General features: G+C 45.7%; 39 protein-coding genes and 2 pseudogenes (1 of these 41 running past the window's edge). 24 read left to right on the top strand and 17 right to left on the bottom strand.

Annotation, left to right across the window (positions count from 1 at the left end):
* On the top strand, window positions 1–668 hold the 3' portion of the coding sequence (gene rnd / locus AB6C75_RS05675) for a ribonuclease D (RefSeq protein ID WP_032500282.1). Its footprint begins 451 nt before the window's first position; only the last 668 of its 1,119 coding nucleotides appear in the window; its start codon lies off the left edge, out of view; the stop codon is at window positions 666–668.
* A gap of 94 nt (window positions 669–762) precedes the next feature.
* On the opposite strand, the gene pfaD is transcribed toward rnd, so the two are convergent.
* From pfaD to AB6C75_RS05650, 5 genes are read right to left on the bottom strand one after another with little or no spacing between them, the layout of a single operon-like run.
* Complete coding sequence (gene pfaD / locus AB6C75_RS05670; protein ID WP_372107254.1) at window positions 763–2,400, bottom strand: eicosapentaenoate synthase subunit PfaD; 1,638 nt, start codon at window positions 2,398–2,400, stop codon at window positions 763–765.
* A 30-nt stretch (window positions 2,401–2,430) separates the two neighbouring features.
* Entirely contained in the window at window positions 2,431–8,385 is a 5,955-nt protein-coding gene (locus AB6C75_RS05665) for a beta-ketoacyl synthase N-terminal-like domain-containing protein (protein ID WP_372107252.1), read from the bottom strand.
* Window positions 8,382–10,430 carry a PfaB family protein gene (locus AB6C75_RS05660; protein WP_372107250.1) on the bottom strand — a complete coding sequence of 683 codons (2,049 nt, stop codon included), beginning with the start codon at window positions 10,428–10,430 and terminating at the stop codon, window positions 8,382–8,384. Before AB6C75_RS05660 ends, AB6C75_RS05665 begins: the two co-directional genes overlap by 4 nt.
* Window positions 10,430–18,289, bottom strand: a complete 7,860-nt coding sequence (locus AB6C75_RS05655) for a phosphopantetheine-binding protein (RefSeq protein WP_372107249.1) — start codon at window positions 18,287–18,289, stop codon at window positions 10,430–10,432. The genes AB6C75_RS05660 and AB6C75_RS05655 overlap by 1 nt, the downstream gene beginning before the upstream one ends.
* Window positions 18,289–18,480 carry a hypothetical protein gene (locus AB6C75_RS05650; protein WP_372107247.1) on the bottom strand — a complete coding sequence of 64 codons (192 nt, stop codon included), beginning with the start codon at window positions 18,478–18,480 and terminating at the stop codon, window positions 18,289–18,291. The genes AB6C75_RS05655 and AB6C75_RS05650 overlap by 1 nt, the downstream gene beginning before the upstream one ends.
* A gap of 527 nt (window positions 18,481–19,007) precedes the next feature.
* On the opposite strand from AB6C75_RS05650, the gene AB6C75_RS05645 reads away from it, so the two are divergent.
* The gene (locus AB6C75_RS05645; RefSeq protein ID WP_372107245.1) at window positions 19,008–19,835 is read left to right on the top strand and encodes a 4'-phosphopantetheinyl transferase superfamily protein; all 828 of its coding nucleotides are present in this window, start codon (window positions 19,008–19,010) and stop codon (window positions 19,833–19,835) included.
* Between the two features lie 20 nt (window positions 19,836–19,855).
* Here AB6C75_RS05645 and AB6C75_RS05640 read toward each other — a convergent pair whose 3' ends face one another.
* Window positions 19,856–20,263, bottom strand: a complete 408-nt coding sequence (locus AB6C75_RS05640; protein ID WP_016795211.1) for a thioesterase family protein — start codon at window positions 20,261–20,263, stop codon at window positions 19,856–19,858.
* 356 nt (window positions 20,264–20,619) lie between these two features.
* Here AB6C75_RS05640 and AB6C75_RS05635 point away from each other — a divergent pair, with 356 nt between their 5' ends.
* The 3 genes from AB6C75_RS05635 to AB6C75_RS05625 all read left to right on the top strand — a co-directional run bounded on the left by AB6C75_RS05635 (window position 20,620) and on the right by AB6C75_RS05625 (window position 23,800).
* Window positions 20,620–21,615 (top strand): TRAP transporter substrate-binding protein, encoded by a 996-nt coding sequence (locus AB6C75_RS05635; protein WP_372107243.1) that lies wholly within the window; start codon window positions 20,620–20,622, stop codon window positions 21,613–21,615.
* Window positions 21,616–21,680: 65 nt separating this feature from the next.
* Window positions 21,681–22,436 (top strand): TRAP transporter small permease, encoded by a 756-nt coding sequence (locus AB6C75_RS05630; protein ID WP_017076776.1) that lies wholly within the window; start codon window positions 21,681–21,683, stop codon window positions 22,434–22,436.
* 2 nt (window positions 22,437–22,438) lie between these two features.
* Window positions 22,439–23,800: a TRAP transporter large permease gene (locus AB6C75_RS05625; protein ID WP_372107241.1), complete on the top strand. Its 1,362-nt coding sequence runs from the start codon at window positions 22,439–22,441 to the stop codon at window positions 23,798–23,800.
* 32 nt (window positions 23,801–23,832) lie between these two features.
* On the opposite strand, the gene AB6C75_RS05620 is transcribed toward AB6C75_RS05625, so the two are convergent.
* The 3 genes from AB6C75_RS05620 to AB6C75_RS05610 form a co-directional block, all read right to left on the bottom strand.
* Window positions 23,833–24,006: a hypothetical protein gene (locus tag AB6C75_RS05620; RefSeq protein ID WP_017101579.1), complete on the bottom strand. Its 174-nt coding sequence runs from the start codon at window positions 24,004–24,006 to the stop codon at window positions 23,833–23,835.
* A 77-nt stretch (window positions 24,007–24,083) separates the two neighbouring features.
* Window positions 24,084–25,433, bottom strand: coding sequence for a sigma-54-dependent transcriptional regulator (locus AB6C75_RS05615; RefSeq protein ID WP_372107239.1), 1,350 nt, complete (start codon window positions 25,431–25,433; stop codon window positions 24,084–24,086).
* Between the two features lie 60 nt (window positions 25,434–25,493).
* Window positions 25,494–27,302 (bottom strand): ATP-binding protein, encoded by a 1,809-nt coding sequence (locus AB6C75_RS05610; RefSeq protein ID WP_372107238.1) that lies wholly within the window; start codon window positions 27,300–27,302, stop codon window positions 25,494–25,496.
* Between the two features lie 163 nt (window positions 27,303–27,465).
* Here AB6C75_RS05610 and AB6C75_RS05605 point away from each other — a divergent pair.
* The 8 genes and pseudogenes from AB6C75_RS05605 to AB6C75_RS05570 form a co-directional block, all read left to right on the top strand.
* Window positions 27,466–27,648 (top strand): annotated as a pseudogene (locus AB6C75_RS05605) (hypothetical protein); the annotation flags it as partial.
* 335 nt (window positions 27,649–27,983) lie between these two features.
* Entirely contained in the window at window positions 27,984–29,282 is a 1,299-nt protein-coding gene (gene tig, locus AB6C75_RS05600; RefSeq protein ID WP_004736079.1) for a trigger factor, read from the top strand.
* Between the two features lie 105 nt (window positions 29,283–29,387).
* Entirely contained in the window at window positions 29,388–30,014 is a 627-nt protein-coding gene (clpP, locus tag AB6C75_RS05595) for an ATP-dependent Clp endopeptidase proteolytic subunit ClpP (protein WP_004736080.1), read from the top strand.
* Window positions 30,015–30,095: 81 nt separating this feature from the next.
* Window positions 30,096–31,376 carry an ATP-dependent protease ATP-binding subunit ClpX gene (gene clpX, locus AB6C75_RS05590; RefSeq protein WP_009847283.1) on the top strand — a complete coding sequence of 427 codons (1,281 nt, stop codon included), beginning with the start codon at window positions 30,096–30,098 and terminating at the stop codon, window positions 31,374–31,376.
* Between the two features lie 132 nt (window positions 31,377–31,508).
* The gene (lon, locus tag AB6C75_RS05585; protein ID WP_017098777.1) at window positions 31,509–33,860 is read left to right on the top strand and encodes an endopeptidase La; all 2,352 of its coding nucleotides are present in this window, start codon (window positions 31,509–31,511) and stop codon (window positions 33,858–33,860) included.
* 168 nt (window positions 33,861–34,028) lie between these two features.
* Window positions 34,029–34,322 (top strand): HU family DNA-binding protein, encoded by a 294-nt coding sequence (locus AB6C75_RS05580; protein WP_012604504.1) that lies wholly within the window; start codon window positions 34,029–34,031, stop codon window positions 34,320–34,322.
* Between the two features lie 220 nt (window positions 34,323–34,542).
* On the top strand, window positions 34,543–36,408 hold the full coding sequence (ppiD, locus tag AB6C75_RS05575; RefSeq protein WP_372107235.1) for a peptidylprolyl isomerase: 1,866 nt from the start codon (window positions 34,543–34,545) through the stop codon (window positions 36,406–36,408).
* 225 nt (window positions 36,409–36,633) lie between these two features.
* Window positions 36,634–36,933 (top strand): ComEA family DNA-binding protein, encoded by a 300-nt coding sequence (locus AB6C75_RS05570; RefSeq protein WP_372107233.1) that lies wholly within the window; start codon window positions 36,634–36,636, stop codon window positions 36,931–36,933.
* Here the strand turns inward: AB6C75_RS05570 and rrtA are convergent.
* Window positions 36,924–37,472 (bottom strand): rhombosortase, encoded by a 549-nt coding sequence (rrtA, locus tag AB6C75_RS05565; protein ID WP_372107231.1) that lies wholly within the window; start codon window positions 37,470–37,472, stop codon window positions 36,924–36,926. The two genes, AB6C75_RS05570 and rrtA, sit on opposite strands and share 10 nt — an antisense overlap.
* A 9-nt stretch (window positions 37,473–37,481) precedes the next feature.
* Between rrtA and AB6C75_RS05560 the strand changes: the two genes are divergently transcribed.
* Window positions 37,482–38,081: a tRNA-uridine aminocarboxypropyltransferase gene (locus tag AB6C75_RS05560; RefSeq protein ID WP_372107229.1), complete on the top strand. Its 600-nt coding sequence runs from the start codon at window positions 37,482–37,484 to the stop codon at window positions 38,079–38,081.
* Window positions 38,082–38,107: 26 nt separating this feature from the next.
* Here the strand turns inward: AB6C75_RS05560 and AB6C75_RS05555 are convergent, their stop codons facing one another.
* From AB6C75_RS05555 to AB6C75_RS05545, 3 genes are all read right to left on the bottom strand, one after another.
* Window positions 38,108–39,451, bottom strand: a complete 1,344-nt coding sequence (locus AB6C75_RS05555) for an anti-phage deoxyguanosine triphosphatase (RefSeq protein ID WP_372107227.1) — start codon at window positions 39,449–39,451, stop codon at window positions 38,108–38,110.
* A 55-nt stretch (window positions 39,452–39,506) separates the two neighbouring features.
* Complete coding sequence (yfbR, locus tag AB6C75_RS05550; protein WP_372107225.1) at window positions 39,507–40,091, bottom strand: 5'-deoxynucleotidase; 585 nt, start codon at window positions 40,089–40,091, stop codon at window positions 39,507–39,509.
* 169 nt (window positions 40,092–40,260) lie between these two features.
* Window positions 40,261–41,493 (bottom strand): pyridoxal phosphate-dependent aminotransferase, encoded by a 1,233-nt coding sequence (locus AB6C75_RS05545; protein WP_372048514.1) that lies wholly within the window; start codon window positions 41,491–41,493, stop codon window positions 40,261–40,263.
* A gap of 296 nt (window positions 41,494–41,789) precedes the next feature.
* On the opposite strand from AB6C75_RS05545, the gene AB6C75_RS05540 reads away from it, so the two are divergent.
* The 6 genes from AB6C75_RS05540 to menE all read left to right on the top strand — a co-directional run bounded on the left by AB6C75_RS05540 (window position 41,790) and on the right by menE (window position 49,166).
* On the top strand, window positions 41,790–43,097 hold the full coding sequence (locus tag AB6C75_RS05540; RefSeq protein WP_050648016.1) for an isochorismate synthase MenF: 1,308 nt from the start codon (window positions 41,790–41,792) through the stop codon (window positions 43,095–43,097).
* Window positions 43,094–44,818 carry a 2-succinyl-5-enolpyruvyl-6-hydroxy-3-cyclohexene-1-carboxylic-acid synthase gene (menD, locus tag AB6C75_RS05535; protein ID WP_372107223.1) on the top strand — a complete coding sequence of 575 codons (1,725 nt, stop codon included), beginning with the start codon at window positions 43,094–43,096 and terminating at the stop codon, window positions 44,816–44,818. The genes AB6C75_RS05540 and menD overlap by 4 nt, the downstream gene beginning before the upstream one ends.
* A 9-nt stretch (window positions 44,819–44,827) precedes the next feature.
* Window positions 44,828–45,628 (top strand): 2-succinyl-6-hydroxy-2,4-cyclohexadiene-1-carboxylate synthase, encoded by an 801-nt coding sequence (menH, locus tag AB6C75_RS05530; protein ID WP_372107221.1) that lies wholly within the window; start codon window positions 44,828–44,830, stop codon window positions 45,626–45,628.
* A gap of 102 nt (window positions 45,629–45,730) precedes the next feature.
* Complete coding sequence (gene menB, locus AB6C75_RS05525; protein WP_010439547.1) at window positions 45,731–46,597, top strand: 1,4-dihydroxy-2-naphthoyl-CoA synthase; 867 nt, start codon at window positions 45,731–45,733, stop codon at window positions 46,595–46,597.
* A gap of 75 nt (window positions 46,598–46,672) precedes the next feature.
* Window positions 46,673–47,680 carry an o-succinylbenzoate synthase gene (gene menC, locus AB6C75_RS05520; RefSeq protein ID WP_372107219.1) on the top strand — a complete coding sequence of 336 codons (1,008 nt, stop codon included), beginning with the start codon at window positions 46,673–46,675 and terminating at the stop codon, window positions 47,678–47,680.
* Window positions 47,681–47,732: 52 nt separating this feature from the next.
* Entirely contained in the window at window positions 47,733–49,166 is a 1,434-nt protein-coding gene (menE, locus tag AB6C75_RS05515) for an o-succinylbenzoate--CoA ligase (protein ID WP_372107217.1), read from the top strand.
* 145 nt (window positions 49,167–49,311) lie between these two features.
* Here the strand turns inward: menE and nagE are convergent, their stop codons facing one another.
* On the bottom strand, window positions 49,312–50,757 hold the full coding sequence (nagE, locus tag AB6C75_RS05510) for an N-acetylglucosamine-specific PTS transporter subunit IIBC (RefSeq protein WP_372107262.1): 1,446 nt from the start codon (window positions 50,755–50,757) through the stop codon (window positions 49,312–49,314).
* A gap of 193 nt (window positions 50,758–50,950) precedes the next feature.
* Between nagE and AB6C75_RS05505 the strand changes: the two are divergent.
* Both AB6C75_RS05505 and AB6C75_RS05500 read left to right on the top strand, forming a co-directional pair.
* Window positions 50,951–51,829 (top strand): annotated as a pseudogene (locus AB6C75_RS05505) (LysR substrate-binding domain-containing protein).
* A gap of 106 nt (window positions 51,830–51,935) precedes the next feature.
* Complete coding sequence (locus AB6C75_RS05500; protein ID WP_017100591.1) at window positions 51,936–52,103, top strand: hypothetical protein; 168 nt, start codon at window positions 51,936–51,938, stop codon at window positions 52,101–52,103.
* A 171-nt stretch (window positions 52,104–52,274) separates the two neighbouring features.
* Here AB6C75_RS05500 and AB6C75_RS05495 read toward each other — a convergent pair whose 3' ends face one another.
* The 3 genes from AB6C75_RS05495 to AB6C75_RS05485 all read right to left on the bottom strand — a co-directional run bounded on the left by AB6C75_RS05495 (window position 52,275) and on the right by AB6C75_RS05485 (window position 55,822).
* Window positions 52,275–53,195, bottom strand: coding sequence for a YeiH family protein (locus AB6C75_RS05495; protein WP_029223440.1), 921 nt, complete (start codon window positions 53,193–53,195; stop codon window positions 52,275–52,277).
* Window positions 53,196–53,339: 144 nt separating this feature from the next.
* A complete protein-coding gene (locus AB6C75_RS05490) occupies window positions 53,340–55,214 on the bottom strand; it encodes an MFS transporter (RefSeq protein ID WP_372107214.1) in 1,875 nt (624 codons plus the stop codon).
* A gap of 17 nt (window positions 55,215–55,231) precedes the next feature.
* Window positions 55,232–55,822 (bottom strand): TetR/AcrR family transcriptional regulator, encoded by a 591-nt coding sequence (locus AB6C75_RS05485; protein WP_012604487.1) that lies wholly within the window; start codon window positions 55,820–55,822, stop codon window positions 55,232–55,234.
* A gap of 197 nt (window positions 55,823–56,019) precedes the next feature.
* Between AB6C75_RS05485 and AB6C75_RS05480 the strand changes: the two genes are divergently transcribed.
* Window positions 56,020–56,943, top strand: a complete 924-nt coding sequence (locus tag AB6C75_RS05480; RefSeq protein ID WP_372107211.1) for a Tim44 domain-containing protein — start codon at window positions 56,020–56,022, stop codon at window positions 56,941–56,943.
* A gap of 367 nt (window positions 56,944–57,310) precedes the next feature.
* A complete protein-coding gene (locus AB6C75_RS05475) occupies window positions 57,311–57,466 on the top strand; it encodes a hypothetical protein (protein WP_167852952.1) in 156 nt (51 codons plus the stop codon).
* Window positions 57,467–57,671: the final 205 nt, after the last annotated feature.

Below are 57,671 nucleotides of genomic sequence, written 5' to 3'. Positions count from 1 at the left end.
ACGCAGCAGCAGACGTTCACTACTTGATGCCAATGTACAACAAGCTTCTAGAAAAAGTGATGGAAGCGGGCTGGTGGGAAGCGGCACAGCAAGAGTCTGATTTACAAGTGGCTAAGCGCATCCGTAAAGCAAACCCAGATAACGCTTACCTTGATATTAAAGGCGCGTGGCAGCTAAAGCCTCAACAGTTAGCGATCTTACGACCTTTAGCCACTTGGCGTCTAAAAGAAGCAATCAAGCGCGATTTAGCGCTGAACTTTGTCTTTAAAGAGCAAGACTTATGGGCAGTAGCGCGTTTTGCGATGAAAGACCCTAAGCACATGGAGCAAGAAGGTTTTGATTACCGCTCTGTACGTCGCCATGGCGCTAAAATCAGTTCAATCGTTAAGTTAGCTGAGCATACGCCAGAAGAAGAATACCCTGCGCCAGTAGAACGTCTAATGGACTACCCAGGTTACAAGCAACTCTTCAAAGTGTTGAAAGATGAAGTGAAAACAGCATCGCAACACAGTGGTTTAGCGACTGAGTTTTTGGCGTCGAAGAAGCAACTTAATCAAGTGTTAAGCTGGATTTGGAAGTACGATCGTAATCCTGAAAAGCTGCCAGATGTTATGCAAGGTTGGCGTTTAGATGTGGTTGGCGAGAAGCTAAATAAAGCGATCAAATAACCAACGACTGCAATGACATTTCGATGATTCAAAGAAAAGCGACCTAATTAAGGTCGCTTTTTTATTTGGTAAAATTTAGCTAGCTACTCGGCACTTAAGCCATTCTTTGCGTCGGCTTCCAGCGTGCTAGTTCCGGATCAAGCTTGATACTTTGTGAGGTCAGCAGGTTAACACGAGCTAAGTACGCAGCACCGTGCATCAGATGCTTAGCAAGATCAACGGCATTACGCTGTTGGTAATCATCTAGATAGCTGTCTTTCGCCCAGGCGTTGAATGCGCCAAGTGCCGGGCCAGCCCATACTTGGTAATCCATTTCACGACCTTGTTCACCGGTGTTTGACCAACGGCTAGAAAGCCCTAAGTACCAACGGAAGATCAACGCCATCTTACGCTTTGGGTTGCCTTCAGCACGTTCAATCTGTTTAGGGTCACGCTCGTTAAAGTGCGCCACAGTTCCCGCCCAAATGTCATCCAGTGTTGAACGGAATACCTGCTTCTCTAGCTTTTGGCGCTCTTCAACTGGAATCGCTTCAATCGAGTCGTAACGTGTGTATAGCTCATACAGTTTGTTGGCACGCATTGGGAACAAGGTGCCACGCTTAACCACTTGCAGTTTCACGCCCATTTCGAACATGTCTGCCGCCGGAGCCATCGTCACGTCAGCCATTTCAGTTGTCGAAAGCAGCTTACGAGTGTGTTCGCTCGCGCCAGCCTCAACACACGCTTGGTTGATTGAACCAGTAACAATGTATGCCGCACCCATGTTAAACGTCGCTAGCGCAGCGTCAGGCGTGCCTACACCACCACCACAGCCAACACGCAGTGGTGTTTTGAACTGGTACTGTGCTTGGATTTGCTCTTTCAGCGCTAGAATCGTTGGTAGCAGTGTTACTAGCGGACGGTTATCCGTGTGACCACCAGAGTCAGCTTCTGCAGTAATGTCATCAGCCATAGGAACTAGCTGTGCTAGTTCCATCTGTTCTGCTGTGATTCGACCTTCATCAACTAGAGCTTGCAGCATTTTAGCTGGAGCTGGTTGCATGAACTTACTCGCGACTTCAGTACGGCTTACCTTAGCAATAACCTTGTTGCCAATCTGAATCTCACCTTGTGCATCGCGGCTAAGGCCAGCGGCACGGTAGTGAACGATTTGCGGTGTTAAACCTAAGAATGCTGAAGCCTCAACGGTTTTCACTTTGTGCTTCAAAAATAGTTCAACACTGCCGCGCTCTAGTGCGGGTTCGCTTGGACTGTGAATCAGGTTAAACGCATAAGGGCCGTTTGGCAGTGCTGCTTGAATACGGTTGATCGCTTGTTCAACGCGAGACGGGATTAAGCCCGCTGCGCCAAATGAACAAAGAATGCCTGCTTGACCAAGCGCAATCACCAACTCTTCAGATGAAATGCCGTTTGCCATTGCGCCTGCATAGTAAGCGTATTTCACGCCGTGGCAGCGACGAAAATCTTCGTCGCCTAGGCTTTGTGTACCAAGAGCAGGAGCAAATGCGCTAACAGGTTGGTTGTTCGCTGAACTTGCTGAATCGCCCGATGTAATCTCTGCTTGTTGGCTAACGCCTAAGCCTTTTTCTGGGTGGTTCACTACGTAACAAGCAAGGCTTAAATCTTTCAAAATTGTCGACATTGCTGCGTTATCAAAGTGAGTTGTGCTCTCTTTAATCTGCCAAGGCCACGGAGATAGCTTTTCGTTATTGATAGTGGTTTGAGTTGTCATAATTATTTCTTTCCTAGTCCCGTGTCAGGCTTATGCTTCTTCGATACAAATTGCGATGTCTTTCACTTCGTAAATACGCAGACCATCTTTGCTCAGGTTTGCGTCGCCAACGATGATACGTTTACCGTCTTCGTCTTTAATCGCAGTGATATGTACATCCAGAGACATCTGTTTGTTTAGAGGGTTAATCTGACCACGGTATTTCCACTTCACTTCAGATTGGATTTGACCAAACTTCGGATTGCGGAAGCCAGCACCAAGATCTTTGTTTAGCGCGTAGGTTTGCATCAGCTCGATGATCGCTTCGACACCCAGAGAACCTGGCATTACCGGATCTTGATGGAAGTGGAACTGGAAGAACCAATCGCTTGGGTCAATCGTACGCTCAGCGTATAGGTAACCCAGACCGTCTTTACCACCATCGCTGGTGATCTGCACCGTATCGATAAAGTTCAAGCGACCGCCAGCCAGTTGGTAATGCTCTTGCACTTCACCAGTAGCTGAAACGGGTGCATTGAAGTAACGCGCCGTTTTGTCTAGTAGGTTGATGTTTACATCCGGCGTGCGGTTGTTATCAACGTGCCAAGGGTGAGTTACTTTACCGTTGTCCAAACCAAGCTGATCTTTCAGTGCTGCGCCCTTGAAGTAACCAAATACCGCTGTACCTTGGTAGAACGGCACGCCGTCGGTGCTCAGTTCAAAGCTGAAGCTCTGTACGATGTTGGTGCCCATCATTACGGTTGAAAGCAGACGAGAATCGTTGGTAATCGTTTTGCCGCGCAAGTCGACGTTACGCAACACTTTGCCGCTGCCATCTAGGTTGCGGAAAAACAGTTCTTCACCTGGGAAACCCAGTGTTGTTCCCATGTAGCCAGAGATGAAGCCGTTTGGCTGCAGTGAAATTTCCATCAGTACCGAGTAAGGCATTAGGGTCTGGTGGCTGTTTTCATCAAAGTACCATGCATTTTCTGGCACTTCGTATTCTGCGATACACGATGAAGGCTTCTTAAAGTCGCCACGCTTGCCATCAATCTCTACGACACGAGTGGTTAGCTGCAAGTCGCCACACGGAGTACGTGGTGGGATCATTCCACGATAGATTGAGAAATCAGGACCGAAACATTTCTCGATGTCGCCAGTCGCGAATTCGAACATGTGATAAGGCGTGAACGGAACCGTATCGGGTGTACGGTTCGGGTAATCTGGAGTTACCGGAGCTTCCACATGTTGAAGAGGAACCACACCTTTGTTAGGCGCCGTTTCTAGGTCTTCAATTTGTGCCATCAATGGTGCATTCGCTGAAGCCTGTTGGTTCACTGCTGGTGTATGGCCCAAGCTTTTATGGTCCAAGCTTTCGATAACAGGGGTCGCGACAGCTGATTCTAAAGAAGGCAGATAACGAGTACATTCGTCGTCTTCTTTGATCATCACACCCAAGTTTTGGAAATCAACAATCACTTTGCCATTCAGCAAAATATCGATGTTAGCTTTCGCGTATGGGCGAGGGCTTAGACCAATCTCAGTCACTTCCATGCGGTAAGTCAGTTCTGCCGATTGTGGTAGCACTTGACCACGGCAACGTACTTGTTGAGGCGCATTTTCAAGCGGTTGGAAACGACCATTTTGAACAAGCGTGTGCATGCCAAGGTGCATCATGAAGAACTGAAGTAGTTGACCACAACCTTCTGCCATCAAAGAACCAGCCATTACTGAGTCATCTTTGAAGTGACAAGGGAAGTACCAGTGCTCAGGCTCTAGCTGCTTATGACCTTCAATCAGACCAAGTCCCCATGTGCCGCCTTGCGGTTCAACACGGCTAACCTTTTCGATCATCATGAACTTCTCTGAGCTGAAGCACAAAGAAGGCTGGTGGCTATTGGATTGGTGAGTTGGACCAAAACACTCTGCAATGTTGGCAGTCAGTAGATGACGCAGTTCTTGGTGGTTAAACTGCGTTTTAGGGCAGTGCAGCATAGGGTCGAAGCGTTGCTTAGTTGCAAGTTTACGAGCCTTGATTTCGTCTTCAGTGTGAATCACACCCTTGCCGTCTGCTAGCTCTTCATCAGTGAAGAAGCCCGCACAACCGTTATCCATTTTCAGGATCATCTTGTCGCCAACGAAACACTCGTACGAGAAGAAGAACAGTAATGTGTCGCCATTGCGAGCAAAGTTGTTGATTGAGATATCGTAACGCAGTGTATCGCCACCACGAGGCAAGTCGCCAAGGAAGGTCAGCGTACAATCAAGCAGGCGATAAACACGCTCGCCTTTGTTTTCAAAATCAATGCCTAAGTAGCTGATCAGCATTAGGTCACACTGACCAGATTCAACTGCAACAGCCCAAGGGATCTGACCATCAACAAGATACGGCGCGTCAACTGGGATGTCGTATTCGGTGGTCATTGTGCTTGGCTTGTACTCGTTAACGGTCGCGTTGAGCTTGGTTACACGAGATACCAATAGGTAGTCAGTGGTTGGTAAGCGAACGCGGCGCGAGTAGCTATCGATGATCGCGTAATCAGGACCAAATACGTTAGCGATGTCGCCTTCAGCGTATTCAACCAGATCATCGTAATCCCAGATACATGGCTTACGGATAGGTTTTACTGGTGCTGGCGTCGCAAGTACGTTTACTGGCACTGACTGAACCTGAACCGGTTGAGCTTGCACAGGCTGAGCTGATGTTTGCTGACCATTCGTTTGTTGAGAAATGGCATTGTTCTCTAAACTTGAGCTATCTAAACCAGATGTCACTGCGTTTAGCTGTGCTTTTAATAACGCATCAGCCATCTGCATGCCTTGGGCTCGTGTGTGCAGGAATGCTTTGTGTACCTGTTGAGCCGCTTGCTGGTTTTGAGCAAAAGCTTGGTTTTGGCTTAGATTTTGCGGCTGCTGTGAAGCTGCGTCGATTTGAGACGCGCCATTTTTAGCGGATAGGACATGAGTCATATTGCTGTGGTTACCTGTTAGCTGACTGTGGCGAGTTGGCGCCAGAGTAGGGGATACTGATGTAGGAGTTTCGATGACTGGCTCTATCGCGTTTTGCGCTAATGCATTCTTCTCTAACTCTTTTTGTGCAAGGGCTGCTTGAATGCTTGCTGTCGTTGGAACCGACGCCACTCTTGCTGCTTGTTTACCAGAAGCTTTCTGTTGAATCGTTGCCAAGTTGGTCACTGGGGTTTGGGCAATATGTTGATAGATATCACGACCACCAAGAGTCACTTGCTTAACTAATTGACGTTTAGCATCGCTCGCCAGTTCATTGCTTAAACGAACGGAAAGTGATTGAGATTCAACACTCGATTGGCTTAGTAGCAGCTGTGAACATTGTCCTTCGCTGATGTTGGCAACAATCGCGCTCTTAGAACTGACATTCGGATTCAGAGGTGCAAGGTTCAGGTTGAGCAGACCGTGTAGCAGGCTTGCCATACCAGAAGCAGCAGAGCAATGACCCACACGTTGACTTGCTTGAGTAGTCTTTGTGTTCCCTAAACTTAGAGACGAAAACTGATGAGATGAAGATTCTGGTGCATGGTTAAGCTCAAGCAGAGAAACATCGTTCGAGCTCATACCGACTTGAGTCAGTAACTCATCAACAACGGCGTTGTTATTCTCGCTTGAACCAAAAGCCAATGCGTTGATGCTGCCGTAAGCCGCATCTTGGTTGCTCGCTACTTGGTTTTCTTCAACAAGAACAATCGCACCTGCACCTTCACCGACATTCCAACTGCCATCTTGCAGCTGTCCGAATTTTGGAGCTAGCGTCACTGGGCTTACGCTGTTCTTCAGAATCACATGTTCTGCACTGCCGCTTAGGTCGACGGCTGCAATCACAACGGCATCCATCGATTCTTGCGACATTAGGTTTTGTGCAACATCAATACAACGAGCAACCGACTGTTCAGCAGCTGAAATCGTAAAGGCAGGACCATTAAAGTCCCACAATGAAGAGATACGCGAAGCCATGATATTGCCGATGAAACTGGTGTATTGGTTCAGCTTGGCTGCGTCCATCACACTGTCCATCGCGATGGTTTCTAGCGCTTGGTATTCGTCTTGAGTTAGTTCGATACCCATGTTGGCAAAGCTGTCAGCCAATTGGCTATGCAGGTTTACGCGTCCACGGAATTGGTGCATCTCAAGCTCTGTTTCCATCGCAACTAAAACCGCAACCTTTTGGCCTGCAACAAGCTTGGCATCTTTGATGGCTTCGTCTGCAACTTTCATCAGTAGCAACTGCTGAGAGATCAAACGGTCATCTTCATTTGGCGGCACTTTGAAGCGCAGGAAATCGAGATCGAATTGATCGATGTACGCGCCATTTGGAATACCGTGTAAACCAAACTGATTCAGTAGTTCTGGATGTTGGTCTAAGCCTTTCCACCGCTTCTTAGGCAAGGCAATGAAAGCATCGTTGTTGGTCTCAATCGCAGTGCTTAGCGCATTGATGCTTTGCAGAGAACCGAAGTGAGACGCGAGACCAGTAATGCTTAAATTAGACGGCTGTAGGCTTGGAGACGCTGACTCAAGAGTCTGGTTTACATGACTGGTGTCTGAATACGCTTCAAGCAGTAAGTGAGCGTTACAGCCACCGAAACCAAATACAGAAACACCCGCGCAGCGCTCTGGATTGCCCGCTTTACTTGGCCAAGGTTGAACCTGCGTTGGTAGAGTCTGTGAGCCAAATAAACCTTCTGGCGACGATAGCGGCTTGTCCAAATTAATACTTGGAGGAAGGACACCTTCTTTCATCGCAAAGATCATCTTCATGATCCCTGGCATACCTGCTGCAGTAAGTAAGTGTCCGAGGTTGGACTTAGCAGAGCCAATCAATGGCGGATTAGAACCATTCAATTTGTCAGCAAAGAAACGCTCCATTGAGGTTAACTCAACCTTGTCACCTAATGGTGTGCCGGTTGCGTGACACTCAATCACTTCGATGCTGTCTGGTGATAAGTTCGAAGCCTCGTAAGCGCGTTCAAAGGCTTGGACTTGTCCCTTGCTATTTGGGCTTAATACGAACTGACCGCGACCATCGTTTGACAAGCCAATACCGCTGACGACTGCGTAAATATTGTCGCCATCACGCTCTGCATCAGCTAAGCGTTTTAGCACTAAAACACCTGCACCTTCGCCAGCAAACAAGCCTTTACTGTTGCTATCAAACGGAACCGACACACCGTGGTCAGGGTAAGCGTGGAAGATGGAAAAACCCATGTTGATAAAGAATGGGTCTGCACCGGATACTGCGCCTGCCAACATCATGTCGGCTTTGCCGGTGTTCAAGTAATCACACGCTAACTTCAATGAATACACTGAACTTGCACATGCCGCATCTAGGCTAAGTTGCACGTTGCCTAAGCCTAGCGCATCAGCGACTAACTTAGAGGCGTTGTGTGCCGCAGCACCGTTGATCGGGTTGAGGTCTTGAGCCGTTTCATTGGTTGGTAGTAGTGAAAACTGATCATTAGCCAATTTAGCTTGTAGTGCTTTCTCGACCACCGAGTGATACATCGGCAGAAACAGATCGTTCGAACGTGTGGTTGGGAACGAAAGGGCACCCATGATCACGCCTGTGCGGTCTAAAACATCGGCATTCAGATCAATGCCAGCGTCGACTAACGCTTTGCGACTGGTATCTAACGCCCAAAGGAAACTCTGGTCGACACCTTTGAATGACTCGGCTGTTAAACGGTAGCCATTACTGTCGAAATTGAAGTTTTCGATGTAGCCGCCTTTATCACAATAAAAGCGGTCTGACTCACCTTGCACGCCCTGATAGCTTTCAGGTTTAGCACCTAACTTTTCAGCGCTTAATGTGGTGCGAGAATCTTTTTTATTCAGCAAGTTATGCCAAAAGTCTTTTGGCGTATCCGCTTCTGGGTATTGATTAGCAATACCAACAATCGCGATCTTATTGCACTTCACTTGCTGTTTGTTCTGAGCCTGATATTTATATTGAGATGGTTTCGATTGAGAACTCATACTAGCTCTCCTTGATGGTTCACTGCGCTGCCTTGAGACACACCACTTAATTGCTTAGCGATGGTGTTCTGTTGTTCTAGCCCTTGAATAAGAGGCTCGACAGACAGTGGAATTTGATGAGTAATGAGCTGACCAATGCATTTGATGAGCGTGACAACATCGTCACCGCCTTTGGCATTGGAAGCGATTGTGCAGTATTGGTCAGCTACGTTGTCGCTACGATTGATCTTGTCGATCAATGTGCTGGTTTGACGATCGGCACCTACTTCTATAAACAGACGAGCACCTTGTTGACGCGCACTCTGGATCAACGCGGTGAAATCCAGCGTTGAACAGAAAGTGTCGGCAATCGAAAGGGCGATACTATCGCTGTCGATATTGATTGGTGCGCCAGTCGGTAGACCTGCTGCGCTGATAAAGCGGATATGCTTTGGCAACTCGTCGAACAGTGGTTGAGTGTAAAACTCCTGCACTTGGCTATGCTGGCTCAACGCTGGCGTGGTGTGCATGGCAGTAACACGGTTCGCGGCAATGCCACGTTTACCCAGTTTCTTGAGCAGAGCACGACAGGTACTTTCACAACCTGCCAGTACGCAAGTGTCACCTTGGATAATGGCAAGATAAGCACGTGGAAACTCTGGTAGCAGAGCCTCAATCGCTTGTGCATCACTGCGCACCACAAAGCTGTTCCAGTGGATGTTTTCGCCGCCATTCAGTTGCCAATCTTGACGTACTGCGGTGAGCTCGCCAGAAATAGCCGTCGTGAAAATAGGGCTAGTTTGAGTCATCTCGATCAGCGCATGTGGGTTTTTCCAAACATTTAAGCTCGCCCACATGGAAGCTTCACCCTTGGAGTAACCCAAAGCGAAGTCTGGCTGTACTTTGAATTCATTACATAGCAGTTGTGTTAACAGATAACTACTGCCCACACCTGCAATTGCCAATTCACTGAGCGACATTTCTTGCGCGTCGTCTGCGTAGGTTTTTTCTGCCTGCAGCATCTCTTTCAAGTTACCTTCGCGCTCTAAACGAGCAAATAACTGTGGGAAATGTTGGTGAAATTCGCGCAACATGTCGGGATAAACCGTGCCAACACCAGGGTAAACAAATGCAACGCCACCTTCGCTTTGAGGCTTCGGTGAGAAACAACTGCCCGCAGGAGTTTTGTATTGGCTATTGTCAGCCATTACTTTTGGCAACGCATTTTCTAGCGCAGTGATCTCTTGTATTGCAGCCTCAATTGAAGCCGCTTGAATCACGATGTTCGCACCACGGCCAGCATTGTGTTGAACGCTTTGAAAGTGGCTTAGGTTTGAATGCATCAAGCTGGCGATAGCAAGTTCGCTGTCCGCCGAATCGTTAACGCATTTAAGCTCTTCTCTTAACGAGATTAACTGAGAAACCAACTCGGCTTGTTCGTTGCCTGAAACCACAAACATCAAACGCTCGCTTGATAGCAAGGGTTTTGGTTCTTGCAAACCGGTCGCTTGAGTCAATATCAGGCTGGTGGTTTTTTGGCTATCGTCACTGAAAGTTAACGCAGCAACACGTGCTTTGTTCGGCTCAGTGAACCAGTAATGGTTAGGTAATGAATGGCTCGGTAATGAACGGCTCGATATCGCATTAACCATATTCAACAATTCATCAAACTGCTGCGAAGCAGAAAGTGCAGAATATTGTTGTTGATGGCTTAAGTCTGAAGCTGGGCGGCGTGCAATTTCCAGAGCAAGCTGAACGCTATCTTCGGTAACTGTATCTACAAAACCCGCTAGATAAGCGTGTGGATGAATCTTGCTTTGAGCCGCGGTCAGCGCGCTCAACATCACCAATGATGGAGAGTGAGAATCCAAACAAAGCTTAACAGCACTATCTTGACTGACAGCCTCAATCGCTTGAGTAAGTGCTTGATTAAAATTGCCACCAACCACAACTGTCATCATCTCAGGAAGCGAAGATGATAAGTCGGCAGAAAGCTCAGCCGCGTTTGCTGGCTGAGCTAAAAGAGCGATGCGTAATGGCATCGCTTTATTAGTAGGAACAGTCACTATGACAATTGCTCCTTTTCTGCGTTCTTATTAGACTCTTTCTTCGAACCTGTTGAGCTAGACTTCGGCAAAAATGCGTCATTTAAGCTCTTGCTGATGGTGACTTTGGCACCTTTCATTACTGCGCTTAAACGACCATCTTGGTGGTAAAGCGAGATGTCAGCTTGCAGCGAACGAGCCGTGCTTTTTATCACACTCAGCTCTAGCCAACCTTGGTCGCCATTGTGCATCGGTGCGTAACAAACAAACTCATCGATTGCAGACGGTAGGCTTGCCGCGCCGTATTTCAATCGAGCCCATACCAACATGGCTTGCAACAGATAATCTTCAGCAAATGGTTGGTTATCGCCAAAGCCTTGCTTAGGAATAAATGATCCGCAGTCGCTGTTTTCAATCTGAGGCAACTGGCATTGAGCCAATAAGCCTAAGTCGTCAAAGCGTTCGACTGAGGTAATACCTTGCAGTCTTGGTCCGTGAAACAGAGTGCCGTCACTGTATAGAGCTTGCGCCGTTGTTACAGGTGCTGAAGTGTTGGCTTCAAAGCGCTTTGTCGACGCTTGTTGAACATCTTCAGACATTTGCACAGAGGCAACTTGCAACTGAGCTTGATACTGTGGTCGCCCTTGGCAACTGATCACCGCTTTTAGCTGATCTTTTGATTTAGCGTCTGAAGACAAGACAAGCGTTAGCTCTTGCACTTCATCAGTATCAAAAATCACACCTTTCAGCAGTTTGTAGTTGTGAACGCTAACGTTCAGCCCTAACAGTTGCTCAGCGACTTCACGCATCCATTGGATGGCACACACTGTCGGTAACACTGGGTTACCGGCAATGCAGTGATCTTGAATGAAAGGCAATGCCTTTGGATCAAGATGACGTGTCACAGTAATGCTTGTATTCAGCGGACTCTCTGCAAGATGCACAGACTCCGCATTAAGCTTTTTTACAGCAGCTTCCTTGTTGTCAGAACCTTGCATGCTCGTGCCAACCAGCAGTTGAATGCCAGTTTTGTTCAATAGCTGAGAACTAAATAGCTCTGCGCCCGCTTGAAGAGGAATCACGTACACACCGCGCTCTGTAAACATACGTTTTAGTGCTGCGTTGACCATGCCACCGTCCCACGGTCCCCAGTTGAAGCTCATCACTTTCGCTTGAGGGTTACGAGCTGACAGTTGTAGAGCTGCTTTGTTTAGGATCTCGTTAGACATCGAGTAGTCACTTTGGCCTGTGTTTCCGTAGAAACCCGCCGCCGAAGAGAACATCGCAATCAGTTTTAGCTTGCTGCTATCAAGACCACCAAGAACGGCTTCTAGTCCGCCAACTTTCGTGCCGTAAACCATGTTCAGTTCATCAAGCGTTTTATCTTGAATATGTTTGTCAGCCAGTACACCTGCACCGTGGATAAGACCTGTAATGTCGTCGAAGTTTGCCAGTGTTTTCGCTACTGACTCATGGTTCGACACATCTAAGCTTAGGTATTCAGCGCTCGCGCCAATCTCGTTGAAAGCGGCAAGTGCTGCGTTGATTTCAAGGCTGCTCAATACTGGCTTTAGCAGAGCATCAACTTTCTTCGGCGTTGGTTTGTCACCGGTTGCTTGTAGGTGAGCGATAGCCGCTGGTTTTAGCTCTTTCTCTTGCTTGCCTTGCGCCCACTGAGGTAGCTCAGCGGAAGTAATATGCTTACTACGACCTGCAAGAATGAAGTGAGACTTACATTGCTTAGCAAGCGTCAGTGCACATTCAAACGTCACGCCTTTAGCGCCACCTGTTACGAGAACTTTGTCGCTCTTGGTGAGTTGAGCGCCTGTGTTCTTCGTTTGTGCAGCACCTGGTGTTGCCGCAATCAATGTTGCACGACCAGATTCACCGTTTTCGGCATGGCTAAGGCCGATTTCAACCGTGTTGGTATCGATATCGAACAGTTCGCTTGTGATAGCTTCAGCTAGGTGACGAGCATCAATCGAAGCGTCAGCATCCAATGCGCGGCAGAACACGTTTGACCATTCATGGCTCAGTGTCTTAGTTAGACCAGATAGAGCCGCTTGGTTAAGTTCTGCATTCGCTAATTGCTTAGTATCTAGGTAACCAAAGCCACCATCGATACGGCTCAGTGTGAAGAACACGCTACGACCAGAAACGGCATTCAGCTGACCATTTAGGTGCTTGGCGAACAAGAACGCAGTGGTTAGCGAAGCTCTTGAATCTGCATTCAAGTTAACCGCTTGCTCGTTGCTTTGTTTAGCATCAACGATAGCTTGTAGGTGAATGAAGCCTGCAATCACTTTGTTCGATGTTTTAAGGTCTGCTTCGATGTCGTTAATAACCGCAGTGACACCAGCATCATCGACGCTGTTGAGTGTGTAGCTTGCGATTTCACTGTTTAAAGGTGACGCGGCAGAAAGAGCACTACGCACTACAGCCACTTGAATGCCGTTAGCGGTCAACTTTTCTGCTAGAACACCGGCGTTGTGACCATCATCTGTGATCACGACACAAGCGTCTTTTGAGAAACAATCGACGAGTTTATCTGCCGCTGGTAGCTTTTTTAGCGCTACCTCATTGTGTGGAGGAAGTTCCGCTGTCGCTGTTTCTGCGATAGGCGTTACTGATTCAGCTTTTGGAGTCGCTACGGGTGCAGCTGCCGATAGCTTGCTTTGCATGTAGGTAACGATTTCACCAAGCGTACGACACTCAGCTAGGTCTTCAGGGTTTAGTTCTGGCAGCGTTGGCAGCTGGTCTTGAACTGTACCCAGGATCTCAACGCGTTTGATTGAGTCGATACCAAGGTCTGCTTCCATGTCCATCGCGAGGTCGAGCATTTCTGCTGGGTAGCCTGTTTTGTCGGCAACCACTTCCATCATTGTTGACTGAACATGAGCAGGGTTTAGGTCGTTGCTCGCGCTTTCTACAGTTGCTGCAGCGACTTCTGTACTCGTAGTAGCGCCTAGCTTGCTGTTCATGTAATCAACGATTTCGCCCAGTGTACGACACTCAGCCAAATCTTCAGGATTTAGCTCTGGCAATGTTGGTAGCTGGTCTTGAACTGTACCAAGGATCTCAACACGTTTGATTGAGTCGATGCCAAGGTCAGCTTCCATATCCATTGCTAGGTCTAGCATTTCAGTTGGGTAGCCAGTTTTATCCGCCACTACGCTCAGCATTGTGCTTTGAACTTGCTCTGCGTTTAAACCGTTTGATACTGCTTGCGCTGGTGCAGATGCTTGAGCTGCTACTGGAGCAGAAGCTGGAAGCTTGCTGTTCATGTAGTCGACTATCTCGCCTAGAGTACGACACTCAGCGAGGTCTTCAGGGTTCAGTTCTGGAAGAGTCGGTAGCTCGTCTTGAACTGTACCTAGGATTTCAACACGCTTGATTGAGTCAATACCAAGGTCAGCTTCCATATCCATTGCTAAGTCTAGCATTTCAGTCGGGTAGCCCGTCTTTTCTGCCACCACTTCTAACATGGTTTTCTGAACGACAGCGGCATCTAGTCCGTTGTTAGATGTTGCCGGAGCAACCATTGGTGCCTGTGAAGACACAGGAGCTGAAGCTGGAAGCTTGCTGTTCATGTAGGCAACGATTTCGCCAAGAGTGCGACACTCAGCTAAGTCTTCAGGGTTTAGCTCTGGAAGAGTAGGCAGCTCATCTTGCACTGTACCTAGAATCTCAACACGTTTGATTGAGTCGATGCCAAGGTCTGCTTCCATATCCATTTCTAGATCAAGCATTTCCGTTGGGTAACCTGTCTTCTCAGCAACCACTTCTAGCATGGTTTGTTGAACGACTTTTGCATCAAGACCGTTAGCGGCTTGAACAGCAGCAGTTGCGCTTGGCTGTGCTGCCACAGGCGCTGATGCTGGCATCTTGCTGTTCATGCTTTTACTGTTCATGTACTCGACGATTTCACCAAGAGTACGACACTCAGCTAAATCTTCAGGGTTCAGCTCAGGTAGGTTTGGCATTTCGTCTTGAACGGTACCAAGGATCTCTACGCGCTTGATTGAGTCGATACCAAGGTCTGCTTCCATGTCCATTTCTAGATCAAGCATCTCCGTTGGGTAACCCGTTTTCTCGGCAACGACTTCTAGCATCACTTTTTCAGCGTCGGCTGTTTGTACTGCTACTGGTGCAGCCACAGGAGCTGGTTGCGCTTTAACTGGCACAGGTTGAGCTGCAACAGACGCTGCCGCTTGAGCGGCTACTTGTGGTGCAGGAGCTGCTTTCTGTACTGGAGCTTGCTGAGCTGTTGTATTTTGAACCGGTGCTGCTTGAACAGACTGAGCTTGAACTGGCGCAGCTTGTACAGGAGCCGACTGTACTTGAGCTACAGGCTGTTGAACGATAGCTGTTGGAGTCGCTTGAATCGCTGGCTGAGCATTTACAGAAGCAACGAAGGTTGGTTGTGCCGTTTGTACTGAACCTTGCGTCAGCATATTAAGTGCTGAGTTGTTGCTGTGTGCTTGCATCTCTAGGTAATGAGCGTGAGCTTTTAGCGTTTCAGCTTGGTGCTGGTGGAACATTTCCATAGAGCGTTGCAGGTTCTCTGGAATTGCTACGCCTGCTGTTGCCATTTTCGCTTGCTCAGACATTAGGGTGTTGAACGTGTCACCGTATTGCTGAGGAATCGCCAAGAATTGCTGATGTACTTCTGCTGCTTGTTGTTGAGCATTGAAGAACGATTGCAGTGAAGATTCATCAACTGTTACTTGAGCTGCTGGCTGAATAGTCGCTGGTGCAGGTTGCGCCATTTGAGGCTGCTGAGCTGCTGTTGCTACTTGCACACTTGGTGCTGGAGCAACTGACGGTTGTACATTTGAAGCTTGAGGAGCAGCTACAGGTACTTCAACGATTTCTGTTTTAATCACTTCTTTTTCCACGATTTTCTCGACTTCAACTTTCACTTCAACAATCTCAGTCTTTTCGGTGACGTTGCCCGAAGCCAATGATTGATCCATTTTCTTACGAGTAGCAGGGCTGATGTAGTTGGTTGCATTCAGCTTGATGTTCATTGGTGATGCCTTTGCAGGTTCAGCAATGTCAGCTTGGTAAGGGTCAATGTTGTCTAATGAAACACCTGCCACGCACAGTTGAACCGCAGCTAAACGAAGCTGTTGGTCACTGTCGCCTTTAGGGCTTGGGTTGATGCTGATTGCGTAAAGCTCTTCGTTCTTATCAGCCAATGTTTTCTCAACCAGCTTTTGAAGAATGTTTTTAGGACCGAACTCAACGAATACGCGCGCACCAGCTTCATACATCGCTTCAATTTGCTCGCTGAAACGAACCGATTGCAGCATGTGCTGTTTGAATGCTTTCTTGATCGCTTTAGCGTCTTTGCTGTGCAGTTTGCCCGTTGCGTTTGAGTAAAGCGGCAGCGTTGGAGCGCTGAATGAAGCTTTATCAATTGCAGCAGCAAACGGTTTTTGAGCGTGAGCAACAAGTGGAGTGTGGAAAGCGCCGGAAACAGGCAGAGCAATCGCTTTGAAGCCTTGTTCTGTTAGCGCTTGAGCTGCTTGTTGAACCGTCGCTGTTGGACCTGCAATAACCAGTTGAGTCGGAGCGTTGTAGTTGGCAATGCTCACGCCTTCGAATTGGCTGATGCAGCTTTCAACGGCTGGAAGTTTGTCTGCGTCTAAGATGACCGCAAACATAGTACCGCTGTCACCTTGTTCAGGTGTTGCAGCCATTGCATCGCCACGAGCGAAAGCTAGCTGGTAGTAATCGTCTTGCGAGATAACACCCGATGCACATAATGCGCTTAGCTCACCAAAGCTGTGGCCTGCAACCATGTCTGCTTTGAAGCCAGCTTGAGTCATGATGTCGAACTGACCCATAGACACAGTACCAATTGCACTTTGCGCATTGGCGGTGTTGGTTAGCACAGCTTCTTGAGCTTTGGTTGCTTCTGGTGTGAAGGTTGGAATTGGGAACAGAATTTGCGACAGAGCCGTTTTCTTGTGCTGACCAAATACTTGATCCGCTTGAGCAAGCTGTTGGCGCATTTCAGGGTAATGACAAGCAAGCTCGCGACCCATGTTGAGATATTGCGAACCTTGACCTGCAAATAGCGCTGCCACTTTACCTGCGCCGTTGCCAGCAATCAGTGCCGATTCACGGTAGCTAGTGCCGTTTGGCATCTGCCAATGTGTTTTGGTTTGGCTCTCAAGCATAGAAATCGCTTGAGTCAGTTGCGCTTGAAGGTCTGCTTGGTCAGTCACGACTAAACCAAGACGAGCATGCTTAGCATCAACTTCACGTAGAGCGTGTTGCTTAGCAAGCGTTTCCAGTTTGAACGCAGCGTCTGCAGCTTGAGTTGAAACCTGCTTGAGTTCATTGATCAGTGCTTGACGAGATTCCGCGCTGAATAACAGAGTTTGTGGTACTTGACGCTGACGGTATTTGTCACCGCGAGCGTGCTCTGGTGTGTATTCTTCCAATACAACGTGGAAGTTAGTGCCACCAAAACCGAATGAGCTGATACCTGCACGGCGCGGTGTGCCGTCGACGCGTTTCATCCAAGGGCGCGTTTGTGTGTTTAGGTAGAACGGTGAGTTCTCGATATCTAACTTAGGATTCGGAGCTGATACATTGATCGTTGGCGGCAGTACTTTGTGGTGCAGTGCTAGTGCAGCTTTGATTAAACCTGCAGTACCCGCGGTTGATTTAGTGTGACCAATTTGAGATTTCACAGAGCCTAACGCAATGTGTTGCTTCTCTTCGTTGTTCTCACTGAATACCGAGTTTAAGCCACCAAATTCAGCAACATCTCCTGCCGCTGTACCTGTGCCATGCGCTTCTAAAAGGCCAAGCGTGTGCGGTGCGAAACCAGCATCATCGTAAGCACGTTTTAGTGCTTTTGCTTGTCCTTCAGGGCGAGGTGCGTAAATACTCTTGAACTTGCCATCCGAAGAAGAACCGACACCTTTAATTACTGAGTAGATTCTGTCGCCATCGCGTTCTGCATCTTCTAAGCGCTTCAGAGCAACCATACCGATGCCTTCACCAATCATCATGCCTTTTGAGTCGATGTCGAAAGGTTGAATGGTTTCATTGGTGGTAAATGCAGGTGTTTTAGAGAAACTCATGTACATGGTTGGCGAGTTATCAGTACACACACCACCTGTGATCATCATTTCGCTGCGGCCTTCAACCAGCTCGCTCAGAGCCATGCGCATTGCGGCTAGAGAACCTGCACACGCAGCATCTACCACACAGTTGATGCCACCAAGGTCAAAGCGGTTAGCAATACGACCTGAAATTACGTTACCTAATGAACCAGGGAATGAGTTCTCTTCCCAGTGGATGTATTGGTCTTGGAACTTTTTGATCAGCATTTCGCTGTCTTCGTCGTTGATGCCACTGCTCTTGAAGACTTTTTTCAAAACAGGGTATTGCAGACGAGCATTTAGGCTTTGAGCGATCTTCTGACCACCACCAACACCGAGCGTGATACCGATCTTATCGCGATCGTAGCCTTCAGGCAGCTTGGCATCTTCAAGTACTTCTTTTGCAACGATCAGAGAAAGCAGCTGCGACGTATCAGTCAGTTCTAGGATATTTGGCGGAAGACCGAACTCCATAGGGTTGAAGTCCACTTCTGGGATGAAACCACCGCGCTTACAGTAAGACTTGTCTGGCGTAGTACGATCTGAGTCGTAGTAATCTTCTGGACGCCAGTGCGTATCTGGTACTTCAGTAATCGCATCGATCTTTTCGCTGATAAGATCCCAAAATTTATTCAGGTAACGAGAGTTCGCAAACATGCTCGCCATACCAACGATTGCAACAGGCATGTCTTTAAGGCGTTTATTCAGTCGAGAATCGTCGACTGATTCCGGTGTATTTGTCTCGGGTTGGCTCATTATGAGTCTCCACTAGAAATCACAGAAAGTGATGTCGTGTTTTGAGGCTGCGCTTTTAAAATTAAAGAAAGAAAATCTGAAACAGATTTAGGGAAGCGCAGCTGAAAATTCAGGTTGCTGAGTGGCGGCAACCAGATAGAAATTAGGCTTTCGAAGTGCGATGACTTACGAGAGTAGGGGAGGTGTTTCATGCGCGACGGTGGCATTCAAATGTTGAGGCGATGTCCATTAAAATCCTGTTCAAAGTCTGACTAAATGAAAAGTCGGTAACCGCAAAGAAAACGTGTGAATTTGTTTAATGGTTGAGCAGGCTACCCGAGGTGACTTATTGATACAATGCTCCGAGAGGCCACTATGATCTGTTCAGACCAGATGAATTTGGTATGGTTTTGATTTTTGCATTTTCAATTTCATTAACTTGTTGATAATTAATGGTTATGAGTTGTTATTTAGTGTTTTTACTCTATATTTTGATTTGGTGAGATCTATGTCATGTTTTTGTAAGTAACATTTAATGGATGCCTCTTGTGCAAGGCTAAGTGTGATCTGTGTTTTAATTTGTTATTATTTGAGAAATTGGTTTTAAGCCCGTATATGAAGGGTGTTTCCCTCCCGTATTCTCTAGGTTTCACTTAAATCATAGATGAGTTAAATTTGTTCGATTTGGTTGTTCCAATCGTGTTTTGAAGAGTGATTTCTAGAAGTGAGTTCGAGTTAAATGAAAACTTCCGTTGTTGATTTGTGGCTATGTTCTCTGAGTAATTTAAATGACCAGCCAGACAATGTATCGCAGCTCAAAAAGAGACTGACAGCCGATGAGATAGCTAAAGTTGAGCGCTATCGAATGCCCTCATCTCAAATTCAGGCTCTGTATGTTCGAAATTACCTAAGAAAGGTGCTGTCTCGCTATGCTGATTTGATGCCTGAAGCGTGGCGCTTTGAATATGGCGAGAAAGGAAAGCCAAGTTTAGTCGCCAAACAGCAACTCAAGACGGGGTTAAATTTCAATATTAGTCATAGCAAAGAACATTTGTTGATTGCAGTTTGCCAGAGAGAAGGGAAGCAAGTTCAATTGGGTGTTGATATTGAACACGCAAGAAGTTCGACCAATATCGACTCGATCATGAAGCACTACTTTTCAGATAAAGAATTGGCGGATTTACTTGAGCTCAGCAAAGAAGAACAGAGAGAGCGTTTTTTCGATCTGTGGGCGTTGAAAGAGTCGTACATCAAAGCGACGGGTAAGGGGCTAGCCACATCGTTGCGAAGCTTTTCGTTCAAATTCTCCAATCTGACGGAGCAAACATTGCCAATTCACGCTTCGGATTTTCAACCAAACTTGCAGGATGAAATTAGATTGCATGGTGAAATCAGCATATACAGTGGAGTTGGGTTGGATGTTACTGAGAAAACCGATAGTTCTACAGATTGGCAGTGTTGCTTAGGGCGGCTGGACGAACAGTATCGCTTTGCGGTTACACTTGGCGGAAATTTGCTACCCATGCAGATAGAGGTGAGAACCTTTTCGTCGTCTCACCTCTTTTAAGCTAGCTTGGTGAGGTGAAGTTAGCTCGACTCTCCAAGCATCGCTTTTAATACTTCAGCGGGTACTGGCTGCAGTTGCTTGTCTTTATCAAGACAGACCATTTCAATATCACCAATCACAGCAGGCTTGGTCGCATTCTTACGCCACACTTCTTGTCGCCATAGCGTTTTGTATTTGCCATCGAGTTCAAAAGAGGTTCGGATGTCGCAGATCTCAGCGAATTCAACCCCATCTTGAAAAGTCATGTTGGCTTTATAGACCGCAAAACCTAGTCCGTGCTCGTTCCACAATTCCGCCAGTTTATCGCTACCCAACACATGTTCGCGCGCACGCTCAAAGTATTTTAGAAAGTTAGGGTGATAAACCACACCTGAGTGATCGGTATCTTCATAGTAAATTTGTACTGGGTGATGGTAGATCTGACTCATTGGTATCAACTCTTGGTAAGTAGTGGGGCTGTAAATCTGACTAAGTTGTGCAGCACTCTACAGGATAGGTCGAAATTACTTCAAGGCATCATCGGCAATGTGGCTCTTGGTCAGACCTCATTCGGTCGTATCCATTAGTGATACGTTGGTCAACTCCCACCCATTTACAAATATTCTATGTGTCATTTCCCACCCATTGATTTTTGCAGCGAGTTGGCGAGTGCAGCAGGCAGATATCATGAAGCCTTATGGTTAAAGGGTTGTTAATGGTTTGTGTCAATGTGGCGCGCTAATTGCCTTAGTGAAAGCACGCAGTTCCCATTGAAGGGCTGTTTTGTTTACTAAGGAGAATAATAATGTTTAAGCCTCTTACCCTGCTGTCTGTCTCTGCTCTGGCGCTCACAAGTTTTAATGCTGCTGCAAACTGTGATCCAGGTGAAATCGTGATTAAATTCAGTCATGTAACCAATACCGATAAGCACCCGAAAGGCATTGCCGCTTCTTTACTGGAAGAGCGAGTAAACACGGAAATGAATGGCAAAGCTTGTATGCAAGTTTTCCCTAACTCAACACTTTACGATGATAATAAGGTACTGGAAGCCCTGTTAAATGGTGATGTTCAAATGGCGGCGCCATCGTTGTCTAAATTTGAGAAGTTCACTAAGAAATACCGCATTTTTGACCTTCCTTTCCTATTTGAAGACGTAGAAGCCGTTGACCGTTTCCAAAACTCAGAATCTGGCGAAAAACTGAAGAATGCGATGAAGCGTCGTGGCCTTCAAGGTCTAGCGTTTTGGCACAATGGCATGAAACAGATGTCGGCGAATAAGCCTCTTATCAACCCTGAAGACGCGGAAGGGTTGAAATTCCGTGTTCAAGCATCAGACGTATTGGTGGCTCAGTTTGAACAACTAGGCGCTAACCCACAGAAGATGTCTTTCAAAGAAGTTTATGGTGGCCTGCAAACTAAGGTTATCGATGGTCAAGAGAACACATGGTCAAACATCTACGGTAAGAAGTTCTTTGAAGTACAAGACGGCGTAACTGAAACCAATCACGGTATCTTGGATTACCTAGTTGTATCGTCAAACGACTTCTGGAAAGACCTACCTGAAGATGTACGTACACAGCTTGGCACTATCGTTCAAGAAGTCTCTGAAACACGTAATGCAGAATCTTCAAAAGTTAACCTAGCGAACAAAAATAACATCATCGAAGCCGGTGGTGAGGTTCGTACACTTACGCCTGAACAGCGTGAAGCATGGGTAGCTGCACTTCAACCAGTATGGAAGAAGTTTGAAAAAGACATCGGTTCAGACCTTATCGATGCAGCGTTAGCTTCAAACCAATAACACCGCTAAGGGAGTGGCGTGCATTTCGCCACTCCTTATTAAAATAACTATAAGCGGAGTCAATTATGGATAATCCTCAAATGGAACAACCAAATTCTAGCGAATCAGCACTGGAAACCTCTTTTTTTTCCAAAGTCGGAAGAGTTACAGATGTGATTGAAGAGTCATTAATCGCATTTTTCCTTGGCGCAATGACGCTACTTACTTTTGCCAATGTTGTATTCAGATACGCATTCAATGGCAATATCTTGTGGGCACTAGAACTGACTGTGTTCATGTTCGCTTGGATGGTGTTAGTGGGCGCATCTTATGGCGTTAAAAAACACTTCCACATTGGCGTTGATGTGATCATCAACCTTGCCCCAGAAAAGCTACGTAAAGTGTATGCGTTAATCGCCGTCACAAGCTGCCTAGCATTCTCAATCTTACTTCTTATCGGTTCTTGGAATTACTGGTACCCGTTCGCGACTGAGCGCGCTTGGTACGAGACCGATGATATTCCAATGCCCGAGATGCTTCAGTTTCTTGCTGACTGGCTGAATGAAGGCGAGCGATACGAGAAACTGCCACGTTTTATTCCTTATATGGCGCTGCCGATTGGTATGGCAATGCTGACGTTCCGATTCATCCAAATCGCTTATCAAGTGGCGACGGGCAAGCTTGACCGCATGATTGCAGGCCATGAAGCCGAAGAAGAGCTGGATGCATTGAAAGCTGATGTGTTAGCGGGTTCTGATGAAGACGCGACAGCGGTATTGGATTCGACTAAGCAAAACAAGGCGAACGAGTCGGGTACAAAATCTAACGGTAAGGAAGACTAATCATGGCAATGTTATTTCTATTTTTAATGGTAATTGCTTTCATGTTGGTCGGTGTACCAATTGCGATTTCCCTTGGTTTATCGAGCGTCATATTCTTATTGATGCATTCAGATGCGTCATTAGCTTCAGTCGCACAAACGTTGTTCAACGCATTTGCAGGCCACTACACACTCTTAGCGATCCCTTTCTTTATCTTGGCCTCCAGCTTCATGTCAACTGGTGGTGTGGCGAAACGTATTATCCGTTTTGCTATCGCAATGGTCGGCTGGTTCCGCGGCGGTTTAGCGATGGCGTCGGTTGTGGCATGTATGATGTTCGCAGCGTTATCTGGATCGTCTCCAGCAACGGTAGTAGCAATCGGTAGTATTGTTATCGCTGGTATGATCAAAAACGGCTACACAAAAGAATTCGCGGCAGGGGTTATCTGTAATGCGGGTACTTTGGGTATTTTGATTCCACCGTCAATTGTTATGGTTGTTTACGCTGCGGCGACGGATGTATCTGTAGGTCGTATGTTCCTCGGTGGCGTTATTCCTGGTCTGTTGGCGGGTGTGATGTTGATGATTGCTATCTACATTGCAGCACGTATTAAGAAGATTCCTGCACAGCCGTTTGTGGGCTGGGGTGAGATGTTCGCAGCAGCAAAAGACGCAAGTTGGGGTCTGCTACTGATTGTCATCATTTTGGGTGGTATCTACGGCGGTATCTTTACACCGACGGAAGCGGCAGCTGTTGCAGCGGTATACGCGTTCTTTATTGCCAACTTTATCTATAAAGATATGGGGCCGTTTGCGGACAAGAAGAATACAAAGCCTGCTTTGGTTAAAGTGTTCCAAACCTTCTTTCATAAAGATACCAAAGACACGCTCTATGATGCAGGTAAGCTGACGATCATGCTGCTGTTTATCATTGCCAATGCTCTGATTCTTAAGCATGTACTAACCGAAGAATGCATTCCTCAGATGATCACTGAGTCTATGCTTTCTGCGGGCTTAGGTCCGATCACCTTCTTAATTGTGGTGAACGTTCTACTCTTGATTGGTGGGCAGTTCATGGAGCCATCAGGCTTGCTGATCATCGTTGCGCCGTTGGTATTCCCAATTGCAATTGCACTGGGCATCGACCCTATTCACCTAGGTATCATGATGGTTGTGAACATGGAGATAGGGATGATCACACCGCCTGTGGGGCTCAACTTGTTTGTGACCGCAGGGGTCGCGAAGATGTCGATGATGAACGTAGTAAAAGCCGCACTGCCATGGGTTGGCGTGATGTTCTTATTCCTGATTATCGTGACCTACGTACCTTGGGTATCAACATGGTTACCGACTACCTTGATGGGGCCGGAGATCATCACGAAATAGAGAGTGAAATCATAGCGAAGTGATGGGGAGGGCTAAACCTCCTCATCAATGATTTTTCCATATCGAGAGCCAGAATCAATCGGCTCATACAGCGCTCTTTTTGCCTCTAACTCTGGAGTGTCTAAGTTGACATGATTGTCAGTGTAAAAAATACCGTCAATTTCAAACGTATCGGTGATCGAGGGAACTTTTGTTTTCTCACCCATAATGACCTCCTTACCACCTTGGTTGCATAACATCCTGTTGTGAAATCAGTATAGGTGATCTTGCTCCCAAATTTAATTTAGTTTTCGCTCTGTCGGTATGACTCTTTAACTAGTTGGTGTTTTTGCATTTTATCGTAGAGGGTTTTACGTGGAAGTTGCAGTCTATCCATAGTCTGTTTAATACTGCCATTACATTCAATAAGCGCTTGTTTTAACGTGTTTTTCTCAAAGTTAGACACCAGTTCTGCCAAAGACAGTTCTTGAGTGACTTGATTGGTGTTGTCTGATAAGTGAGAAAGCTTACCTAAAAGTACAAACCGCTCAGCTGTATTACGCAATTCTCGTACATTTCCCGGCCAATCATGGGCTAAAAGCGCGTGCAGCTCCTTTTGTGGAAGTGCTGGTGCTGTCTTGCCATAACGTGCAGCAGCGACCAGTAAGAAGTGATGGAAAAGTGCAGGGATATCTTCTTGACGGCTTCTTAACGGCGGTAAATCCAAGGTGACGACATTGAGTCGGTAGTAGAGGTCTTGGCGGAAAACGCCTTCTTCAGCCGCCTTTTTTAGGTCGACTTTGGTTGCGGCGATTACTCGAATATCGAGAGGCACTAAACCGTTTGAGCCAACCCTTTCAATAACGCGCTCTTGTAAGACGCGCAACAGGCGAATTTGTGCCTGCATCGGCATGGACTCAATTTCATCTAAGAATAGAGTTCCGCCTTGAGCAAATTCAAATTTACCCACTCGCTTGCTTTCTGCGCCAGTGAACGCACCTTTCTCATGACCATACAGTTCACTCTCTATCAGGTTTTCAGGTACCGCACCGCAATTGACGGCGACGAAGTTTTGTTCTCGCCGGCTGCTTTGTTCATGTAGAGAGCGTGCGACCAACTCTTTGCCTGTGCCAGTTTCACCAAAGAGTAAAATGTCAGCGTTAGTATCTGCCACATGAGTGATGATAGAACGCAGGTCGGTCATTGATTGCGTGTCACCAATGATTCTCGGCCCAAGCGCTTTACTGGCCTTTAAAGAGCGCTTCAATTCAAGATTCTCGAGTGTGAGTTGACGTTTTTCTATTGCTCGTTTGGTGGTTTCGATTAGACGTTCATTGGCGAACGGCTTTTCGATGAAGTCATAGGCGCCATCTTGGATCGCTTGTACAGCCATCGAAATATCGCCGTGACCAGTAATCATAATCACGGGGATCTCTTTGTCTTTGTGCATCACGGTGTTGAGCAGATCATGCCCGGAAAGGCCCGGTAGACAGATATCAGTGATGATGACGTGAGGTAAGCCGTTCTCTTGAATCGCGAGTAGAGCAGACTCCGCATCGGGAAAGAATTCGGCATCAATATCGGCGAGCTCAAAGCTCTGTTCAATAGCCATTCTCAGATCGGATTCATCATCAATGAAATAGACGTGACACATAGTTATTCCTTTAATCTTTTATTTTTATTGTTGGTGAAGGTGTACTGGTTTGCTTAGCGACTAATCTGATTCTTTTGTTGGAACTATGGGTAACTCGATACTAAATCGAGCACCACCTTGTGGGCTGTGATCGGTAACTAGCTTGCCATTTATTCCGCTGATTATTTGTTGAGAAATCGATAGCCCAAGTCCAAGTCCATTTTTCTTGGTGGTATGGAAGGGTTCAAAAAAATTTCCGTTAGAAGGGGAGGTGAAGCCTGGGCCATTGTCATCGACATGAATCAGCAAGGTCTTGGCTTGTTGATGGTCGGGCTTCCTAATCTCTAACAGAATAGCTAATTGTTTGTCGTCTTGTTGTTCCATCGCCTGAATCGCGTTAGTCAGCAAATTAATGATCACTTGTTCCAATTGAATGGCGTTGGCGAGCACGCAAGCATCAAAGGTTTCAGGAAGTTCGTTGACCTTTACTCGTTCACTCTTGAGTTGTGGTTTCATCAGTTCTTTTGACGAGTGCAATACTGGCAGTATCTGTAACGTGTGCAGCTCTTCCGCAGTGGATTTCTTTGCAAAGGAACGAAGCTGGTGGCTTATCTTAGCCATACGGTCAGTGAGCGCCGAGATTCGCGATAGGTTGTCATCGACACGCTCGGTTTTTTCTTTGGCAAGAAACAGTCGGCCGTTGTCGGCATAACTGCGAATCGCAGCAAGCGGGTTATTCAGTTCATGGCTGATGCTTGCTGACATTTGCCCCAACACTGCCAGTTTGGCGGCTTGGATGAGTTCGTCTTGTGTCTGCCTCAGTACATGTTCAGTTTCGATTCGGTGCTTAATCTCGACATGCAACTCTGATGTTCGTTCAAGCACTTGAAATTCTAGCTTTTGCTTGGCTTCGGATTGCAGTCTGTCTATCTGAGCTCGTCTTTGTTGTCGATGGTGATTGAGTTGCATCGTTAGATAAATAATCGCAAAAATAAGGCTCAAAACCACAAGGTAAGCAACCAAGTCCCACCAAACTAAGTGGGTCGGAGAAAATACTCGTATGGTGAGTTTTGGCTCGGCTAGGAAGCGTGAGGAGTTAAAGAACTGCTCTTGGACAAGCTTGTGGGGAGACTCAATATTGCTAGTAGCACTCTCTAAGTCACCGGAGAAGTGCAGGCTTTCTATTTTTGTATCGAGATACTGCCTGCTTTCTTGAATTCGAGTGTGTTGTTCTTCGCTTAATGGTTGAAGGCTTTTGAACAGCCACTCAGGATTGCTCGACATAAATACGATCTGGTCTTTATCGTCAGCAACAAAAAAACTCTGTTTGCCTTTCCAACTTGCTTCAATCAGCGATAAATCCATCTTTACGACAATGACGCCAATAATCTCGGCGGCATAGGAGACGGGGTAAGAATAATAATAGCCTCGTTTACCAGAGGTTGAACCTAGCGCAAAATATTGATTTTCATTGCCAAGAATCGCTTCTTGAAAGTAGGGGCGGAAAGCAAAGTTACGACGAATAAAAGAACGTGGTTGATTCCAGTTACTGGCCGCAATGGTGGTGCCGATGCTGTCTAGTAGGTAGGTGTCGGATGCTTGAATCACCGAGTTTACGTGCTCTAGATAGCGATTAGTGAGCTCGATTTGTGCAGAATTACTTGGAGAGTGCAGGGCATCGACCAGCTCTTTGTCTTTTGAAAGCAGTTCTGGAATGTGCGCGAACTTATCCAATTGGCTTGAAATATGAACCGAAAAGCGGTCTAGCTTAGATTGATGATCATTTAACAAACTTTCATGGCTTGTGCTCCACACCCAATGACCGCCAAACACCATCAGTAAACTGTATGTGACCATTAACAGTATTGGGATTCTAAAAGCTTGAAACATGAAGGCTCTCCGCTGATTTCTTTGGTAAACAATCAAGCCTGTCTTCTCTCGTTTATGGTAGCAAATAGCGGTAGTGTTTGCTGAAAGTAGACAGTCGCCAGATGGATGTAGGTTAAGGGTTTGTAACGGGGATTGTTGAAAAAGTTATCGACTCTGAGGGGTAAAACAAGAGCAAGATCTCTTTTTAAGGTTTTTAGCAAAAAAAGCCCTCGATTCCCTTGAAAAAGTCGCTATTGTCCCCATTTCTGTTGTGCTAAGTGATGATTTGATCGTTTTTGTATCATTTAGTTGGACGAATTTAGAGCATTCATCATCATGCAGAGGTGAACGGCTCGACAGAGATTAAACAGATCGCTAGAATGTCGCGTCTAAAATTTCTGTCCTGAGGCTAATCGGAGATACCTTTCTTGTTTCCGAAAACAAGCTTCACTGCTTTTTATAAGTGCGTGAAAACGTTTTATAACTGCGTGAGAACGTTCAATAAGCATGTGAAGAACGAAGATATCGCTGATTAGTCTGGTGTTTGGTTGAATAATCAATTCAGACATCAATGCTCGATTTTAAATTAGGTGTTCGGATAGAGCACTACACAAGAATGCAGCCAACAACGTCGGCTTTTGAATTAAAGCTAAGTTACGGCTCATATGCTCAGATTACTGAGCCAGTTTTGAGGTTTATATAATGCAAGTTACTGTTGAAACGCTAGAAGGCCTAGAGCGCCGTCTTAATATTACTGTTCCTGCTGCTAACATCGAAGATGCAGTTACAGCTGAACTACGCAACATCGCGAAAAACCGTCGTTTCGATGGTTTCCGTAAAGGCAAAGTGCCTATGAAGATGGTTGCTAAAATGTACGGCAAAGCAGTACGTCAAGACGTGATGGGCGAAGTAATGCAACGTCACTTCATCGAAGCGATCGTTAAAGAGAAAATCAACCCAGCTGGCGCACCTACTTTCGCACCAGTTGAAAACAACGAAGGCGCTGACCTAGTATTCAACGCAACTTTTGAAGTTTACCCAGAAGTTGAGCTGAAAGGTCTAGAAAACATCACTGTTGAGAAACCAGCAGTAGAAGTTAAAGAAGCTGACGTTGAAGAGATGATCGAAACTCTACGTAAGCAACAAGCAACTTGGACTGAAGTTGAAGCTGCTGCTGACGCTGGTTCTCGTGCAACTATCGACTTCGTTGGTTCTATCGACGGTGAAGAGTTCGAAGGCGGTAAAGCTGAGAACTTCCCACTAGAGATGGGTGCTGGTCGCATGATCCCTGGTTTTGAAGACGGTATCGTTGGTAAAACAGCAGGTATGGAATTCGAAATCGAAGTAAACTTCCCAGAAGATTACCACGCTGAAAACCTAAAAGGTAAAGCTGCTAAGTTCTCTATCAAGCTGAACAAAGTTGAAGCTCGTGAGCTTCCAGAACTAAACGAAGAATTCGTTTCTAAGTTCGGCGCAGCTGAAGGCGTTGAAGGCCTTAAAGCTGAAGTTCGTAAGAACATGGAGCGTGAGCTTAAGCAAGCTGTTAAGAACCGCATCAAAGAGCAAGCAATCGACGGTCTAGTTAACGAAAACAACATCGACGTACCTTCTGCTCTAATCGATCAAGAGATCGGTGTTCTACGTCAACAAGCTGCTCAACGTTTCGGTGGTAACACTGAAGCTGCTGACCAACTTCCACGTGAGCTGTTCGAAGAGCAAGCTAAACGTCGCGTAGTTGTAGGTCTTCTTCTTGGTGAAGTAATCAAGACTGAAGAGCTAAAAGCTGATGACGAGAAAGTTAAAGCTATCATCGAAGAGATGGCTACAGCATACGAAGATCCAACAGAAGTTATTGCTTACTACGAGCAAAACGAGCAAATGATGAACAACATGCGCAATGTTGCTCTAGAAGAGCAAGCTATTGATGCAATCATCGCTAAAGCTCAAGTTTCTGATAAAGAAGTTAGCTTCAACGAGCTAATGAATCAGCAACCTGCTTAATATAGTAATATCTGACGTAGAAGGTTGACGTACGGTCAACAATTCTGCTAACAATGGTCCGTATGATTTAATCATTCGGGCCATTTATTTTAGGGACATAAGAATATGAGCTACCAAGAAAAAAATACAATGCCATCGATTATGGACGCACTAGTTCCTATGGTGGTTGAACAGACTTCCCGTGGTGAACGTTCTTACGATATTTATTCTCGTCTATTAAAAGAACGTATCATTTTCTTAACAGGTCAAGTGGAAGACCACATGGCAAATCTTGTCGTGGCTCAACTGCTTTTCTTGGAATCAGAAAACCCAGACAAAGATATCTATCTTTACATCAACTCACCTGGCGGTAGCGTAACAGCGGGCATGTCTATCTATGACACAATGCAGTTCATCAAGCCAAACGTGAGCACAGTATGTATGGGTCAAGCTTGCTCTATGGGTGCATTCTTACTAGCGGGTGGTACTCCGGGTAAGCGTCACGTGCTTCCAAACTCACGTGTAATGATTCACCAGCCACTTGGCGGCTTCCAAGGCCAAGCGTCTGATATTCAAATTCACGCGCAAGAGATCCTAACGATCAAGCAAAAGCTAAACAAACTATTGGCAGAGCACACAGGTCAGCCTCTAGAGGTTGTTGAGCGTGATACAGATCGTGACAATTTCATGTCTGCTGATCAGGCTGTAGAATACGGTTTGGTGGATTCAGTTCTTAATCACCGCGGTCAATAATTGCAGGGCAATTGTTTAACGCAAAGTGATTCAAATTGATATACACTCAAACATAGAGAGTAAAGGCTAAGAGGTTAGCGAATGACAGATAAAAGCAAAGAGGGTGGTAGCGGTAAATTGCTTTACTGCTCTTTCTGTGGCAAAAGCCAGCACGAAGTTCGCAAGTTAATCGCAGGTCCTTCTGTTTACATTTGTGATGAATGTGTCGATCTTTGTAACGACATTATTCGTGAAGAAATTAAAGATGTTCTTCCAAAGAAAGAATCGGAATCGCTGCCAACGCCGCGTGAGATTCGTGAGCATCTTGACGACTATGTAATCGGTCAAGAATACGCGAAAAAAGTGCTAGCAGTTGCAGTATATAACCACTACAAGCGTTTACGTAATGGTGATACGACGGCTGAAGGCGTAGAGCTAGGTAAGAGTAACATTCTTCTTATCGGTCCTACTGGTAGTGGTAAAACCCTACTGGCTGAAACACTGGCTCGTTTCCTAGACGTTCCTTTCACAATGGCAGATGCAACAACACTAACCGAAGCGGGTTATGTGGGCGAAGATGTTGAAAACATCATCCAGAAGTTGCTTCAGAAATGTGATTACGACGTAGCGAAAGCGGAACGCGGCATTGTTTACATCGATGAAATCGATAAGATTTCTCGTAAAGCTGAAAACCCATCGATCACGCGTGACGTGTCTGGTGAAGGTGTACAGCAAGCTCTATTAAAACTTGTTGAAGGTACAGTGGCTTCAGTTCCACCTCAAGGTGGTCGTAAGCATCCACAGCAAGAGTTCTTGCAAGTGGACACGTCTAAGATCCTATTTATCTGTGGTGGTGCGTTTGCCGGCCTAGATAAAGTGATTGAGCAACGTGTAGAAACAGGTTCAGGTATCGGCTTTGGCGCAGAAGTGCGTTCAAAAGACGAAACCAAAACTATCGGTGAACTGTTCACTCAAGTAGAACCTGAAGATCTAGTGAAGTATGGTTTGATTCCAGAATTCATTGGTCGTCTACCTGTTACAACAACACTGACAGAGCTTGATGAAGAAGCGCTAATCCAAATCCTTTGTGAGCCAAAGAATGCACTGACAAAACAGTACGCTGCATTATTTGAACTTGAGGATACAGAGTTAGAATTCCGTGAAGACGCCCTACGCGCAATTGCGAAGAAAGCAATGAACCGTAAAACGGGTGCTCGTGGTCTACGCTCTATCTTGGAAGGTGTTCTACTAGAAACTATGTACGAACTGCCATCTTCAACTGATGTAAGCAAGGTTGTGATTGATGAGTCGGTAATTAATGGTGAGTCAGAACCACTATTGATTTACAGTAACTCAGATAACCAAGCAGCTGTTGCAGAGTAGGTCTTTTTAAGACTACACACTCAAATTGAAAAAGGAGGTAAGCAATTACCTCCTTTTTTTTATTCTTCCATTGAATCCAGTCGTTTAAGCCCCATATACTGCTTTATAAGTTAAAGCGGAAGAGAGAAATATATGAACTTGGAACGTTCCGAGCGTATCGAAATCCCCGTGCTACCTCTACGTGATGTAGTGGTTTACCCACACATGGTTATTCCATTGTTTGTTGGTCGTGAAAAATCGATTACTTGCCTTGAATCGGCAATGGAAGCTAACAAACAAGTACTACTTGTAGCGCAGAAAGAAGCGGACACTGATGAGCCTTCAATCGACGACCTATTTAACGTAGGTACAGTCGCTACTATTCTTCAGTTGCTAAAGCTGCCAGATGGTACCGTAAAAGTACTTGTCGAAGGTCAGCAGCGTGCAAAAATTCACCAGTTCAAAGAGAGTGAGTTTTTCTTAGCGGATGCCGAATACGTTGTAACCTCAGAACTTGACGAAAAAGAACAAGAAGTGGTTGTTCGCAGTGCGATCAATCAATTCGAAGGCTTTATTAAGCTGAACAAAAAGATTCCACCAGAGGTTCTAACCTCGCTGAACGGTATTGATGAGGCTGCTCGCCTTGCTGATACGATTGCTGCGCACATGCCACTTAAACTGGTAGATAAGCAGCACGTTCTAGAAATTTCAGATGTGACGGAACGCCTGGAATTCTTGATGGGCCAAATGGAGTCAGAAATTGATATCCTGCAAGTTGAAAAACGCATCCGCGGCCGCGTTAAGAAACAGATGGAAAAGTCTCAGCGTGAGTACTATCTGAATGAGCAAATGAAAGCGATTCAGAAAGAACTGGGCGAGATGGACGACGCGCCTGATGAATTCGAGACTCTGAAGAAGAAGATCGAAGATTCTAAGATGCCTCAAGAAGCTCGTGAAAAAACTGAGCAAGAACTGCAAAAACTGAAAATGATGTCGCCAATGTCTGCTGAAGCAACAGTAGTACGTAGTTACATTGATTGGATGGTAGGCGTTCCTTGGGCTAAGCGTTCAAAAGTTAAAAAGAATTTAGCGAAAGCGGAAGAGATCTTAAACGAAGATCACTACGGCTTAGAACGTGTTAAAGAACGTATTCTCGAATACTTGGCAGTACAAAACCGTATCAACAAACTAAAAGGTCCAATCCTTTGTCTTGTTGGTCCTCCTGGTGTAGGTAAAACCTCGCTAGGTCGTTCGATTGCTGCGGCAACGGGTCGTAAGTACACACGTATGGCACTAGGTGGCGTTCGTGATGAAGCTGAGATTCGTGGTCACCGTCGTACGTACATCGGTTCACTTCCGGGTAAATTAATCCAGAAGATGTCTAAAGTTGGCGTTAAGAACCCACTGTTCCTATTAGATGAAATCGATAAGATGTCTTCTGATATGCGTGGCGACCCATCTTCAGCGCTTCTAGAAGTTCTAGACCCTGAGCAAAACAATGCATTCAACGATCACTATCTAGAAGTCGATTACGATCTGTCTGATGTGATGTTCGTGGCAACGTCTAACTCGATGGACATTCCAGGCCCACTACTGGACCGTATGGAAGTAATCCGCCTGTCTGGTTACACAGAAGATGAAAAGCTGAATATTGCTAAGAGCCACCTATTGGACAAGCAAGTTCAACGCAACGGTCTCAAGCCTCATGAGATTGAGATCGAAGACTCTGCAATCATCGGCATCATTCGTTACTACACGCGTGAAGCGGGTGTGCGTAGCCTAGAGCGTGAAATCTCTAAGATCTGTCGTAAAGCAGTGAAGAACATCTTGCTAGACAGCGACCTTAAGTCTGTAACGGTTAACATTGATAACCTGAAAGAGTACTTAGGCGTTCAACGTCATGACTTCGGTAAAGCGGATGAAAGCAACCGTATTGGCCAAGTAACTGGTTTAGCTTGGACTCAAGTCGGTGGTGATCTACTGACTATTGAAACTGAAGCAATGCCGGGTAAAGGTAAGCTAACGCAAACCGGTTCACTTGGCGATGTGATGAAAGAATCGATCCAAGCGGCAATGACTGTGGTTCGTTCTCGTGCAGAAAAACTGGGTATTAACTCAGATTTCTACGAAAAGCGCGATATTCACGTTCACGTACCAGAAGGTGCTACACCGAAAGATGGCCCGAGTGCGGGTATCGCAATGTGTACTGCATTAGTGTCTAGCTTGACGGGTAACCCGGTTAAAGCTGAGGTCGGTATGACAGGTGAAATTACCCTTCGTGGTGAAGTTTTACCTATCGGTGGCTTGAAAGAAAAGCTGCTTGCAGCACACCGTGGCGGCATCAAAACTGTACTGATTCCTAAAGACAATGAGCGTGATTTGGAAGAGATTCCAGACAACGTAATCGCTGACTTGAAGGTGATCCCGGTTCAGTGGATTGATGAAGTACTCAAAGTCGCGCTAGAACGAGATCCGTCAGGGGTCGAGTTTGACGTGAAAAAATAGTGATGCATAGCAAAAATAAGTAAAGAATTACGCTGATAGGCCCGAAAAGGCTTGTCAGCGTTTTTTTTGGACGCTAAGTTATTGATCAAAGCGGCAGCCCTTTTGCAATAAGGCTTGCGGCTAAATTAAAACCAAAATGGAACGTACAGTCATCAGAAGTAGTCACAGATGACACATAGGGGAAAAACAGTGAATAAAACACAACTAGTAGAATCAATCGCAGAAAACGCAGACATCTCTAAAGCTTCAGCTGGCCGCGCTCTAGACGCATTCATCGAAGCAGTTGGCACAACGCTACAATCAGGCGACCAAGTTGCACTTGTTGGCTTTGGTACTTTCAGTGTTCGTACTCGTGCTGCTCGTACAGGTCGTAACCCAAAAACTGGTGAAGAGATCCAAATCGCAGAAGCTAAAGTACCTGGCTTCAAAGCGGGTAAAGCACTTAAAGACGCATGTAACTAATTTTTGTTGCTGAAACCTCGAGTTTTGTGAGGGGAAGGCAGTAATATGCGTTTACTGTTTGAACAATGATGTTTCATTTTTAAACAGTATATGTGCAAAGCACATTGAACTTATTTAAATTATGCGCATCCTACTGATGCGCATTTCTTTTTCTGATAATATCGCGTGAATAGATTTTTATTTTGAAGCCAATGCTTCATATCCGGAGAGCACTTAAATTATGATGGATCGATTACGCGAAGGCGTGAATAGCATCGCGGTAAAAATTATCCTTGGGTTGATTATCCTGTCATTCGTATTCGCAGGTATAGGCAGCTACATCACCGGTGGCGGTAACAACGCAGCAGCTAAAGTTGGCAACACAGAAATTGCTCGTGGTGAGTTCGAACAAGCTTACCAAAACGAACGTAATCGCATGCAATCTCAACTTGGCGATTACTTCGCTCAAATGCTTGCAGACCCTACATACGTTGAGTCTTTCCGTAAGTCAGTACTTGATCGCATGATCAACGATGTTCTACTTGAGCAGCAAGCAGAGTCTCTAGGCCTACGAATCAGTGATTCTCAAATCCGTACCATGATTCTAGAAATGCCTCAGTTCCAAACGGCTGGTCAATTCGACCAAGAAGTTTACCAATCGGCATTACGTCGTGCAGGTTTCAGCGCAGAAAGCTTCGCTGAATACATGCGTCGTGACCTAATGCGTAACCAGCTTGTGACTGCACTTCAAGGCAGTGAATTTGTTCTTCAAGGCGAAATTGATATTCAGAGCAAGCTTATTGCTCAAACTCGTGACATTCGTACAGTGACACTATCTGTTGCTGACCTAGCGAAAAATATCGAGTTAACTGACGAGCAAATCGAACTGTACTACCAAGAGAACCCTGCGGCTTACACTCGTCCAGAGCAGGCTAAGGTGTCTTACATCGAACTTTCTGCTGAAGCTCTTAAATCGCAGCTTGAAGTTAGTGATGAGGAAGCACAGAAATATTACCAAGAGCACCTAGACAAGTACTCTACTGAAGAGCAACGCAAAGTTAGTCACATCCTAGTTCAAGGTGATGACGAAGCGAAAGCACAGTCAATCTTAGACGAGCTAAATGCAGGCGCTGATTTTGCTACGCTAGCAGAAGAGAAATCTGACGACTTCGGTAGTGCAGACGTTGGCGGTGACCTAGGTTGGATTGAACGTGATGTTATGGACCCAGCATTCGAAGACGCGGCTTTCGCTCTTGTGAATATTGGCGATACAACTGGCTTAGTTAAATCTGATTTTGGCTACCACATCATCAAGCTAGACGAAGTAAAAGCATCTCAAGCTCAGCCTTACACTGAAGTTGCTACTGATATTAAGCAAGAGCTTCTAGACCAACACGCAGTTGATCAGTTCTACGAGCAACAAACTGAACTTGAAAAAGTAGCGTTTGAATTCCCAGATTCTCTAGACGACTCTGCTGAAGCTATCAACGCAAAGATCACGACGACTGATTTCATCTCTCAAGCTGACGCTCCAGAAGTTCTGATGACGCCTGCAGTAATGCAAGCTATCTTGAGCCCTGAAGTGAAAGAAGACGGTTTGAACTCTGAAGTTATCGAAGTGGCTCCTGAGCACGTTATTGTTGTACGTGTAGAAGAGACTCGCGACGAGACAGTTCTTCCTCTAGCTGAAGTGAAAGATCAAGTTGTCGCTGCATTGTCTGCTGTACAAGCAGAGCAGCAAGCGGTTGAGCTAGGTGTTTCTCTAGTGAACGAACTTGAGCAAGGCAATGAAGCAGTACTAGCGGACAACAACCTTGAGTTCACTGAACTTGAAACGATTGACCGTAACTCGCCATTAGCGGCATCTGTATTCGCTCTAGCGAAACCAGAAGCAGGCCAAGCTGTGTTCGGTCAATCTAAAGACCAAGACGGTAACATCGTTGTTGTTGAGCTTTCTAAAGTGACTGCTGAGATCAACCCAGCTTACAGCACTCAAATTGGTGCTCAGTTGGAGCGAGTTGGTAACCAACAAGATCTGACTAACGTACTAAACGTACTTCGTAAAAACGCAGACGTTGAATACTACGTAGTGGGTCAAGGTCAGTAAGCGTTTGATTCCCTCAGTAGCAAGCTCAAGTTAGAGTTTACTACTGAGAATCAACATATGATTGTTAAGCTCCAATTCAGATTTGTGAGCCAACAAACAAGCTGATGAAAATAAGATGTATAACGAAGCGGGTCACTTAGGTGACCCGCTTTATTTTTATCTGGTGATTGTGTTATCTAGCGCGGTAAATGCATAAGTTACGTTTTTTGAACAAAGGAACGATTTATGCGCACGATATATTCAACACTATTTCTTTCATTTCTGATGCTCTTAAGCCCTGCCGTGTTTGCAGACAGCCCAACCAAGGCTGAGCTTTACGATGGCATTGAGATTACGGTCAATATCAATACCGCGACAGCAGAAGAACTTTCAGCACTATTGGTTGGCGTAGGTGATAAGAAAGCCAAAGAGATCGTCGATTACAGAGAGCAGAACGGGGCGTTTACGACTGCTGATGATTTGGTGAGTGTCAAAGGGATAGGTGAAGCGACGGTTGAAAAGAATCGCGAAAGAATTCAACTTTGACCCGTTTTTCTACTTGTTAGAAATGAAGCGATAGATATGAAGCCTCCGGCCAATGCACCTGCTAGGTGGGCTTCAATCGCGACACGAGCATTAATCAGTTCACCAGTCGTGCTAGAAGGGCCAATAAGCTGCTCCCAAGCGATTTTAGCGACTAATCCGAACACTAACAGCCAACTAGACTTCCTGCCGTTTAAAGCCTCTCTGAGCGCGAATAAGCCAAACACCCCATGCAAAGTGCCCGATAGGCCAACGTAGATCTGAATACTTGAAAACAACAGAGCGACGCCAGTCACTAAACTGATCACAAGCAAAGCAACAACAAGCTGTTTTTTACTCGGTTGAAACAGGTAGCTGATGATCCACAAGCCTGCTAGATTCATCAGAAGATGCGAGTAGTTGGTATGTGAAAAGTTTCCTGTTAGGATTCGCCACCATTGCCCATCGGCAATCGCATTGCTATCCCAAACGACCCAAGCTTGTATTGGCTCAAATTGGAATAAGACGCATAAAAGTGAAATGAAAATTAAAACAGGGTACACATTAAATCCATGTCTCGTTATTGCCCCCAATGCAGCAAGGCTTTGAAAGCTTGTATTTGTCAGTGGGTTACACCACTCGAATCGAATGTTGAGCTTATCATTCTTCAGCACCCATCAGAAGAGCATCGTCCGATGGGAACAGCGCGTATTCTCTCGTTATCTCTAAATAACAGCGTGACGTTTGTTGGCGAGGACTTTTCAGACAACGAACAACTCAACGCACTGCTGGCCGATGAACAGTACCAACATGTGATTTTATACCCAAGCGAAAACTCTGTTTCAGTTGAGTCGGCGACATGTCCTAATAAGAAGCTGCGTGTGATTTTATTGGATGGCACGTGGAAAAAGGCCTTCAAGATGTGGCAAGTATCGAGTAACTTGCATGCATTGAACACGGTTCACTTGCCGAAAGATCTCAAGGGTAATTACCGAATTCGCAAAGCACCCAGTGAAAATAGCCTTTCAACCGTTGAAGCTGGCTATCATTTACTTAGCTTGTTAGAGCGTGATGGCGACTTTAGCCCTTTGCTAACGGCATTTGACCAAATGATTCAGTTTCAAATCAATCAAATGCCGCCGGGCGTGTTTGAGAAAAACTACTTAGATTAAGCCGTTTTAGTAAAGTGAGTCAGGAATTAAAACTCGGTATGAGCCGAGAACAGTTGCTGATGCATTTTCTGCGCAAGATCATCAGTCATCGATGAAATGTAATCGGCTATCACGCGCATTTTTCGAGACTCATCTTGATGTTGTAGCCATTGCTTCTTGATGGGCAGTGGCAGCAAGCGTTCAGGATCAGCGCTGAATGCTTCAAACATATCCATGATGATCTGTTGGCCTTTGTATTCGATGACTTGAACCTGTGGCACTTGAATCACGAACTCGCTGACAAAGTGTTTCAGTTTATCGAGTGTGCCATCCATGCTCGGTTCAAGTACGGCATTGTATGCCAGCAGCACATTCTCAAAGTCAGCATCCACTCGCTTAATCGAGATGCTGGTTAACAGTGCGTTGACTATCCCACCAATCGCATCCTTTCTGCGATACTGTTCTCCAGAGAAAAGCATCTCTGTAATTGAATCTAGGTGCTCACAAATCCATGGGTCGGCCATCTCTTTCAGTTGAGGGTAAGCCGATTCGACCCACTGAGCTTTGGTCACAGAGCCAAGCACAATCGCATCTTCTAAATCGTGCACGCCATACGCGATGTCATCAGCCAACTCCATAATCGAACAATCCAGCGACTTATATTTGGTCTTGTTATGTTCAAGAGGCTCGGTGTGTGTTTTTCTTTTCTGTTTTAGGAGCTGTTGGTCGCTGCTTGAAAGCGGTTCAAGCACCCAGTTAAACAACTCTTCATCATGATTGTAGATGCCTTTTGCTGGCATCCAATCTTTAGCTCGGAGCTGTCGTTGATGCTTTACGGGTTCAGACTGCAATTTAGCTTGAACCTCACTCAGCAGAGAAGGGTACTTAATCAGACCTAACAAAGTGCGTCGAGATAGGTTCATACCGTGATGTTCAGTGTAGGGTTCTAGCTGTGTGACAATGCGAAACGTTTGAGCATTGCCCTCAAAGCCACCGTGGTCGCGCATCATGTAGTTGAGTGCGACTTCGCCGCCATGTCCGTATGGTGGATGACCGATGTCGTGAGCCAAACACAGTGAATCAATCAAACTGTCTGAGGGTAATAGGTCTCGAAATTCGGGCTGCTTTTTCTTCAGCTGGGCAACGATACCTGTGCCAAGCTGAGCGGCCTCAAGCGAGTGGGTAAGGCGTGTTCGGTGAAAGTCGTTGACCGTGGTGCCATGGATTTGGGTTTTCGCTTGCAAGCGACGGAAAGCAGCAGAGTGAAGCACGCGCGCACGGTCACGCTGATACGGGCTGCGGTGATCATCACGTCTTATTTTGTGTTCATCGTCATTTCGATGCTGCCATTCTTGTTCGAGTACAAAGGGTGGTTCGAGTAGAGAATTCAAAATAGCACCTATCAAATTGATTTTATTTAGCTAATTAAAAACAACTTATACCCAGCTAGCTTATCTCGTCTAGTGATAATTCAAAGCTCGGCGCAAATGTGGTGAGAAAGTAGTCCATTTCAGGGCTTTTACGCTGTTCGAGTGTTTCTTCCAGTCGGCGCTTGGCTTGTTCGTATTCATGATTGCCCGCACTGAGCTCTTCCAAGCATTTCAAATAAGCACAGATGGTATCTGCCTGTTTGACGATGCTTTGCTCTTCTTGACTCGCGGTTCCAGATATTAAGAAGGGGGCGAAGTCGTCTCGGAACTCTTCTGGCAACATCGAAAGCAGTCTTTGCTCTGCTGCGGCTTCTATCTTCTTATATTCTTGTGCAATATCTGGGTTGTAGTACTTAACTGGCGTTGGCAAATCCCCCGTCAGTACCTCACTGGTGTCGTGGTACATGCCAAGCAAAGCAATGTGCTCGGGGTTAAGCTGACCATCAAACTTCTTATTTTTAATCAATGCCAAGGCGTGTGCCACGAAAGCAACTTGCAAGCTATGTTCTGAAATGTTCTCGCTTGAGACTGAGCGCATCAAAGGCCAGCGTTGGATAAGCTTCATGCGTGCGAGATGGGCGAAGAAATGGCTCTGTTTCATAAATGTCCTATCTAGAGAGTGCTCCACTCGTATTTTGTGTTTGCGCAGGCATACGAGACAGCGGATACAAAAAAGGCTCCCAAACAGGAGCCTTTTAAGCATAGAAGTGAATGAATACAAGTTAAAGTCTTTTAAAACAGCAAATTGTAGTCATAACTTTTTGCGTTAATTAATCGACTGTGAGCTCATCTTGGCTGTAAGTCTGTAAGAAGCGCTCTAGACGACCAATCGCGATTTCTAGATCTTCGATATGTGGCAGAGTCACGATGCGGAAGTGATCCGGTTTTGGCCAGTTGAAGCCAGTACCTTGAACCAATAGCACTTTCTCTTGCTTAAGGAAGTCGAGCACAAACTTCTGATCGTCTTTGATGTTGTACATCTTGGTATCGATCTTAGGGAACAGGTACATTGCGCCTTTCGGTTTAACACAAGAAACGCCAGGGATCTTGTTGATCAGCTCCCATGCGCGGTCGCGTTGCTCAAGTAGTCGACCGCCTGGCAGAATCAGTTCATTAATACTCTGATAGCCGCCGAGCGCGGTTTGGATCGCGTGTTGCATTGGCACGTTGGCACACAAGCGCATCGAGGCCAGCATTTCTAGCCCTTCAACGTAGCCTTTCGCTATGTGCTTTGGACCCGTTAAGAACATCCAGCCACCACGGAAACCACATACACGGTAAGCCTTAGACAGACCGTTGAATGTGACCATTAATACATCTTCGGCAAGCGTTGCAACTGAAGTGTGTACGGCACCGTCGTAAAGCACTTTGTCGTAGATTTCATCAGCGAAGATAATCAAACCGTGCTCACGAGCAATCTCAACAACTTGAAGTAGGAAATCACGGCTGTATACCGCACCCGTTGGGTTGTTCGGGTTGATCAGAACGATGCCGCGCGTCTTTGGTGAGATCTTCGCACGCATGTCATCAAGGTCTGGATACCAATCTGCATCCTCATCACACATGTAGTGAACCGGTGTACCACCAGAAAGTGCAACAGACGCTGTCCATAGTGGGTAATCCGGAGCAGGAACTAAGATTTCATCACCATTATCCAGTAGCGCCTGCATAGACATCACGATAAGCTCTGATGCGCCGTTGCCAATGTAAACGTCTTCTACATCAAGGTTACGTAGACCTTTTTTCTGGTAATGCTGAACAACCGCTTTACGGGCTGAATAGATGCCTTTTGAGTCGCAATAACCTTGAGATGTCGGTAGGTTACGGATTACATCAACAAGGATTTCATCAGGGGCGTCAAAACCAAATGGGGCGGGGTTACCAATATTAAGCTTCAGTATTTTATGCCCTTCTTCTTCCATGCGCTTAGCATGTTTGAGTACAGGCCCCCTGATTTCGTAGCATACATTGTTGAGTTTTGACGACATCCCGATATTTTGCATTGCCGATTTCCTGAAATTAATTTAAATACTTTATTAAAGTACCGCAAAATGGGGTTTGATAGAATAAAAATCTGATGAATGTCGCATTTCAGTGTCACGTTTGGTCTTTTTGTTGTCACTCTTTTCTAAATTTTAATTAATCGCTTTCTTTGTTATTGGCTAAGGTGAATAAAGGGGCTAGATCGCTTAAAATCACACGAATGTTCAAAAGATATAGTAGATTCTTGATCTAAGTGGGTGCTGCCCATAAAGTATCAAACTAATATAATAATAATTTAGATGTGAACGAGGTCGATTTGTCACATTTCCAGCAAACTATCTCCGCTTTGATTGAGCGAGTACAAAATGCCCAAGCAAGTGAAGTTCGTTGTGTTGAAGTTCTAACGCAAAAACCATCGTTTGCATTTATAGAATGGCTTCATGCTCAACCGCTCTTTCCAAAGTTCTACTGGCAGTCACGTGATACTCGTGAAGAGGTCGTTGCGCTCGGGCAATTACATACTTTTTCTGATCCCGCTCCCGCGTACGCTATTCTTGGTGAAGACCAACGAATCTGGGGTGGGCGCTCGTTTGACGGGCACACCGCAAAAAACCGTCGTTGCATGGAATCGTTTTTCTTCCTTCCTCAGGTTGAACTGATCCGCTTTGACAAGACTTGGTCGTTAGCCGTCAACTTATCTCCTGATCGCGTTGCTTCTATTAATGCTCTAAATAAGCTTTCTGTTGAAGCGGCGATATTGGCCCCTTTGTCGGCGCACATTGAGCAGATTAACCACGTTCCAGAACGAGAGCTGTGGGGCAACCTTGTCGATAAAGTGCTGAAAGGCATTAGCGACGAAGAGTACAAAAAAGTCGTTTTAGCGCGTAAAACCACATTGCAACTCGATGCACCAATCTGCGCGGCTCAGTTGCTTAAGGCCAGCTACCTGCAAAACCATCACAGCTTTCACTTTATGTTGGTATTGGATTCCAAACACAGCTTTATCGGCTCAACGCCAGAGCGTTTGTACAGTCGATATGGCACTGAGCTTGATACTGAAGCGCTTGCTGGAACCATTGGTCGCGGAGAAAACGCGACAGAAGATATGGAGTTAGCCAATTGGCTTTCTCAAGACAGTAAAAACCTCAATGAGAACCAGTATGTGGTCGACGACATTATTGAGCGTCTCACTCCTCATTCTCAAACGGTACACGTTGAAAAAGAGGCGCGCCTAGTGCGTTTGCGTAAGGTGCAACATCTTAAACGTAATATCCATGCTCAGCTCAATAACGGCGTCAATGGTGTGCAGTTGCTTGCTGCCTTACAGCCGACGGCTGCGGTAGCGGGTTTACCGCGCAAAGAAGCGATGGATTTCATACTTGAACATGAACCGTTTGCGAGAGGTTGGTATGCAGGCTCTGTTGGCTATATTAGCCATCAACGCGCTGAATTCTGTGTCGCGATTCGAAGTGCCTTGATTGTAAACGATCAAGTACAACTGTTTGCGGGTGCCGGGATCGTACCGGGATCGGTTGCTGAACATGAGTGGCAAGAGTTGAATAAGAAAATGTCGACTCTGCTCAGCTTAATTTCAGATCACCCACCATTGGGTGTGGCGTCATGAACCACGACCAAGCCGTATTAAATAGAGTTTGGTGTAATACGTTACTTGAAGAGTTAGCCCGCAGCGGCGTTGAACATGTTTGTGTTGCGCCAGGCTCGCGCTCAACACCATTAACACTCGAAGCCGAAGCCAATCCAAAACTGACACTGCACACGCACTTTGATGAGCGTGGGCTTGGTTTTCTTGCGTTAGGTTTAGCAAAAGCCAGCAATAAGCCAGTTGCCGTGATTGTCACCTCTGGTACTGCTGTTGCAAACCTTCTTCCTGCGACGGCTGAATCTGGACTGACACGAGAGAAGCTGATTTTGCTGACCTCTGATCGACCTATCGATTTAGTCGACTGTGGCGCTAATCAAGCGATTCAACAGCAAGGCATCTTTTCTTCCCATGTTGAAAGTGCTTTAAATCTACCCAGTCCAACCACACAGATTTCATTGAATTGGCTTCTGACATCCGTTGATAACGCGCTAGCGAAACAACGCAATGTTGGCGGTGCGATTCATATCAACTGTCCGTTCCCAGAGCCTTTATATTCTGCGAATAGCGCGAAAATTTATGCGGAATATACCTCCAGTGTTTCTGGGTGGAAGTCGGGTACAGGTTGTTACAGCCAAACGTTTTTACCTAATCAAGTGAACACGCAACCCATCGCTCCAGGTGAGTATTTTGGGCGTAAGGGTGTGGTTATTCTCGGTTCGCTAGATATTGAACAAGCAACAAAAGCCAAGCAGTTTGCCACCGCATTAGGCTGGCCAGTTTTTTGCGATCCTCAATCAGGTGTTACAAGTGATTGGAAACATTATGACCTGTGGATGCAGAGTGACGTAGCTAAAGCGCAACTCAACCAATGTGATTTCATCCTTCAGTTCGGTGAGCGCATTGTTTCTAAGCGCCTTAATCATTGGATAAAGTCGCAAGCTTCATCATTCAGCTCATCACAATACATTGTTGTGTCACCAGAGACGCACCGTATCAACCAAGATCATCTGCCTCAAACCCATATCGTTGCTGATATCGAGTCGTGGGTGTCAGAGCAGCATTTACCCACCTTGTTAGGTCAACATGCAGGTTGGGCAGCACCTTTGGTCGAAATCGCGAATACGGTTCAACAATTGGCATTAGCGCAAATATCCAATAATGACCAACTGACCGAGTTGAGCGTTGCAGTAGATTTGTCGACTAGACTTAAAGACAGAGAGTTGTTTGTGGGAAACAGCTTGATGGTAAGGCTGGTGGATATGCTGTCATCAATATCTGCGAATCAAGTTTACAGTAATCGGGGCGCATCGGGCATTGATGGCTTGGTAGCAACGGCTGCGGGCGTGGTAAAAGCTAACCAGAACCCCTTGATAATGTTGATTGGCGATACCTCTTTGCTTTACGACCTCAATTCACTGGCTCTGCTTACTCACAATGTAACGCCGATGGTGATTGTTGTGACCAACAATGATGGCGGTGCGATCTTTGACTTGTTGCCTGTTCCTGAGCAACAAAAACAATCTCTATATCAAATGCCCCATGGTTTCGGTTTTGAACATGCCGCTGCGCAATTCCAGCTTGGTTATGCGGCGCCAGAAACTTTGAATTGCTATCAAACGATTGTCGAACAACATTTCGAACAAGGTCAGGGTACCTTGCTCGTTGAAGTTAAGACGCCTCCCGAACAAGCGTCTACTTTGCTGAAACAATTCAGTTCAATGCTCACTGAGGCATTAGCCTAAGGACTTTACATGCTTTACTCCAATTATTACCCAGCTGCACAAGAATCTTCTGACAAACCTTTGCTTGTTTTTCTACATGGTTTACTCGGAAGCGGGGATGATTGGAGCGCATGTCATCCATATCTAGAGGACTTTCCTCGTCTTTGCATAGATTTGCCCGGGCACGGACAAAGTCGCTTTATCGATCCGGTAGGCTTTGATCATTGCTGCAAGAAAATCGTTCAGTGCATCACTTCTCAACTTGCTCTCAACGATCTTCCTGCGGATTACCCTATCGTGGTGATTGGCTACTCAATGGGTGGCAGGCTTGCCATGTATGGGGTGACAAGCCCTTGCTTCGAAACGCTCAATCTTGAGAAAGTCATTATTGAAGGTGGCAACTTTGGTCTGGAGCGTGATGAAGAACGAGCACAAAGGTTAGTACATGATACGCAATGGGCTGTCCGCTTTGCGCAGCAGTCGATTGAAGATGTTTTAGACGATTGGTATCAACAAAGCGTCTTTTCTTCACTAAATCATGAGCAAAGACAAACTTTGGTCATAAAGCGTAGTGGTAACCTTGGAGTATCCGTAGCAAATATGTTGTTATCTACTTCGTTAGCTAAGCAACCGGATTTACGTGCCACATTGAAATCTCATGAGCACCAATTGCATTATGTGTGTGGTGAAAAAGATCGTAAATTCATGGAGCTAGCTGAGAATAGTGGCTTTGAATATAGTCAGGTTGATTACGCTGGTCATAATGTTCATTTTGAGCAACCAGAGTTGTTTTCCAACCTGATCATCCAATGTATCGCCAGTCGTCGCTAAACAGGCTGAGCGGTTCTCTCGTATCAAGCACTATCAAAAGCAGAGCAACACCGTCACGACTATTCGTTAGTCGTGGTCTCTAATAGAACAATGGGAATCACCATGGCTAAAACAGTAGGCATCACAGAAGAAGAACTTTACGCAGCAGTTAACTGGCGCGATGAAAGCAGTCAATTTGAAGATATTCAGTACCATAAGTCTGACGACGGTATTGCGAAAATCACGATTGCTCGTCCTCAAGTCCACAATGCGTTCCGTCCACAAACCGTAAAAGAGATGATCAATGCACTGGCTGATGCTCGTTATGACGAGAAGGTTGGCGTAATCATTTTGACGGGTCTTGGTGAGAAGGCGTTCTGTTCTGGTGGTGATCAAAGTATCCGTGGTGACTACGGCGGTTATCAAGATGATTCAGGTACACATCACCTGAACGTGCTTGATTTCCAACGTCAAATTCGTACTTGTCCAAAACCGGTTATCGCAGCGGTATCGGGCTGGGCAGTCGGTGGCGGTCATGTTCTTCACATGATGGCAGACCTGACCATTGCAGCTGAAAACGCACAGTTCGGTCAGACGGGTCCTAAAGTAGGTTCATTCGATGGCGGTTGGGGTGCTTCTTACATGGCTCGTATCGTTGGTCAAAAGAAAGCGCGTGAGATCTGGTTCTTGTGTCGTTTCTACGATGCTCAAGAAGCATTGGACATGGGTCTAGTAAACACAGTTGTACCGGTTGCTGACCTAGAAAAAGAAACGGTTCGTTGGTGTCGTGAGGTTCTTCAACACAGCCCAATGGCGCTGCGTTGCTTGAAAGCCGCACTAAACGCAGACTGTGACGGCCAAGCTGGTCTTCAAGAGTTGGCGGGTAACGCAACCATGATGTTCTACATGACAGAAGAAGGCCAAGAAGGCCGAAACGCATTTAACGAGAAGCGTCGACCTGATTTCGACAAATTTCCGCGTAACCCATAGTCTTTCTCTTCTTTAAAATGAGTCGCTAATAGCGACTCGTTTTGTTTTGATGTTCCCCGTTTTTTAGGAAACTTTATGAACTCAGTGAATTCTCAATGTCACGCTAAACTCTACCGTTATCAATTGCCTATGGATAGTGGTGTGATTCTTCGTGACAATAAGTTGAACGAACGCGTTGGCTATATCATCCAACTTGAGTGTGATGGTAAAACTGGTTTTGGCGAAGTTGCGCCTTTGCCAGGTTTTAGCCAAGAAGATGCCGAACAAGCTGGCATTCAGCTGCAACACGAATTAGAGCTTTGGAGCCACAATAACCCTCAAACGCCTTTTGATGAGTTATATCCTTCTGTTGCCTTCGGTTTTTCGATGGCGATAATGGAATTACGAGGCGAACTCAACGCTGAAGGTAACTACCAAGCGGCGCCGCTGTGTACAGGAGATCCAGATGAATTGATCCCTGTGCTGAATGAGATGAAAGGCGAGAAGGTCGCCAAAGTGAAAGTCGGTCTCTACGAAGCGATTCGTGATGGCATGCTGGTTAGCTTATTTCTTGAGTCGATCCCTGATTTAACCCTAAGGCTTGATGCCAACCGTGCGTGGAAGCCAGAGAAAGCGAAGCAGTTCATTAAATACATTTCGCCGTCACTGCGTCAGCGTATTAGCTTTATTGAAGAGCCTTGTCAGAAGCCAGAAGACAGCTTAGCTTTTGCTATTGACCACGGTGTTGCGATTGCATGGGACGAAACACTGCAAGAAGCGGTAAGAAGTCCAGAGTTTAATCTTAGTGACTTAACGGGAGTTAAGGCGGTTGTGATTAAACCAACCTTGATTGGCTCAGTAGAGCGTTGTGTTGCTATCATTGAACGCGCGCAACAACTTGGTATTAAACCTGTACTAAGCTCAAGCATAGAGTCTAGCCTTGGCTTAACTCAGATTGCTCGATTGGCACAACAGTACTTGCCTAATGAAGTTCCAGGGCTTGATACGATTGGCTTGTATCAGCAGCAGCTAGAAGTCTCATGGCCGGGTTGTCAGCTTCCAGTTTCAACGCTTGAACAGCAACAATTGATTTGGTCTTCTTAGGCTGATCGTTCGATTGGCTTAGACCGTTCTCAATCTATAACTTGGTTATCTTATGATGCGCCCACAATCCAATCCTCACCCGCTCTGGGTACAGTGGGCGCAGCAGAACCCACATCAAACAGCGTTAGTGATTCCTAACCGCGCTTACACTTGGCAGCAAGTGTCTGTGCTGGTGAGTGAGTACCAACAACAGCTATCTCATCAAGGCTTATCTGCAGGTGATGTACTGACGATTGTCGGTAAGAACCAAGCTGAAGTGATTCCGGTTTATCTTGCCGCACTCAATTTGGGTGTGGTTTGTGCGTTTACCATGCCTCAGCCGAAAGCTCGTTTAACACAGAAGCTTGAATCCCTCTATGGTCAGCTAGACAGACGTTACCTTTGGCTATTAGATAGCTGTGGGTTAGATCATTCTGATGCTGTTAACCTTAAGACTGTATTGGTGACGCTACCTTGCTTGAACGAAGTCAAGGTCGATGGTGATGACAAACCAACAACATCGCAAAATCCTAACTTTAATCCTCAAAACCTTGCGAGCATCGTATTCACTTCTGGCTCTACCGGCAACCCGAAAGCGGTGGCTCACACGTTGCAGCAACACTTATGTTCAGCTCAGGGTTTATTAGACGTTTTCAACTTTGAACAAGCTGACACTTGGTTGCTTAGCTTACCGATGTACCATGTGTCGGGATTGGCGATTATCCATCGTTGGTTGGCGGCTGGTGGCTGCATCAAAATAGGGTCAGGCCAACTTGAAACAGACATTGAAGGTTGCAGCCATGCCTCTTTAGTGGCTACTCAACTACATAGGTTATTGCAGAGTAAGCAAGCACTTACTTTAACTCATGTGCTTTTAGGCGGTAGCCATATCCCAGAAGCGCTAGGGCTTGAAGCTCAACAAATGGGCATTGAAACTTGGCTTGGATACGGTATGACAGAAGCGGCTTCAACAGTGACCGCGAAGCCAGTCGATTCTAGTAATACTGCAGGTTTTGTTCTCGACCAACGACAGTTAAAAATCGAAGATCAACGTATCTTTATTGGCGGTAATACGCTTGCTTCTGGTTACTACTATCAGGGTGAGGTTACGCCGTTGGTGGATGAGAACGGTTGGTTCGACAGTAAAGACCTCGGCGAATGGGATGGCGAACAAGTGTCGATCATTGGTCGCGCTGATAATCAGTTTATTTCTGGGGGAGAGAATATCCACTGTGAAGAAATTGAACGAGCACTGAATCAGTTATCTTTAATCAATCAGGCGTTTATCGTTCCAATTGAAGATGATGAGTTCGGGTTTCGACCCGTCGCTATTGTGGATTGCACGGATTTACCAACCAAAGAATGGTTTACCGAGCAATTAAATGGCCGTCTTGAACGGTTCAAATTCCCTGTCGAGTACTATCGAATGCCTCATCAAGAACAGCTAGGTATTAAGGTTTCACGCGTAGGGTTGGTACAATGGTTACAGCAGATACGTTCTAAATAGAACTGAGAACAATAAAACGAAGCGCAATACACGGTGACTAGTCGTAATTGCGCTTCAGGGGGTTGTGATGGTGGTGAAACCACCACAAATTCTTAATATTCTATCTGGTTATTAAGGGGTTTATCTTTGCATCTGGCTGTTTAGCTTAAGCGAGTGCCTTCTTCATTTGTTCAGCAACCTTATCTACCTTACCTAAACCGATAATGACTTGTAGGCCACCTTTTCCGATAGGAACAACGCCTGCAGCACCTAGTTTTTTCAGTTTGTCACTGTCTGCTGCTGACGAGTCTTTTACTGTCAAGCGTAAGCGAGTAATACAGTTGTCTACTTCTAGAATGTTGTCTGCACCACCAATAGCTTCGATGTAGTTGTTGGTCAGGCTAACTAACGCTTCTGGAGATCCTGTCTCGCCTTCTGCTTCCATCTCTTCACCACGACCCGGAGTACGTAGATTGAACTTGATGATAGCGAAACGGAAAATACCGTAGTAAAGCGCGAAGAACACCACACCTTGAACTAATAACATGTACCAGTTAGTCGCTAACGGGTTTTGGCTTGATAGCACTAAGTCAACAAAGCCTGCAGAGAAGCCGAAGCCTGCCATCCATTCCATGCTTGCTGCAATGTAAAGCGACAGACCTGTTAACACAGCGTGCAGTAGGAACAATACAGGTGCTAGAAACATAAAGCTGAACTCTAGAGGCTCAGTGATGCCTGTGAAGAACGAAGCCATTGCTGCGGCAAGCATGATTGCGAATACTTGGTTTTTGTTTTTCGCGTCAGCGCAGTGGTACATAGCTAATGCAGCTGCAGGTAAACCAAACATCATGATAGGGAAGAAGCCTGCTTGGTACATGCCAGTTTTACCCGGAATGCCCGTACCGTTAGCGATAGATTGTGCGCCGCCTAGGAAGTTTGGAATGTCGTTAATACCCACAACATCGAACCAGAACACAGGGTAGAGTGCGTGGTGCATGCCTATTGATAGGAACAAACGGTTGAAGAAGCCGAACAGACCGGCACCCACAGCGCCCATGCTTTCTAGCTTAATACCCAATACGAGCAGAGCATCGTACACAGCTGGCCAGATGTATAGCAGAGCAAAAGAGAGCGCCATACCTGCGATTGAGGTAAGGATAGGAACCAAACGCTTACCGCTGAAGAAAGCTAAAGCTTGAGGAAGCTCAACCGTTGAGTAGCGGTTATAGATCTCAGCGGAAATGATACCGACAATGATACCCACGAATTGGTTGCTGATTTTTCCGAATGCCGCTGGTACTTCACTTAACTCAACATCCATCAATTGAGCAACTGAGCCCGGAGCAAGTAGAGTGGTGACGACTAGGAACGTCACAAAACCAGACAGTGCCGCAGAACCATTCTTATCACGGCTTAAACCAAAGGCAACTCCCACCGCAAACAGAACCGCCATGTTGTCGATGATCGCACCACCTGATTTGATCAAGAATGCGGCTAAGATACTTTCAGAACCCCAACCAACAGGATCCAACCAGTAGCCGATCCCCATAAGGATTGCTGCAGCTGGCAGTGTGGCTACGGGAACCATCAATGCCTTACCTACTTTTTGCATATACCCGAGTATATTCATATGTGCCCCTAAGTTTGTAATTAATTTTTTTAATGTTTCTGCTCGTCAACGTATGGAGTCAAAGATTGATCGAGGCAGGGTTTTAAGTAACTGCGGCTATTAGAAACTTATTTCTTAATGCAAACAAACGAAACGGGTAGTAGTATGAATTAAAATTTTTAATGCATGAGTTCGTATGGCTAACCATCAATCTTTACTTAGAAATCTTCATACTTTTAATGTTGCTGCCGAGAAAATGAGCTTTACGTTAGCCGCGAAAAAGTTGCATTTGACTCAGGGAGCCGTCAGCCATCGAATCAAAGTGTTGGAAGGTGAACTCGGATTTAACTTGTTTGTACGAGGCACTCGTAAACTGGAATTGACCGAAGAAGGGCAACGCTTTCAACGCACGTTATCGAAGTCGTTGAGCTCTATTTTTGGTGAGATCGAAGACATTACCAACACCGACTAGTACGGTCAGATAAATATCGGTACCAGTCCTGCCTTTGCTAACAGTTGGTTGCTACCAAGGCTAGCTGATTTCAAACAGCGATACCCAAAGTTCAACCTCAATATTTTCTCTCAAGAAGAGCAAGACTTTCATCAAAATCACCTCGATGTCGCCATTTACTATGGTGCTGAAGATCTAAAAGATATGCATCGACAGCGCCTGTTTGGTGAAAAGTATATTCCGGTATGTACGCCGAGTTATGCCGCTGAACACAATATCTTTGATGATGGTTTAGAGTCGTTACACCGGATTAATTTCATTCATGCGCTAGGCTCTGATGTGTGGCAGCGTTGGATCAAGCACAATCAACTCGATGTAAATCTGTTTGAGCAGTTTTATTGTGTGAGCCACCGAGACATGGGCGTACAGAGTGCTCTGCATAATATCGGTGTGGCAATGGGGCGCTATCATTTTGTTAAGCCGTACATTGAGACTGGTGAACTCATAACGCCTTATCCAAGTATGGATACTGATAAAGGGTACGACTTGATCTGTCCGTTAGGCAATGAAAAGCGACCTAAGGTAAGAACGTTTATTAAGTGGCTAGAGGGGCAGTTACGCTAGGTTAGTTAATTTAGCAATTAGATAGTTCAAAACAGAATTTATTATCTTTATAACCATCAATCATAATAAGCTCTATAAATAACGGATTATAGAATAAGGTCTTATTATGAAAGTTGCCCTCATCATTGCAGTTTTGCTGCAGATAGGCCAAGCGCTCGTTTCGTCAGGACTGACTCGTTCATTGGCTGAACTCACTGCATTTGTGCTAGTTGTGGTACTTGTTTTAATGAAAAGAGAGAGCAAGAAGAGTGATAAGCCCCTGTTTGATTCGTGATTGTTGTAACAAAGAATATCTTTACTACAAACGATATTTTCACTAAAAACGATAGGGGCAAAGCCCATTAGAGCTTCGCCTTTTTGTTTTGTCATTCGCTAATCTGTTTGTCTGGTTAATACATTAACCAATCTACAGTGCTTCTTTACGTATTGGGTGTAATTAGGCGTATTATGCGAGAGTTAACCACGCTAATGAGCCTGTCGAAATCATCGTCCACATTGTAATACCAAACATCAATGGCTTCGGCCCAGCAGCTTTAAGCTTCTCAACTGAAATACCGCAACCAATCAAGAATAGACACACCACCAATGCACGCTTAGACACATCAAAGATACCTTGATAGACCATCTCAAATTGTGGCAGCAAGTCACTAACAGCAATAGCAGCGCAATAGAAGAAAATGAAGTAAGGAATCGTAATCTTCTTTTGATCGTTCTTGAAGATCATTGCGCTGACTAACGCGATTGGGATAATCCAAAGTGCGCGAGCGAGCTTCAATGTGGTTGCTGTGGTCAGTGCTTCTTCGCCATATGCTGATGCTGCGCCGACTACAGAGGAGGTATCATGAATCGCGATGGCAGCCCATGTTCCGAAAGTTTGTTGGCTTAACTCTAGTGCATGGCCAATCATTGGGAACAAGAAAAGGGCGACCGAGTTCAACACAAATACAGTGGCTAACGCCAAGCCAATCTGTTCATCATCAGCTTTGATGGCCGGTGCTACGGCGGCAATGGCGCTACCACCACAAATTGCGGTACCAGAAGAGATAAGGTAACCCGTGGTGCGATCTAATCCCATGCGTTTTGCCAAGAACCAACCAATGACCAAGGTACCAATAATCGTCGTTACAATGAGGCCAATACCATCGCCTGTTACCGCTAATGCTTTCTCAAACTGAATGCCAAAGCCTAAGCCGACAATCGAGTAGGCCAGTAGCTTCTTGGTGAGTTTGCCAACTTCTAGATGCTCAGGGACTAAACCTAAGCTCGCAAGAAGGAAACCGATCACGAGTGCCGTCGGTGAACTCACCCATGGGGTTAAGCAAAACAGAGCAGCAAGATAAAATGGAACAGACTTTTTTAGATTCATTATATTTAATTCGTCGCGTCTAGTATTGGCAGCGTAGTGGAAGACTATACGCTTAACGCAATGGTAAGTAAGTCTAAATGAATTGAACAAACGTTAAGTAAAACTAAACGTTTGTTCAGCTGATATGAATAAAGGGTTGGTTATTTAGCGTAGTGAGCCGCGAAGATCAGAGACTGACTGTCGAAGAGTTTTGCATGAGGCATCTTTAGCGAGTATTGGCTTGCCAGCTTCTATTTCTAACTTGGTCCAGAAGCGGGTTGGTAACCCTTTGCAAGCACTGCCTTTATAACGACTGAAGTAGCTGCCCCATAGGCCTTTGAGAGCCATTGGAATGACAGACACAGGAGAACGTTTGATAATCAGCTCCATACCACGCATGAACTCTGCGACTTCACCATCAGAGGTTAGCTTTCCTTCTGGAAAAATACAGACGATGTGGCCTTCATGCAGAGCGCGTTCTACTTCTTTAAAAGCATTTCGAATAGAGCTACGGTTGGTTGCGGAGATTGGAATAACTCCTGCTCTTTTTAAGAATCGACGTAGTGGAGGAAGTTTGGCGTAATCCTCTTCCATCACAAACCGAATCAAGCGAGGGCAAACCGCACTCAGAAGCAGTGCATCCATATAACTCACATGGTTGCAAACAATCAGTGCGCCGCCATTCTCTGGAAGATGGTGTAAGTTCTTGTGCTTAACTCGGTACATGGTGTGAGTGACCACCCATGTAAAGAAACGAAAAGCGTAGATAGGCACCTGATAAAACAGGTACAGCATAACCAAAGTATTCCCTATCGCGAGTAACACAAACAGCTGTGGAATAGAAAGATCGAGAACACTCAGGCAAACAATACCTAAAACGGCGCTTCCCACCATGAATAGTGAATTGTAAATGTTGAGCCCGGCAATCACTTGAGCGCGTTCATCTGGTTTCGCTCGTAACTGCATCAGAGAATACAGAGGAACAATGAAGATACCGCCAGAGACACCTAAGAGCAGAAGATAAGCAAACAGCGGCCACAGCTCTGAATACGTCACGAATTGATGGAAAGAGGTAAATTCAGGCAAGGACTCAGGAATGGATATCGCCATCAATAGCCCAAAAATCGACATACCTAGGCTACCCATTGGTACGATGCCGATTTCAATTCTGTGATTTGACAACTTATCACAAGCCAAAGAACCTATCGCAATACCGACCGAGAAAAGAGCTAACAAAAAGGCAACCGAGCTTTCAGTGCCGTTCAAGTGGATCTTTGTGAAGTTTGGAAACTGAGTTAGATAAGCAGCGCCAAGGAACCAGAACCAGCTGATAGACATCAGTGCTTGAAACGTTGGGCGATCTTTTTTTGCAATCGCCAGTGTCGCGCGGGTTAGCTTTACTGGCTGCCACTTCACTTTCAGATCTGGTGCGTTACTCGGCGCTTGTGGAATAAAGCAGCTTGATACATAGCCAAGCACGGCGAAAGAAACAATACATACCGCGGCAATGAGCTTCGCGCTTTCTTCAGATGCAATAATACCGGCACCTAGAGTACCAATAAGGATGGCTAAGAATGTGCCGGTTTCGACTAAAGCGTTGCCGGATACCAGCTCTTTGGTTTCCAATTGTTGTGGAAGCAGTGCGTATTTCACCGGGCCAAAGAAGGCACTTTGCGTTCCCATTAGGAACAGAAGTAGGAGTAGTATCCCGTAGCTTTCGTAGATAAACCCGATCGCACCCAGTGACATGATCGCCACTTCAAGGAGCTTAACTTTACGTATAAACCAAGATTTTTCGTATTTGTCAGCCAGTACACCAGCCAAAGCAGAAAACAGGAAGAAGGGCAGAATAAAAAGACCAGCGGCCAAATTAATGAATAGATTGCTGGAAATAGGCAGCGTATCTACGCTTGCGAAAGCAACAAACAGTAACAGAACATTTTTGAATATGTTGTCATTAAAGGCGCCTAGAAATTGAGTAATAAAGTAGGGTAGGAACCTTTTTTGCGTTAACAGCGAAGATTGGCTGCTGTTGTTCATTGTCTTTCCTTGAATGATTACCAGTTGGTTAAGTAGTTTGAGATTAGGTTATTGATCAACTCTTTACCATCGATAGGTTCAGAGGCGAAAAATTTATCATCAACGCTAAGTAGAGTAATTCCATGTACTCCAGACCATAATACACGGCTGGCTTTAATGACTTCGCTTTCTGTGTGTTCAGGCGCAATAGCTACCAGCAATTGCTCTAACATACCTGTCATTCTATCAATACGGTTCGATTGCCATTCAGGAAGGTTTTCACCATTCATGTTGTGCTCAAAGATAAGCTGCCAACGGTGAGGGTGTTTTTGTGCAAAATCGTGATAGCAGTATGCAAGATTAAAAAGAGCCTGTTGAGGGTTGCTCGATTGTTCAACAGCAGAAGCAGATTGGGACGACAGTTCATCTAATGTTTGAGCAACAACGTGTAAAAGGAGTAGGTTGTAGTTACCAAATACATTCACCAAGGTGCTAGGGACATAGCCAATCATATTGGCAATTTTACGTAGACTTAGCTCGTGATAAGAGTGCTCTTCTAAGAAGTCGGTTACCGTCTTTAAGGTTAATTGCACTAATTGTTCGCGAGTATGATCGTTTCGTCTTGCCATGAGTACTTTCTATTAAATGAACATCGTTCAATATTTTAATGCTGCCCCAGAGTGCCGTCAATCCCTTCGCTAGTTTAGTAATCAATTAATAGCCGCAATATTATGATACATGTGTAAACGTCGTGAATATTTCATTGTTCTTTGTTAACGAGTATGATTAAGGTGTCGAAAGATAAAAAAACCTATAAAGGATAATAATGAAACGATTTTTCTCACTAGTCGCGATCCTGTTGGTAACAGTCGCGGTGACGCCAATCGCGGAAGCGAAAAAGTTTGGTGGTGGTAAGTCATTTGGCAAAAGCTTTAAAACGGCTCCAGCACCAAAACAACAAAACACAAATTCGATCCGACAAGATCAAACGGGCAAGAAAACAGCAGCAGCTAACTCTAGCAAGAAAGGCCTTATGGGCGGTCTGCTAGGTGGTTTACTTGCTGGTGGTCTTTTAGCTGCATTCTTTGGTGGCGCATTTGAAGGTATCCAGTTCATGGATATTTTAATCATGGGTCTGATTGCTTTCCTAGCGTTTAAATTCCTACGCGGAATGTTGGGTGCGAAGCAGGGCTCAATGAATCAGCAGAATGCACGTGGCCAACAGCCAGCATTCGGCGGCATGGGTCAGAACAAGTTTGAACAACCTAAGCAACAACCAAATGTTCATAACTTCGAGCAAGCACAGCCTCAATCACAACCTCATTCGCAAAATAGCGCTGGTGGTTTCGGTTTTGGTGCACAAAGCGATGTTCCACATAACTACCCACCAGGTTTTGATCAAGCGGCATTCATCAACGGTTCTCGTGAGCACTACCGTACACTGCAAGGTGCATGGAATCACAACGAGCTAAACACGATTGAAGAATACGTATCTCCAAGCCTATTTGAAGACCTAAAAGCTGAGCGTAATAAGCTAGACGGTGATCAGCACACAGACGTAATGTACGTTGATGCTGAAATCGTTCGCGCAGACCACGATGGTAGCAAAGCACAGCTAAGCCTTCAGTTTAGCGGTCGCTACCGTGACACCGCAGACGGCATTGAAGAAGATATCACTGATATCTGGCACTTAGAGCGTGACCTAACGACTCCAAATGCACCTTGGTTAATTGTTGGTATTCAAGGTTAATTCCACGATTTAACTAAACATCAATATGATGTAGTTATTCGGAATAACGGCAAATAATTCAAAGCCCCTGCTGAGAAATCAGCAGGGGCTTTTTTGTGTCTAATGATAGGTATCTGTAAGTCGCAGCAGGGAAATTGGCTTTGAGCTTTTTTTGGGGAGGGGAAGGGGTTTTGATTCAAGGAACAATGCCAATATGACGAAACGTGCGGAATCGACAAAGAACATGAGTAGCGGAAATGTGTCATCACGACAAATATTAAGAGATGTATCTTGCTCAAAGGTTGGATTAACCTGAGACTAACTAACTAACTAACTAACTAACTAACTAACTAACTAACTAATTGATTCTATTTGGATGTGATGAGTAATGACCAAGTTCTTTGAACCCGTATTGGAGCCTGAGATTACTTTGCAGCAGAAACAGAGAATGGCGAATGAATGCCAAGAACATGTATCGACCAATTGCTTAGGCTGCGCTGCTTATCTGGCTTGTGAGCGTCATGCAGAAGTATGGGAACACTGATGTTTGAATGGGCTAGATCGCTTAGCCTTTCTTGGGTTGTAACGGGTTAGTGTTTAGGAAGTTGAGGACCGTGTTTAGAAAGATAAGTTTAGAAAGACACGTTTAGAAGGATACATAGCTCAGAAACGAAAAAAGCCAACTCAATGAGTTTAATGCCGATCGTTTAAGAAGACTTGAACGATCTTGCAGTTAGCAGATAATCCCC

Source organism: Vibrio sp. 10N.237.312.B06 (assembly GCF_041464685.1).
Lineage (GTDB): Bacteria > Pseudomonadota > Gammaproteobacteria > Enterobacterales > Vibrionaceae > Vibrio > Vibrio tasmaniensis_A.
The sequence above is the reverse complement of the archived record's forward strand: the minus strand, read 5'-3'. Positions and strand labels throughout refer to the sequence as shown.

Bases quoted from the DNA above. Each gene is read 5' to 3' on its own strand.
- clpX (WP_009847283.1), top strand. From the start codon at position 30,096: ATGACAGATAAAAGCAAAGAGGGTGGTAGCGGTAAATTGCTTTACTGC.
- nagE (WP_372107262.1), bottom strand. From the start codon at position 50,757: ATGCAAAAAGTAGGTAAGGCATTGATGGTTCCCGTAGCCACACTGCCA.
- AB6C75_RS05655 (WP_372107249.1), bottom strand. From the start codon at position 18,289: ATGAGCCAACCCGAGACAAATACACCGGAATCAGTCGACGATTCTCGA.
- ppiD (WP_372107235.1), top strand. From the start codon at position 34,543: ATGATGGATCGATTACGCGAAGGCGTGAATAGCATCGCGGTAAAAATT.
- AB6C75_RS05615 (WP_372107239.1), bottom strand. From the start codon at position 25,433: ATGTGTCACGTCTATTTCATTGATGATGAATCCGATCTGAGAATGGCT.
- AB6C75_RS05665 (WP_372107252.1), bottom strand. From the start codon at position 8,385: ATGAGTTCTCAATCGAAACCATCTCAATATAAATATCAGGCTCAGAAC.
- AB6C75_RS05650 (WP_372107247.1), bottom strand. From the start codon at position 18,480: ATGAAACACCTCCCCTACTCTCGTAAGTCATCGCACTTCGAAAGCCTA.
- AB6C75_RS05635 (WP_372107243.1), top strand. From the start codon at position 20,620: ATGTTTAAGCCTCTTACCCTGCTGTCTGTCTCTGCTCTGGCGCTCACA.
- AB6C75_RS05645 (WP_372107245.1), top strand. From the start codon at position 19,008: ATGAAAACTTCCGTTGTTGATTTGTGGCTATGTTCTCTGAGTAATTTA.
- AB6C75_RS05545 (WP_372048514.1), bottom strand. From the start codon at position 41,493: ATGCAAAATATCGGGATGTCGTCAAAACTCAACAATGTATGCTACGAA.
- AB6C75_RS05560 (WP_372107229.1), top strand. From the start codon at position 37,482: ATGTCTCGTTATTGCCCCCAATGCAGCAAGGCTTTGAAAGCTTGTATT.
- menB (WP_010439547.1), top strand. From the start codon at position 45,731: ATGGCTAAAACAGTAGGCATCACAGAAGAAGAACTTTACGCAGCAGTT.
- tig (WP_004736079.1), top strand. From the start codon at position 27,984: ATGCAAGTTACTGTTGAAACGCTAGAAGGCCTAGAGCGCCGTCTTAAT.
- AB6C75_RS05495 (WP_029223440.1), bottom strand. From the start codon at position 53,195: ATGAATCTAAAAAAGTCTGTTCCATTTTATCTTGCTGCTCTGTTTTGC.
- AB6C75_RS05570 (WP_372107233.1), top strand. From the start codon at position 36,634: ATGCGCACGATATATTCAACACTATTTCTTTCATTTCTGATGCTCTTA.
- AB6C75_RS05480 (WP_372107211.1), top strand. From the start codon at position 56,020: ATGAAACGATTTTTCTCACTAGTCGCGATCCTGTTGGTAACAGTCGCG.
- lon (WP_017098777.1), top strand. From the start codon at position 31,509: ATGAACTTGGAACGTTCCGAGCGTATCGAAATCCCCGTGCTACCTCTA.
- AB6C75_RS05630 (WP_017076776.1), top strand. From the start codon at position 21,681: ATGGATAATCCTCAAATGGAACAACCAAATTCTAGCGAATCAGCACTG.
- AB6C75_RS05610 (WP_372107238.1), bottom strand. From the start codon at position 27,302: ATGTTTCAAGCTTTTAGAATCCCAATACTGTTAATGGTCACATACAGT.
- yfbR (WP_372107225.1), bottom strand. From the start codon at position 40,091: ATGAAACAGAGCCATTTCTTCGCCCATCTCGCACGCATGAAGCTTATC.
- AB6C75_RS05625 (WP_372107241.1), top strand. From the start codon at position 22,439: ATGGCAATGTTATTTCTATTTTTAATGGTAATTGCTTTCATGTTGGTC.
- menC (WP_372107219.1), top strand. From the start codon at position 46,673: ATGAACTCAGTGAATTCTCAATGTCACGCTAAACTCTACCGTTATCAA.
- AB6C75_RS05640 (WP_016795211.1), bottom strand. From the start codon at position 20,263: ATGAGTCAGATCTACCATCACCCAGTACAAATTTACTATGAAGATACC.
- clpP (WP_004736080.1), top strand. From the start codon at position 29,388: ATGAGCTACCAAGAAAAAAATACAATGCCATCGATTATGGACGCACTA.
- AB6C75_RS05580 (WP_012604504.1), top strand. From the start codon at position 34,029: ATGACACATAGGGGAAAAACAGTGAATAAAACACAACTAGTAGAATCA.
- AB6C75_RS05500 (WP_017100591.1), top strand. From the start codon at position 51,936: ATGAAAGTTGCCCTCATCATTGCAGTTTTGCTGCAGATAGGCCAAGCG.
- menE (WP_372107217.1), top strand. From the start codon at position 47,733: ATGATGCGCCCACAATCCAATCCTCACCCGCTCTGGGTACAGTGGGCG.
- AB6C75_RS05620 (WP_017101579.1), bottom strand. From the start codon at position 24,006: ATGGGTGAGAAAACAAAAGTTCCCTCGATCACCGATACGTTTGAAATT.
- AB6C75_RS05475 (WP_167852952.1), top strand. From the start codon at position 57,311: ATGACCAAGTTCTTTGAACCCGTATTGGAGCCTGAGATTACTTTGCAG.
- pfaD (WP_372107254.1), bottom strand. From the start codon at position 2,400: ATGACAACTCAAACCACTATCAATAACGAAAAGCTATCTCCGTGGCCT.
- menD (WP_372107223.1), top strand. From the start codon at position 43,094: ATGAACCACGACCAAGCCGTATTAAATAGAGTTTGGTGTAATACGTTA.
- menH (WP_372107221.1), top strand. From the start codon at position 44,828: ATGCTTTACTCCAATTATTACCCAGCTGCACAAGAATCTTCTGACAAA.
- AB6C75_RS05485 (WP_012604487.1), bottom strand. From the start codon at position 55,822: ATGGCAAGACGAAACGATCATACTCGCGAACAATTAGTGCAATTAACC.
- AB6C75_RS05490 (WP_372107214.1), bottom strand. From the start codon at position 55,214: ATGAACAACAGCAGCCAATCTTCGCTGTTAACGCAAAAAAGGTTCCTA.